Annotated in this window: 56 protein-coding genes and 1 pseudogene; 36 read left to right on the top strand and 21 right to left on the bottom strand. The window is 71.0% G+C overall.

Going from position 1 to position 55503, the window contains the following annotated elements; translation table 11 throughout:
• Positions 1 to 81: 81 nt before the first annotated feature.
• The 5 genes from AB0G04_RS18270 to AB0G04_RS18250 all read right to left on the bottom strand — a co-directional run bounded on the left by AB0G04_RS18270 (position 82) and on the right by AB0G04_RS18250 (position 5303).
• Positions 82 to 876: a hypothetical protein gene (locus AB0G04_RS18270; protein WP_360983469.1), complete on the bottom strand. Its 795-nt coding sequence runs from the start codon at positions 874 to 876 to the stop codon at positions 82 to 84.
• Positions 877 to 1039: 163 nt separating this feature from the next.
• Positions 1040 to 2545 carry a diguanylate cyclase gene (locus tag AB0G04_RS18265; protein ID WP_360983467.1) on the bottom strand — a complete coding sequence of 502 codons (1506 nt, stop codon included), beginning with the start codon at positions 2543 to 2545 and terminating at the stop codon, positions 1040 to 1042.
• A 59-nt stretch (positions 2546 to 2604) separates the two neighbouring features.
• Entirely contained in the window at positions 2605 to 3300 is a 696-nt protein-coding gene (locus tag AB0G04_RS18260; RefSeq protein ID WP_360983465.1) for a DUF3267 domain-containing protein, read from the bottom strand.
• A 108-nt stretch (positions 3301 to 3408) separates the two neighbouring features.
• Positions 3409 to 3696, bottom strand: coding sequence for an antibiotic biosynthesis monooxygenase (locus tag AB0G04_RS18255; RefSeq protein ID WP_360983463.1), 288 nt, complete (start codon positions 3694 to 3696; stop codon positions 3409 to 3411).
• Between the two features lie 86 nt (positions 3697 to 3782).
• Positions 3783 to 5303, bottom strand: a complete 1521-nt coding sequence (locus tag AB0G04_RS18250; RefSeq protein WP_360983461.1) for a GGDEF domain-containing protein — start codon at positions 5301 to 5303, stop codon at positions 3783 to 3785.
• A 311-nt stretch (positions 5304 to 5614) separates the two neighbouring features.
• Here AB0G04_RS18250 and AB0G04_RS18245 point away from each other — a divergent pair, with 311 nt between their 5' ends.
• Entirely contained in the window at positions 5615 to 5947 is a 333-nt protein-coding gene (locus tag AB0G04_RS18245) for an EAL domain-containing protein (protein ID WP_360983955.1), read from the top strand.
• Between the two features lie 83 nt (positions 5948 to 6030).
• Here AB0G04_RS18245 and AB0G04_RS18240 read toward each other — a convergent pair whose 3' ends face one another.
• Positions 6031 to 6351, bottom strand: a complete 321-nt coding sequence (locus tag AB0G04_RS18240) for a helix-turn-helix domain-containing protein (protein ID WP_360983459.1) — start codon at positions 6349 to 6351, stop codon at positions 6031 to 6033.
• A 290-nt stretch (positions 6352 to 6641) separates the two neighbouring features.
• Between AB0G04_RS18240 and AB0G04_RS18235 the strand changes: the two genes are divergently transcribed.
• The 3 genes from AB0G04_RS18235 (at position 6642) to AB0G04_RS18225 (ending at position 8650) form a co-directional block, all read left to right on the top strand.
• A complete protein-coding gene (locus AB0G04_RS18235) occupies positions 6642 to 7628 on the top strand; it encodes a TerC family protein (protein WP_360983457.1) in 987 nt (328 codons plus the stop codon).
• A gap of 249 nt (positions 7629 to 7877) precedes the next feature.
• Entirely contained in the window at positions 7878 to 8321 is a 444-nt protein-coding gene (locus tag AB0G04_RS18230; RefSeq protein WP_360983455.1) for a hypothetical protein, read from the top strand.
• Positions 8318 to 8650, top strand: coding sequence for a transcriptional regulator (locus tag AB0G04_RS18225; protein ID WP_360983453.1), 333 nt, complete (start codon positions 8318 to 8320; stop codon positions 8648 to 8650). Before AB0G04_RS18230 ends, AB0G04_RS18225 begins: the two co-directional genes overlap by 4 nt.
• A 129-nt stretch (positions 8651 to 8779) precedes the next feature.
• Here AB0G04_RS18225 and AB0G04_RS18220 read toward each other — a convergent pair whose 3' ends face one another.
• Positions 8780 to 9190 (bottom strand): hypothetical protein, encoded by a 411-nt coding sequence (locus tag AB0G04_RS18220; RefSeq protein ID WP_360983451.1) that lies wholly within the window; start codon positions 9188 to 9190, stop codon positions 8780 to 8782.
• Between the two features lie 231 nt (positions 9191 to 9421).
• Between AB0G04_RS18220 and AB0G04_RS18215 the strand changes: the two genes are divergently transcribed.
• Positions 9422 to 10867, top strand: coding sequence for a PQQ-dependent sugar dehydrogenase (locus AB0G04_RS18215; RefSeq protein WP_360983449.1), 1446 nt, complete (start codon positions 9422 to 9424; stop codon positions 10865 to 10867).
• A 66-nt stretch (positions 10868 to 10933) separates the two neighbouring features.
• Here the strand turns inward: AB0G04_RS18215 and AB0G04_RS18210 are convergent, their stop codons facing one another.
• Positions 10934 to 12841, bottom strand: coding sequence for an AfsR/SARP family transcriptional regulator (locus tag AB0G04_RS18210; RefSeq protein WP_360983447.1), 1908 nt, complete (start codon positions 12839 to 12841; stop codon positions 10934 to 10936).
• 178 nt (positions 12842 to 13019) lie between these two features.
• On the opposite strand from AB0G04_RS18210, the gene AB0G04_RS18205 reads away from it, so the two are divergent.
• Positions 13020 to 14360, top strand: coding sequence for a glycoside hydrolase family 16 protein (locus AB0G04_RS18205; protein ID WP_360983445.1), 1341 nt, complete (start codon positions 13020 to 13022; stop codon positions 14358 to 14360).
• On the opposite strand, the gene AB0G04_RS18200 is transcribed toward AB0G04_RS18205, so the two are convergent.
• The gene (locus AB0G04_RS18200; RefSeq protein WP_360983443.1) at positions 14350 to 15003 is read right to left on the bottom strand and encodes a helix-turn-helix transcriptional regulator; all 654 of its coding nucleotides are present in this window, start codon (positions 15001 to 15003) and stop codon (positions 14350 to 14352) included. The two genes, AB0G04_RS18205 and AB0G04_RS18200, sit on opposite strands and share 11 nt — an antisense overlap.
• Between AB0G04_RS18200 and AB0G04_RS18195 the strand changes: the two genes are divergently transcribed.
• From AB0G04_RS18195 to AB0G04_RS18150, 10 genes are all read left to right on the top strand, one after another.
• Positions 15002 to 15673 carry a helix-turn-helix transcriptional regulator gene (locus AB0G04_RS18195; protein WP_360983441.1) on the top strand — a complete coding sequence of 224 codons (672 nt, stop codon included), beginning with the start codon at positions 15002 to 15004 and terminating at the stop codon, positions 15671 to 15673. The genes AB0G04_RS18200 and AB0G04_RS18195 overlap by 2 nt on opposite strands.
• Positions 15674 to 15867: 194 nt before the next feature.
• Positions 15868 to 19017, top strand: a complete 3150-nt coding sequence (locus AB0G04_RS18190; RefSeq protein ID WP_360983439.1) for an amino acid adenylation domain-containing protein — start codon at positions 15868 to 15870, stop codon at positions 19015 to 19017.
• Entirely contained in the window at positions 19014 to 20291 is a 1278-nt protein-coding gene (locus AB0G04_RS18185) for an ATP-grasp domain-containing protein (RefSeq protein ID WP_360983437.1), read from the top strand. Before AB0G04_RS18190 ends, AB0G04_RS18185 begins: the two co-directional genes overlap by 4 nt.
• Before the next feature lie 58 nt (positions 20292 to 20349).
• A complete protein-coding gene (locus tag AB0G04_RS18180) occupies positions 20350 to 21765 on the top strand; it encodes an ATP-binding protein (protein ID WP_360983435.1) in 1416 nt (471 codons plus the stop codon).
• A complete protein-coding gene (locus AB0G04_RS18175) occupies positions 21762 to 22202 on the top strand; it encodes a response regulator (protein WP_360983433.1) in 441 nt (146 codons plus the stop codon). The genes AB0G04_RS18180 and AB0G04_RS18175 overlap by 4 nt, the downstream gene beginning before the upstream one ends.
• Positions 22195 to 24144: a response regulator gene (locus AB0G04_RS18170; protein WP_360983430.1), complete on the top strand. Its 1950-nt coding sequence runs from the start codon at positions 22195 to 22197 to the stop codon at positions 24142 to 24144. The genes AB0G04_RS18175 and AB0G04_RS18170 overlap by 8 nt, the downstream gene beginning before the upstream one ends.
• Positions 24145 to 24292: 148 nt before the next feature.
• Positions 24293 to 24712 carry a phage holin family protein gene (locus AB0G04_RS18165; protein WP_360983952.1) on the top strand — a complete coding sequence of 140 codons (420 nt, stop codon included), beginning with the start codon at positions 24293 to 24295 and terminating at the stop codon, positions 24710 to 24712.
• The gene (locus AB0G04_RS18160) at positions 24709 to 25089 is read left to right on the top strand and encodes a DUF3618 domain-containing protein (protein WP_360983428.1); all 381 of its coding nucleotides are present in this window, start codon (positions 24709 to 24711) and stop codon (positions 25087 to 25089) included. The genes AB0G04_RS18165 and AB0G04_RS18160 overlap by 4 nt, the downstream gene beginning before the upstream one ends.
• Positions 25090 to 25124: 35 nt before the next feature.
• Positions 25125 to 25451 (top strand): hypothetical protein, encoded by a 327-nt coding sequence (locus AB0G04_RS18155; protein ID WP_360983426.1) that lies wholly within the window; start codon positions 25125 to 25127, stop codon positions 25449 to 25451.
• Between the two features lie 264 nt (positions 25452 to 25715).
• Complete coding sequence (locus AB0G04_RS18150) at positions 25716 to 27173, top strand: PepSY domain-containing protein (RefSeq protein WP_360983424.1); 1458 nt, start codon at positions 25716 to 25718, stop codon at positions 27171 to 27173.
• Positions 27174 to 27301: 128 nt separating this feature from the next.
• On the opposite strand, the gene AB0G04_RS18145 is transcribed toward AB0G04_RS18150, so the two are convergent.
• On the bottom strand, positions 27302 to 27913 hold the full coding sequence (locus AB0G04_RS18145; RefSeq protein WP_360983422.1) for an MOSC domain-containing protein: 612 nt from the start codon (positions 27911 to 27913) through the stop codon (positions 27302 to 27304).
• A 219-nt stretch (positions 27914 to 28132) separates the two neighbouring features.
• Here AB0G04_RS18145 and AB0G04_RS18140 point away from each other — a divergent pair, with 219 nt between their 5' ends.
• Positions 28133 to 30664 (top strand): EAL domain-containing protein, encoded by a 2532-nt coding sequence (locus AB0G04_RS18140; RefSeq protein WP_360983420.1) that lies wholly within the window; start codon positions 28133 to 28135, stop codon positions 30662 to 30664.
• Between the two features lie 61 nt (positions 30665 to 30725).
• Here the strand turns inward: AB0G04_RS18140 and hflX are convergent, their stop codons facing one another.
• The 3 genes from hflX to AB0G04_RS18125 form a co-directional block, all read right to left on the bottom strand.
• Positions 30726 to 31901 carry a GTPase HflX gene (hflX, locus tag AB0G04_RS18135; RefSeq protein ID WP_360983418.1) on the bottom strand — a complete coding sequence of 392 codons (1176 nt, stop codon included), beginning with the start codon at positions 31899 to 31901 and terminating at the stop codon, positions 30726 to 30728.
• Positions 31902 to 31975: 74 nt separating this feature from the next.
• On the bottom strand, positions 31976 to 32410 hold the full coding sequence (locus AB0G04_RS18130) for an ATP-binding protein (protein WP_360983416.1): 435 nt from the start codon (positions 32408 to 32410) through the stop codon (positions 31976 to 31978).
• 148 nt (positions 32411 to 32558) lie between these two features.
• Positions 32559 to 33194, bottom strand: a complete 636-nt coding sequence (locus tag AB0G04_RS18125; protein ID WP_360983414.1) for a DUF6098 family protein — start codon at positions 33192 to 33194, stop codon at positions 32559 to 32561.
• Between the two features lie 39 nt (positions 33195 to 33233).
• Here AB0G04_RS18125 and AB0G04_RS18120 point away from each other — a divergent pair, with 39 nt between their 5' ends.
• Complete coding sequence (locus AB0G04_RS18120; RefSeq protein WP_360983949.1) at positions 33234 to 33863, top strand: GAF domain-containing protein; 630 nt, start codon at positions 33234 to 33236, stop codon at positions 33861 to 33863.
• A 22-nt stretch (positions 33864 to 33885) separates the two neighbouring features.
• Here AB0G04_RS18120 and AB0G04_RS18115 read toward each other — a convergent pair whose 3' ends face one another.
• On the bottom strand, positions 33886 to 34263 hold the full coding sequence (locus AB0G04_RS18115; RefSeq protein WP_360983412.1) for a DUF2795 domain-containing protein: 378 nt from the start codon (positions 34261 to 34263) through the stop codon (positions 33886 to 33888).
• A 144-nt stretch (positions 34264 to 34407) separates the two neighbouring features.
• Here AB0G04_RS18115 and AB0G04_RS18110 point away from each other — a divergent pair, with 144 nt between their 5' ends.
• The 3 genes from AB0G04_RS18110 to AB0G04_RS18100 all read left to right on the top strand — a co-directional run bounded on the left by AB0G04_RS18110 (position 34408) and on the right by AB0G04_RS18100 (position 37454).
• Entirely contained in the window at positions 34408 to 36612 is a 2205-nt protein-coding gene (locus tag AB0G04_RS18110; RefSeq protein ID WP_360983410.1) for a SpoIIE family protein phosphatase, read from the top strand.
• A 79-nt stretch (positions 36613 to 36691) separates the two neighbouring features.
• Positions 36692 to 37048, top strand: coding sequence for an STAS domain-containing protein (locus tag AB0G04_RS18105; RefSeq protein WP_360983408.1), 357 nt, complete (start codon positions 36692 to 36694; stop codon positions 37046 to 37048).
• The gene (locus AB0G04_RS18100; protein WP_360983406.1) at positions 37041 to 37454 is read left to right on the top strand and encodes an ATP-binding protein; all 414 of its coding nucleotides are present in this window, start codon (positions 37041 to 37043) and stop codon (positions 37452 to 37454) included. Before AB0G04_RS18105 ends, AB0G04_RS18100 begins: the two co-directional genes overlap by 8 nt.
• 374 nt (positions 37455 to 37828) lie before the next feature.
• On the opposite strand, the gene AB0G04_RS18095 is transcribed toward AB0G04_RS18100, so the two are convergent.
• Positions 37829 to 38986 carry a hypothetical protein gene (locus AB0G04_RS18095; RefSeq protein WP_360983404.1) on the bottom strand — a complete coding sequence of 386 codons (1158 nt, stop codon included), beginning with the start codon at positions 38984 to 38986 and terminating at the stop codon, positions 37829 to 37831.
• A gap of 247 nt (positions 38987 to 39233) precedes the next feature.
• Between AB0G04_RS18095 and AB0G04_RS18090 the strand changes: the two genes are divergently transcribed.
• On the top strand, positions 39234 to 40367 hold the full coding sequence (locus AB0G04_RS18090) for a glutamate--cysteine ligase (RefSeq protein WP_360983402.1): 1134 nt from the start codon (positions 39234 to 39236) through the stop codon (positions 40365 to 40367).
• 85 nt (positions 40368 to 40452) lie between these two features.
• Here the strand turns inward: AB0G04_RS18090 and AB0G04_RS18085 are convergent, their stop codons facing one another.
• Positions 40453 to 40662 (bottom strand): hypothetical protein, encoded by a 210-nt coding sequence (locus tag AB0G04_RS18085; RefSeq protein ID WP_360983400.1) that lies wholly within the window; start codon positions 40660 to 40662, stop codon positions 40453 to 40455.
• Between the two features lie 139 nt (positions 40663 to 40801).
• Between AB0G04_RS18085 and AB0G04_RS18080 the strand changes: the two genes are divergently transcribed.
• From AB0G04_RS18080 to AB0G04_RS18065, 4 genes are all read left to right on the top strand, one after another.
• On the top strand, positions 40802 to 41251 hold the full coding sequence (locus AB0G04_RS18080) for a DUF4383 domain-containing protein (protein ID WP_360983398.1): 450 nt from the start codon (positions 40802 to 40804) through the stop codon (positions 41249 to 41251).
• A 20-nt stretch (positions 41252 to 41271) separates the two neighbouring features.
• On the top strand, positions 41272 to 42666 hold the full coding sequence (locus AB0G04_RS18075) for a hypothetical protein (RefSeq protein ID WP_360983396.1): 1395 nt from the start codon (positions 41272 to 41274) through the stop codon (positions 42664 to 42666).
• 96 nt (positions 42667 to 42762) lie between these two features.
• Positions 42763 to 43926: a sigma-70 family RNA polymerase sigma factor gene (locus AB0G04_RS18070; protein WP_360983394.1), complete on the top strand. Its 1164-nt coding sequence runs from the start codon at positions 42763 to 42765 to the stop codon at positions 43924 to 43926.
• A 36-nt stretch (positions 43927 to 43962) separates the two neighbouring features.
• The gene (locus AB0G04_RS18065; protein ID WP_360983392.1) at positions 43963 to 44352 is read left to right on the top strand and encodes a hypothetical protein; all 390 of its coding nucleotides are present in this window, start codon (positions 43963 to 43965) and stop codon (positions 44350 to 44352) included.
• A 33-nt stretch (positions 44353 to 44385) separates the two neighbouring features.
• Here AB0G04_RS18065 and AB0G04_RS18060 read toward each other — a convergent pair whose 3' ends face one another.
• Complete coding sequence (locus AB0G04_RS18060) at positions 44386 to 44826, bottom strand: STAS domain-containing protein (RefSeq protein WP_360983390.1); 441 nt, start codon at positions 44824 to 44826, stop codon at positions 44386 to 44388.
• 85 nt (positions 44827 to 44911) lie between these two features.
• On the opposite strand from AB0G04_RS18060, the gene AB0G04_RS18055 reads away from it, so the two are divergent.
• The gene (locus tag AB0G04_RS18055) at positions 44912 to 45301 is read left to right on the top strand and encodes an ATP-binding protein (protein WP_360983388.1); all 390 of its coding nucleotides are present in this window, start codon (positions 44912 to 44914) and stop codon (positions 45299 to 45301) included.
• A gap of 41 nt (positions 45302 to 45342) precedes the next feature.
• Here AB0G04_RS18055 and AB0G04_RS18050 read toward each other — a convergent pair whose 3' ends face one another.
• Positions 45343 to 45495, bottom strand: a complete 153-nt coding sequence (locus AB0G04_RS18050; RefSeq protein ID WP_360983386.1) for a hypothetical protein — start codon at positions 45493 to 45495, stop codon at positions 45343 to 45345.
• 102 nt (positions 45496 to 45597) lie between these two features.
• Positions 45598 to 46554 carry a helix-turn-helix transcriptional regulator gene (locus tag AB0G04_RS18045; RefSeq protein ID WP_360983384.1) on the bottom strand — a complete coding sequence of 319 codons (957 nt, stop codon included), beginning with the start codon at positions 46552 to 46554 and terminating at the stop codon, positions 45598 to 45600.
• Positions 46555 to 46674: 120 nt separating this feature from the next.
• On the opposite strand from AB0G04_RS18045, the gene AB0G04_RS18040 reads away from it, so the two are divergent.
• The 8 genes and pseudogenes from AB0G04_RS18040 to AB0G04_RS18005 all read left to right on the top strand — a co-directional run bounded on the left by AB0G04_RS18040 (position 46675) and on the right by AB0G04_RS18005 (position 53859).
• Positions 46675 to 47535 carry a PHB depolymerase family esterase gene (locus AB0G04_RS18040; RefSeq protein ID WP_360983382.1) on the top strand — a complete coding sequence of 287 codons (861 nt, stop codon included), beginning with the start codon at positions 46675 to 46677 and terminating at the stop codon, positions 47533 to 47535.
• 92 nt (positions 47536 to 47627) lie between these two features.
• Positions 47628 to 48305, top strand: a complete 678-nt coding sequence (locus AB0G04_RS18035; RefSeq protein ID WP_360983380.1) for an HAD family hydrolase — start codon at positions 47628 to 47630, stop codon at positions 48303 to 48305.
• 49 nt (positions 48306 to 48354) lie between these two features.
• Positions 48355 to 50148 (top strand): thiamine pyrophosphate-requiring protein, encoded by a 1794-nt coding sequence (locus tag AB0G04_RS18030; protein ID WP_360983378.1) that lies wholly within the window; start codon positions 48355 to 48357, stop codon positions 50146 to 50148.
• Between the two features lie 232 nt (positions 50149 to 50380).
• Positions 50381 to 50725 carry a hypothetical protein gene (locus tag AB0G04_RS18025; RefSeq protein WP_360983376.1) on the top strand — a complete coding sequence of 115 codons (345 nt, stop codon included), beginning with the start codon at positions 50381 to 50383 and terminating at the stop codon, positions 50723 to 50725.
• An 88-nt stretch (positions 50726 to 50813) separates the two neighbouring features.
• Positions 50814 to 51737 carry a cation diffusion facilitator family transporter gene (locus AB0G04_RS18020; protein WP_360983374.1) on the top strand — a complete coding sequence of 308 codons (924 nt, stop codon included), beginning with the start codon at positions 50814 to 50816 and terminating at the stop codon, positions 51735 to 51737.
• A 194-nt stretch (positions 51738 to 51931) separates the two neighbouring features.
• A complete protein-coding gene (locus AB0G04_RS18015; protein ID WP_360983372.1) occupies positions 51932 to 52411 on the top strand; it encodes a hypothetical protein in 480 nt (159 codons plus the stop codon).
• A gap of 367 nt (positions 52412 to 52778) precedes the next feature.
• Positions 52779 to 53216 (top strand): annotated as a pseudogene (locus AB0G04_RS18010) (hypothetical protein); the annotation flags it as partial.
• 64 nt (positions 53217 to 53280) lie between these two features.
• Complete coding sequence (locus tag AB0G04_RS18005) at positions 53281 to 53859, top strand: hypothetical protein (protein ID WP_360983370.1); 579 nt, start codon at positions 53281 to 53283, stop codon at positions 53857 to 53859.
• Positions 53860 to 53863: 4 nt separating this feature from the next.
• Here AB0G04_RS18005 and AB0G04_RS18000 read toward each other — a convergent pair whose 3' ends face one another.
• A complete protein-coding gene (locus AB0G04_RS18000) occupies positions 53864 to 54001 on the bottom strand; it encodes a hypothetical protein (RefSeq protein ID WP_360983368.1) in 138 nt (45 codons plus the stop codon).
• A gap of 192 nt (positions 54002 to 54193) precedes the next feature.
• Between AB0G04_RS18000 and AB0G04_RS17995 the strand changes: the two genes are divergently transcribed.
• Positions 54194 to 54706, top strand: coding sequence for a GNAT family N-acetyltransferase (locus AB0G04_RS17995; RefSeq protein WP_360983365.1), 513 nt, complete (start codon positions 54194 to 54196; stop codon positions 54704 to 54706).
• A gap of 12 nt (positions 54707 to 54718) precedes the next feature.
• On the opposite strand, the gene AB0G04_RS17990 is transcribed toward AB0G04_RS17995, so the two are convergent.
• Positions 54719 to 55279, bottom strand: coding sequence for a GNAT family protein (locus AB0G04_RS17990; RefSeq protein ID WP_360983363.1), 561 nt, complete (start codon positions 55277 to 55279; stop codon positions 54719 to 54721).
• Positions 55280 to 55503 lie beyond the last annotated feature (224 nt).

Raw genomic sequence — 55503 nt, 5'->3', positions numbered from 1 at the left:
CGATGCGGCAGCCCGGGACCGGAGGTCGGGAGGCGCTAGGAAGTACCTGCTGAGCAGCCCCGCGAGGAAGGCCGGGAACTTTCAGTCTCCGAACTCGACGGCGAAGTCGCGGAAGACGGTTTCGAAAAGCTCCAGCCGCTCCCAGCCGAATCGACCCGGCTCCGCCTCGTAAACTGCTTGGCCGGCCAGGCTCCAGAGTGCCTCGGGCGACACCGCCTCCGCGCCGAATGCCACGAATTTCCGAGCCTCCGCGACCGCCGCGGCCGCGGTCAGGAGGTCGTAGTGAGCCCGCTGCCGCTCCTGCGCATCCATCCCGGCCGGATCTGCGGGTGTGCTGTCGGCGATGGTGTCGGCCACCCACAGCCACTCGCCGGCGTCCAGCAGCTCGGACGGGCGTTCAACGCCGAAGCACGGCTCCCCCTGGTCGGGGATCAGTGGCTCCTCCGGGAGCCGGAACGTGAACTCGCGCGGGCTGCCGCAGTCCGGGCACGTTCCGGTGTACCGGCTGCACGGCTCGCCGTCCACCACGACGACCCCGAAGTGCCGCTCGAACGCCTCTTCCCCGCAGACGTCACACGGGTGCAGATGCATGAAGAGATGGGCTTCAGCGACGGAACGGACGAGGCCGATCACCCGGATTCCCGGCCGGTGGGACGTTTGCGACTCGGCGGAGGGCTCAGTCATCCGGAACGTGAACTCGCGCAGCCGGGCACACTTCACGCAGCAGAAGTCGAAACGTACGGCCGGAACTCCTCCGACCACACATTTCTCGCCGGCCCGGTTCTCGATCTCGGTCCTTTTGGAGCCGCACACGCACCGGCGCTTCTGCACGTAAGCGAGAACCTCGTCGAAGGTGCGAGCGTACGGAAACGCCATCGGCCTACCTCTCAGTCGACGCAAGTGATCCACGACGATTGCCGCGCCGGCCACGGGCGCCGTCCACGGTAGACCACCGTCCCAGAGGGACATCGGCGATCGGGGATGCCTCGGCCTGAAGTGACTACGGCCGGCGGTGGTGTGCCGTTCGGTATTTCAGTGTTCAGCAGACGACGATCTCTTGCGCGGCCTCGACTCGGTTGCGTCCTGCGGCCTTCGCTGTGTACAGCGCCGCATCGGCCGTACGCAGCAGGTCCTCCGCCGTCATGCCGGGCCGGAGCCGCGCGACCCCGGCGCTGATGGTGGGACGCAGCGACCCGTGGTCGGTGTCGAGCACGAGCATCGCGCACCGTTGCCGCAATTGCTCTGCGTGCGACATCGCCGCTTGGAGGTCGGTGCCGGGCAGAACCACGACGAATTCCTCACCGCCGTAGCGGGCGACCGTCCCGCCGGGGCGGCCACAGCGGACGAGTTCACCCGCCAGGTCCACGAGCAGCCGGTCGCCGACTGCGTGGCCGAACCGGTCGTTCACCGACTTGAAGTGGTCCACGTCGACCATGACGACGGCCAGCGCGTCGTCGGCCGCGCGGACCGCGTGGCCGAGCACCGAGGTGAGGTGCCGCCGGTTGTACAGGCCGGTGAGGTGGTCCCGGACGGTCTGTTCCGTCAGCTCGGCACGCAACCGTTCCAGCTCCGTCACGTCGCGGGCGACCACGACCCAGCCGAGGCCGCGACCGTCGTCCGGAGCCCGCATCTCGACCATCCGCACGTCCAGGCAGATTCCGTCGCCGGTGGTGAGCGTCATGTGCCGGTCGGCGTCGAGCTCGACACCGACCAGGTCAAGCCACGCACGGTTCACGACCGGTTGCCCGAGCAGCCGCTGCGCCGCCGGATTCGCCTCGATGACCGTCCCGCCCGTATTGACCACCAGCACGCCGTCGCCGAGAGCGGCGAGCACCTGCTGGTAAGCCACCGGCACCGGTTGGCTGTTGATCCCGGTGCGCTCGGTCCACCACCACACCCCGGCGGTGACCAGGAACGCCACCGACGTCAGGTCCAACTTCAACGCGCCCTGGTTGCTGAACAACGTCACCAGGTTGGCCACCGTCGGTGCGAGACCGCCCAGCAGAAAACAGGTGAACGCGCGGCGCTGACCGGCGACCGTGCGTAGCATCGCCCGGATCACCAGCAGCGTGCCGGTGCTGATCAGCAGGTAGCTGTAAGCGCTATGGACCCAGTACAGAGGGCCGGGGTGCAGGTGCAGCGTGCCGGCCGCACCGGCCTCGACAGAGGTGAAGAACAGCCCGTGCCAGCCGTTGGTGGCGGCCGTCAGCGAGACGAGCACCGGCTCGATCCCGAGCAGCAACACTGTCCGCCGGGTCGGCCTGGACCGGTAACCGGCGTATACGCGACTCTGCCAGTAGAACCCCGCCACCACCAGGCTGACGCCGGGGAAGATCGCGTAACTGAAGGCGACCTGCATCGCCAGTTGCGGCACGGCGACCGACAGCGCCTGCGCCGCCGCCCACTCACCGATGCCGACCAGGATCAAGCTGAGCGGCGCGGCGAGCGGCGTGACCGTCCGGCGACGCCACGAGGCCCTGGCGGGCGCGAGCGCGGCGACTGCGGCGAACGCGTAGAGAAGCACCAGGGCGAGCTGCACGGACATGTGATCGGCGCCCCGGACTCCGGGCTGAGGACTTCAGGCATCCGCCGTTCGCTCGGCGCCTACAGCGATTTCCTTCGACTGGTGCGTTCGGGCTTCCGGTCGACGCGCCGCACGGGAATGCGGGATGCCACCGCGACGGGCACCAGCCACGTGATGCCGTCGTGGCGATCCTCGATGACGGCCGCAGCGGGCGTCGTGATGATCCGGGCGCACAGGTAGAGGTCACCTGTGGCACTGGCGGCGTTGAGAGCGGCACCGAACAGGACCACGATGGCCAGCGGCGCGGGAAGCGCGGGAACCAGCACGATGGCCGTCACGGAGATGCCCACCAACGGCGCCAGGCCCACCACGAGGTACTGGTTGCGGCCCAGGTACCAGCCGGGAGCCGCCGCGTACGCGTACCAGCCCCGGTACCCGAATTCCGGGCGCGTCCCGGTGTACAGCCAGAACGCGAGGCCATGCACGGCCTCATGCAGCACAAGAACCACGAAGGGCATGAGCAGCAGACCGAACAGCGCGACAATGAAGGTCATCGAAGCGGGCGCAGAGCTGGACCACGAGGTGGACAACCAGGAGATGAAGTCATCGAAGAGCTCGGGCCGGATCACTGAGGCGAGCGCAGCGAACCCGTAGCCCGCGATGATCAGTCCGGGCACGCTCGTCACATTCATCCACAGGAGCAGGCGCCGGTTGCCCCGCAACGTTACAGATCCTGCCTGGACATACCCATCGGGCGGGGTACGGGAAGCGCGCATGTCCCCATGATTGTCGATCTGTCAAACATCATGCCGCGGCTGCCGTTCCGCTCCAAGGAGGTGGGAGGAGCGCCTACCGCACACACGCCCCGGGCCGTCGCACCGCGCTCACCGCTTGGCCGGGCCCGGGCGCAGGAACTCCACGCGTGTGGCGGTCAGCAGCGGGTCCTTCGCCTCGTGGAAGCGCCGGACGTGTTCGGCGTCCTCGTGCGCCTGGAAAGCGTCACGGTCCCGGTAGACCTCGTAGAAGACCCGGGCCAGCGGCTCGCCCTCGACGGCCGAGGTGGCGTACACCAGGGTGCCGGGCTCACGCTCGGTGATCTGCTCGACGGCGGCCGCCGTCAACTCGTCGAAGCGCGCGGCGGCGGCCTCATCCCGGCAATCGAAGCGAACCACCAGCGCGAACACGCCAACCGCCGTCCCTCGTCAGCCGGATCGTCGCACGGCCGTGGAACAACGATCATATCGACGCCTGCCCGGTGTCAGGCGAGTTGGGCCAGCCGGAAGGATCCCTTGCCGGCGCTCTTGGCGGCGTACATGGCTTCGTCCGCCCTGTGCAGCAGGACAGTGGCGTCCCTGTTCTCCGTGCTCGTGATCGCGACGCCGATGCTGGCTCGGACGCGTACCAGTTCGCCGGCACTCAATTCACAGGGTTCGCCGAGCGCCTCGACGATCCGGTCGGCGACCTCCGCGACGTCGTCGGGCCGCGCCTGCTCGATCAGCACGGCGAATTCGTCGCCGCCGAGACGAGCGATCACATCGGCCGTACGGGCACCGGCTCGCAACCGTGCCGCGGCGCCGATCAGCACCGTGTCCCCGGCGGCGTGCCCGTACGTGTCATTGACCGGCTTGAAGTCGTCAAGGTCGATGAGGAGAACCCCGACCTCGCCGTCTCCACGGCACAACGCCTCGTCGAGGCGTTCCAGGAACTGGGCCCTGTTGGCCAGGCCGGTGAGGCTGTCGGTGAAGGCCATGGTGTGCAACCGGGCCGCCAGCGCGTCACGTTCGAGGAGCAGTTCGTTGTTGGCGATGAACGAGGTCAGCTGCCGGACCACCACCACGCCGGTGATGACTCCCAGGCCGGCGACAGCGACCCACAGGCGCAGACCTGAGGCCTTGACGGCCAGGGTGAACACGAGCAGCGCGAAGGTCGTCCAGAGCGCCACGTACGGCAGCAGGCTGAACGGAAGCCGCCGTCTGGCGCGGCGTTGTTCCCGCGCACTTCCCGCCGACCGGTTCTGCGCCCAGGCGGCGATCATGAGCAACGAGTGCGATCCGACGGTCATCGTGAAGATGACGCCCGGCCGGCCGGTGAGGACCAGCTGCGGCCCGAGCACTCGAGAAAGCGCCTCGACGACCGCGGCGATCGGGCCGAGAATGCCGATCGCCCAGGTGAAGGGTGCGACCCTGCTGAGGTACAGCCGCCCGACGGAGAACGCCGTCAGCATGGCGACGATCGGTATGGCGGTCACGGCGACCAGATCGTCAGCCAGCAGCGTCCGGTTGTTCCCGGTGGTGGTCACCACGGTCCAGTAAAGGCCGTAGGTTCCGGCGGCGACCACCACTGTCGCCAGATCGAGCAGATAGCAGACCCGATCGCGGGGTGACCGGTGCGGGATCGGATAGGTCAGCACCACCACGATGAGCACCATGCAGCCCGCGCCCAGCGCGATCGTTCGGGCGAGCCCGGTGCCGGTCAGCGCGCCCATCGACAGGGGCGCCGCGATGGCTGTGGCCAGTTGTGCCCACTCCCCGAGGGCGAAGGTCACGCCCGCCACGCCGAAGGCCGTCCAGAATCGGCGGCGCATATCGGTCGCGTGCATCCGGCGGCTCGCACGAAAGGCGAAGTACGACATCATCGAGGCGAAGACCGCGACGGCGAACCAGCAGCTCAGCGTCTGTAGCCGTGCGCCTGCGGAGGTCAGCGTGAACCAGCTCGACAGGACCAGGACGACCGCGGCCGCACCCGCGGGAACAGCGACGCCCAGACGTTGCCGGCTCATGATTCGCTGCTGCTGGCATACCCGGCGGTGCCGAGCCATATGTGCCCTGCACGCATCCGACCCTCGCTCCCGCTCCGCGACCGATCCGGCGCCGGCATCCGCCGCGGTCGCGGCACGCCGGTTCGTTCCGTCATATCGGCAGCAGACGGTGAGGCTTGAGGGACTTCTGCGCCGGTCCGCATACCTTCGCGACCCGCGTGGTGCGATCGGCGGGCGTCCACCGCCGCGCCCGCGAGAGCACGGGTGGGCGGTGACCGACACCGTCTTCTACGCCGCTCGGTTCAACGGCGACCAGGCGCCGCCGGACTGCCATCGACGACTTCGGCACCGGCTACTCCTCGCTGGCCTCCCTGCGGGAACTACCGGTCGACATCTTGAAGATGGACGGCTCGTTCACCTCCCAGCAGATCGAGGTCGGCAGCCCGCGGGAGATCGCCTTCGTACGCACGATCCTCGAACTCGGCCGGAGCCTGGATCTGTGCACGCTGGCCGAGGCGGTGGAGACCGAGGCACAGGCACAGCGGCTACGCGAGGTCGGGTGCCACCTCGCCCAGGGTTACCATTTCGCCCGCCCGGCACCGCTGGCGCGATTGCATGAGGTGCTCACCGTCCAGCGATCCCCCGTCCGGGGACCGGCAGCCTGAGAGTGAGTGAGCGGTCCCGGCCCACCACGATCGGCACCCATGATGGCCAACCGAGATCTGCGAGGCTGTTCAGCTTCAGCAGATCATGCTTGCAGCGGTTCGGTGAACAGGCGGATGAGGTCGCCGATGTGGTGGTCCGCTTCGACCGGATGACGGAAACGGCCGGCAGTGTTGATCGTGTACTGGTTGCGCCGTCCGACTCGTTCCCGGTGCAGGTAACCGGCGGCTTCGAGGTCGGCGACGATGGCCTGTGCGGCTCGTTCGGTGATGCCGACCGTGGTGGCTACGTCGCGCAGCCGAGTCGTCGGTTCGCGGGCGATGGCCAGCAGTACGTGGGCGTGGTTGGTGAGGAATGTCCACCCCTTCGCCGCGGATGCGGTGCTCGGTGGGGCTGTCGCAGACATCGGCGCATCCGTTCCTGGCTAGACCTCCCGCCAATATACGCCCCCCGAGACACGAAAACGACATCGTATTTTCCAACTGCTGTTCCTTGACGTACGAACGAAGCTTCGTGAATACTCGATCGCAGTTCGAGGGGAGTACCCGACGATCCACGCGCCGCCGTCAATACGTGCCCGGCCCATCCGGGTTCCGGCGACGCAGCCGCTGTTTCAGTGGCCCGGGGAGACCTTCGTCCAGCAGCGCCGGCCTATTCCCCCGTGGAGGCCGGCCGGGACGAAAGGTCTCCCTCACCATGTCCGCGTCCTGGTGGATCTGGGCTCTGCTCATGCTGGCAATCGCCGGCATGCTCGCGATCGACCTGTTCCTGCACCGCGACAACCACGTCATCGGCTTCCGTGAGGCCGTGGCCTGGTCCGGCATCTGGATCGCGGCCGGCCTGCTCTTCGGCGTCGTTCTGTGGGCCTGGCAGGGCGGCGACGTGGCCGGCACCTACTACGCCGGCTACCTGATCGAGAAGGCGCTGTCGATCGACAACGTCTTCGTCTTCGCGCTGATCTTCAGCTACTTCGCGGTGCCGGCCGCCCTCCAGCACAAGGTCCTGTTCTGGGGAGTGATCGGTGCCCTGGTGTTCCGGCTGGTGTTCATCTTCGTCGGCGCGGAACTGCTGGAGACGTTCTTCTGGACCGCGTACGTGTTCGGCGCGTTCCTGATCTACACCGGCTACCGGATGGCGTTCCGCCACGACGAGCAGACCCCGCCGGACCGCAACCCGGTCGTCCGCCTCGTCCGCAAGGTCATTCCGACCGACGCCGACTACCACCGCGACAGGTTCTTCACCCGGGTCGACGGCAGAAGGGTGGCCACCCTCCTGTTCGTCGTACTCATCGCGGTCGAGACCACCGACCTGATCTTCGCCATCGACTCGGTTGCCGCGATCCTGGCCATCACCACCAGCACGTTCATCGTCTGGACCGCCAACGCGTTCGCCATCCTCGGCCTCCGCAGTCTCTACTTCTGCCTCGCCGGGCTACTGCGCCGGTTCGTGCACCTGCACTACGGCCTGGCCGTACTGCTCGCCTTCGCCGGCGTCAAGCTGATCCTGTCCGAGACCCCGGTCGGCAAGCTGCCCATCCCGGTCACTCTGGGCGTCATCGTCGTCACCATCGCCGTGTCGATCGCCTGGAGCCTGCGCAGTACTCGCGGCACCACCACGACCGGCACCGGTGACACCCCCGAAGCCGGCAAGCCGGCGGATCCGACCACCATCACGGCGCGCTGATCCTGCGGCAGCGCCCACAGTGAAGGCCGGTCGGCGACGCCGCTGCGCTCCCGGAGCGCAGCGGCGTCGTGTCCGACGCGTGCAAGCCACCCAGGGCCTGCAGGAGAGCGCGGACGCCGGGCGCGACCCGGCCTTGCCCCGTGCGGCGAAGGGTTCGGGGAGTCCCGAGGCCCACTGTTGCCTTCCGGGAAAGAGTCTGCGATAGTTGCCTCATCGGCAACACTTTCCTCCAAGGAAGGAATTCTTCACATGGACGCTACCCAGGCCGCACAAGCTCTCACCGAGATCAACGAGCGCCAGCAGCAGACCTTGCGCCAAGGCAGCCCTCGCCGGGTCCCGGCCTGGTTCAAGTTCGGCACGGCGGCCGCGCTGGCATTGACCTCGGCCAGCCACGACGTAGCTGGATGGCGGGGCACCGCGATGACTCTGACCGCTCTCGTCGCACTGATCGGCCTCGCCTTCGCGCTGGAACGCTTCACCGGCGTGCGGCTACGCCTCCGCGCCCAGCGCTGGACGCCGATGGTCCTGTTCAGCTTGGCCGTGCTCACCACACTCATCGGCGTGGGCACACTGCTGCGCCTGTACGACGTCCCCGCCGACGGCACCCTCGCGGGCCTCGCTGCCGCCGTGGTGTGGGTCGCCGCCATGGGACCCACCCAGGCCGCCGCGAGCGCCCCCCGGAACCCGGCATGACCAGCGCCCGACCGGCCGGCTTCAACGAACTGCTGCACTTCCCGGTGCGGCTGTCCCTCGTGTCCCTGCTGGCCCCGGCGGCACACGCGGACTTCAGCTACCTCCGCGAGGCCACCGGGCTCAGCGACTCCGCCCTCAGTAAGCAACTGACCACCCTGCAGGACGCCGGCTACGTCGAGGTGCGCCGCACCGGCCGCCGCGCCACCGCAAGACTCACCGACACCGGCCGCAACGCCCTCAACGAACACGCCCACGCCCTGCGAGTCCTGCTCGGCGACGCCCTCGACGCCACACCCACCGGCGAGACGACCGCGGTCAACCCCGCCTGACGCGATGCCGGCTGCCGGCGGCAACATCCCCACCGACGATCACTTCCGGCGCCACCGGTGGACGGCAGGCCGACCGCCGGCGTTCGTAAGATGGCCGCCAGGCACCTCGACAGCTCGCCGGCAAGCCTGTCAGAGGCAGTTGGTCATGGTGTAGCGGTGGGTGTCGATGCCGGGAAACTGTTCCCGGGTGACCTCGCGAATGTGATAGTCACCGGCCGGGACCGACACACACCAGCCGACATAGGTGAACGTTCCGCTGCCGTTGACTGCCGACGAGCTGACCGTCACCCGGTGCGCCACATTGCCGCAGTTCCGGTAGGTGACGTAGATCGTGTTTCCCTTCCCTCCCGGCTGGGACACGCTGGTCCAGCAGGCCGGCGCCAGGTTCTGCGCGGCAGCCTGGGCCGGTGCGGCAGCGGCCGGGCGGCCGGTCGGCGGGCCGGCGCTCGCTGCGGCGCCGGTGAGCAGCGAACCGGCGAGCCCGAATACGGCAAGTGCGCCGAGCGTCGAGGTGGCGGTGCGCTTCGTGAAGATGGTCATGGGAGTCCTCCTGTGTGGAGCCGGCTCGCGCTTGTGGGAACTCCCGTTACCGCCGAAGGTTCCAGCGCGGGAGCTGTGGTGGCTTGGTGACGCGACGCTATCCGGACATCCGCCTCCCATGACTCTCGCTGGCCGGATGCGGCCACCGGGACCCGAGCGGACGGCCTTCGTTTGGACGCGCTCCCAGCACGCGCGTACATTGAAATCCGTCTATTCGATCTGGAGGTGCCCATGCGCCGTACGATCGCCGCGTGCAGCGCGTTCGCCGCGCTCACCCTGGGTGTCGCCGTGGTCGCGGCGGGCCCGCCGGCTGCGGCTCTCGAACCCGACCTGACCAATCCGCAGACGGTTGCGACCGGGCTGACCGTCCCGTGGGGCCTCGGCTTCCTGCCCGACGGCAGCGCGCTGGTCGCCGAACGCAACAGCGCCCGCGTGCTGCGTGTGCGCCCCGGCGCCGCGCCGGTCACCGTCACCACCATCGCCGGCGTTAGCGCCACCGGTGAGGCGGGCCTGCTCGGCCTGGCGGTGTCCCCCACCTTCGCGCAGGACAATCTGGTGTACGTCTACTTCACCTCGGCCACCGACAACCGGATCGTCCGGTTCCGGCTGAACACGCCGCAGACCCAGCAGGTGGTGCTCAGCGGGCTCGCCAGGGCGAGCATCCACGACGGCGGGCGCATCGCGTTCGGCCCGGACGGGATGCTGTACGCCGCCGTCGGTGACGCGGCCGTGACGTCGAACGCCCAGAACCAGCAGAGTCTCAACGGCAAGATCCTGCGGATGCGCCCCGACGGTGGTGTGCCCGCCACCGGTAACCCGTTCCCCGGATCGCTTGTCTACAGCCTCGGTCACCGCAACCCGCAGGGTCTGGCCTGGGACGCGCAGGGCAGGCTGTACGCCTCCGAGTTCGGCCAGAACACCTGGGACGAGGTCAACCAGATCGTCGCCGGCGCCAACTACGGCTGGCCGACGGTCGAGGGGCGCAGCAACGACACCCGTTTCCGTAACCCGATCGTGGTGTGGACCACCGCCGAGGCGTCACCGAGCGGCGCCACCATCGACGGCCGGACGTTGTACGTCGCGGCGCTGCGCGGCCAGCGCCTGTGGTCGGTGCCGCTCGACGGCGCCGGCGGCGCGGGCACACCGGTCGCGTTGCTGCAGGGCCGGTACGGCCGGCTGCGCACCGTGGAACGCGCGCCCGACGGGGCGCTGTGGGTCACCACCAGCAACCGCGACGGCCGCGGCACTCCGGCGGCCGACGACGACCGGATCCTGCGGTTCCCGCCGCTCGGCTCCCCCAGCACACCGCCGTCCGCCTCGCCGTCGCCGTCCGTCTCCACGTCGGTGTCCCCGCCGGCCACGGCGTGCTCGGTGCGGTGGACCGCCGACCAGTGGGGCAGCGGCTTCACCGCGAACGTCGCCGTCACCAACCTCGGCGCGGCCCGGACGTCCTGGACGCTCGCCTTCACGTTCCCCGGCAACCAGCGGGTCACCAACGCGTGGAACGCCACGGTCAGCCAGTCCGGCACCGCGGTGACGGCACGTAACGCCTCCTGGAACGGCTCCCTGTCGACCGGCGCCTCGGTCACGTTCGGTCTGCAGGCCACCTACACCGGCGCCAACAACCGGCCCACGGACTTCCGCCTCGACGGCACGGACTGCACGACCGCCGACTGACCATCGCCACGCCGCGCCGGGAACCAGATCGGTCCCCGGCGCGGCGGATCACGGGGGCGGGGCGTGTCAGCCGCGTGGCGGCAGATGGCCGTAGTCCCGGACCACCTGGGTGGCCATCGTCATCGTGGACGGGGAGGCCCGCAGCAGGTCGTCGTCGCGGAAGCTGAACGCGAACAGCCCGTCGGCCACCAGTCCGGACAGCGCCGCCGGGGTGAAGGTGGCCCGCAGGTCGGTCTCGTACACATCGACCGGGTCTTCGTGCGGCCCGAAGTAGGCGCACATGACCGGGCCGTACGCACCGAGCACTTCGACCATCTGCCGGATGTCCTCGGCGTTGCCCTTCTTCTCGAAGGCGTTGAAGCTCTGGAAGTCCGAGGCGCTCATCGCCTCCACGAAGTACTGGAACATCGACATGCCGGCGCCGATGCCGGGCTCGTCGTACGACGCGGTCCAGCCGTCCCAGTTGAGCGCCACCCGCGCGTTCGGGGCCTCCTCGTGGAACAGTTTCAGGACCTCGAAGTACCGGTCCTTCAGGGCCTGGTAGTACAGCGTGGTGGCCGGGTCCGCCAGGTAACCGGTGTTCGCGCAGGCCAGCTTCTGCAGCCCGTGGAACATCGAGATGTACAGCGGCGGCCCGTCGGGGCGTCCGGCGAAGGCCCGCGCCAGGCGGCGCATGTCGGGCAGGAATTCGGCCGACAGCGGGTACGGCTGCCCGCAGGCACGGCCACGCGAGGTCTCGATCGACGTGCCCTCCTCCCAGGTGGCGACCACCACGTGCATCGCCCGCCCGGACCGGTAGATCCGCGGGATGACGTCGTTGCGCCAGCCCTCCATCTGATTCAGCTGTTTCGGGCCGTGGTACCAGGTGGTCATCATGCCGATGCCGGACGGCACCAGCGGTGAGCGTTCGGCCTCGATCACGTTGGGGCCGAGGCCGAACAGCACGCGCGGCCGGCTCGCCGTGGTCAGGGCGGGCACGTCCCGGGCCGGCCGTGGCACCGACGATCCGCTCAGCGAGGCCAGCAGCGCCACCAGCAGGCCGGCGAACAGGGCACGCGACCACCGGCGGGCAGGCGACGCGACGGCCGCGGGCTCCGGGCGTACGACATCGGATCCGCCGGCCGGCGCGGAAGGTGCGACCACCGAGGCCGAATGCGCGACCGCCGAGGCCACAGGTACGACCACCGGCGCCGTGGGCGTGACCGCCGGCTTCGCGGGCGCCGCCGCGGTGTCGGAGAGCAGCGTCCGGTAGATCTCCTGCAGCCGGCGGCCCGGTTCGGCGCCGAACTTCTCCAGCAGCGTGGCCCGCGCCTGTTCATAGCTGGCCAGCGCGTCGACCTGCCAGCCGGCCGCCCGCTGGGCCAGCATCAGCCGTTCCCAGACCAGCTCGCGCAGCGGGTCGTCGCCGAGCGCCGCGCGCAGCACCACGATCGCCTCAGCGGCGTCGCCCTGCTCGATGAGGGCGTCCGCCTGGCAGTACCGGGCCGTCCACCGCATCTCCTCGAGGTGCCGGGCGGTGACCACGTCGACGATGTCCTCGTCCGGAAGCCCGCGCCACAGCCCCAGCGCCCGCCGCTGCCGGGCGACCGCGTCGGCGGGACGGCCGCCGGCGAGCGCCTCGACGCCCTCGTTCACCAGGCTCTCGAACAGATCGAGGTCGAGCTCCCCGGGGCGTACGGCGAGCCGGTACGCGCCCCGCCCGCCGGCCAGCCGCTCGCCGCCGGAGTCGTCCGGGAGGAGCTTGCGCAGCTGGTGCACATAGGTCTTGAGGCTGCCGCTGATCGAACTGGGATAGCCGGTGCGGTCCCAGAGCGCGCCGGCCAGTTCCTCGACCGGCACCCACGTGTTGCGGTGGCGCAGCAGGACGGCCAGCAGGCTCCGGCGTTTGCCGGGCGGCAGCGGGTCCGATGCTCCACCCGGATCGAGCACGGTCAGCGGCCCCAGAGCCGCGAAGACCGGTTCATCCTGTGCCACATCTCCCCCTCGCATCGGCCTTCATCGATAATTCTAGGCCGCCGGAACGACGGCTCGACCTGCCCCTTCACCCCGTGTTGACCCAAGTTCGCCGGTGGCGTCCCTGATCAGGGGTCGTGCGCCCGGTCGCCGCTGCTCCTAGAACCGAAAGGGAATCGAACCAACGACAGGAGACACGATGCGATCGTGGAATCGGCGGACGACCGCCATCTGCGCGGCAGTCGCCGCGTTCGCCCTGGGCGCCGGGACCGCGGCGGTGGCGGCCGGAGCACTGGCGGCGCGGACCGGCACGGTGATCGGTACGTGCGCCAACCCGGTACTGGAACGCGACCTCACCGGGTGGGGCCGGCACAACACCGGCGCCGCCGGTTCCCGGGTCGCGGTGGGGGCGCACGTGGTGGCCGACCACGCATACGTGCAGCCGGCCGCGAACGGCGCCAACCCGGAGATGTACCTGCCGCAGAAGGACGTGTCGGCCGGCGAGCAGTGGCGTTTCGCCATGGACACCTGGGTGTCCGGCAGCGCCGCCACGGTGCAGGCCCGCATGCAGGTCGACTGGTACAACGCCGCGGGCGGCTACCTCGGGCACGTCAACGGCACCGAGTCGGCGGTGCCGGTCACCACGGCCGAGCAGTGGACCCGCGTCGCCGGCGACTTCACCGCACCGGCCGGGGCGGCACGCGCCAACGTGACCGCCCGGATCGCCGGACCGGCCGGCCTGACCTGGGCGGCGACGGCCTGCGACTACCGGCCGGCCGGTGAGGGCGGGCAGAACCCGCAGCCGACGACACCGCCGCCGACCACACCGGCCGGTGACACGGCGGCGAGCCGGTTCGGCTGGGGAACGCCGCTGCCCGCCTCCGACGAGTTCGACTACGGCAGCGCGGCGGCGCCGGCCGTACCGGACCGCACCAAGTGGGAGCTGGCCGGCGACGGGGTGGGCCAGTGCATGAACGGCCACAACGGCAACGGGCGCCGCTGCGACGCGAACAGCCGGGTGCTCGGCGGGATCCTGCGGATGACCGGTGAGGCCGACGGTGACACCGGCTGGCTGGGCAGCACGCTGTCGCAGAAGTACGGCCGGTGGGAGGTCCGGGCCCGGTCCCAGGCGACCGGGGCGAACAACGGCCGGCAGTACCACCCGGTGCTGATCACCTGGCCGGAGTCGAACGAATGGCCGGAAGGCGCGGAGTACGACTACCTGGAGAACAGCGCGCCGGGCGAGCAGTGTGCGGGGGCGTTCCTGCACTACCCCAACCATCAGCCGCGCACCCAGGAGCACGCCGAGAAGTGCGGCGTCGACCTGACCCAGTGGCACAACTTCGGCTTCGAGTGGACCCGGCAGCACCTGAAGGGTTACATCGACGGTGTCGAGTGGTTCTCGTTCAGCCGGGACTGTGTGCAGTGCGCGCCGGGGCCGATGTTCCAGACCATCCAGCTCGACAACTTCTTCGGCGGCTCCATGCAGCCGGCCGTCTTCGAGATGGACTGGGCCCGGGTGTACGCCGTCACCGGCTGACCGGGCCGGGCCGGCGGATCTCGAGCAGATCCTCCGGCCCGACCAGTCCGTCCTCGACGGCGCGGGCCAGCAGGTCGGCCTTGGTCGGCAGCAGCCAGCCGGCGGCGGCGTACTTGGCCCGGACCCGTTTGATGTACATGTCGACAGTGTGCGGCGAGATGCCCATCCGGCGGGCGACCGAGGCCTTGGTCAGCGACCGCAGCCACCACACCAGCGCGGTCCGCTCCCGCCCGGACAGTCGTGGCGCGGCGTGGGCGGCCGCACCGTCGGCACCGGTGACCGTCAGGATCGCCGCGATCAGGGCCAGCCGGCCCTGATCCTGGCCGACGCAGGCGTCAGCGCCGGTGGGGCACGGACCGGTCGCCCCGACACCGGCCCGGCAGGAGTTCCCGGCCGGGGCGAAGGCGACCACCCGGTTGCCGGAACGGCACACGTCACCTACCAGGCCCGGCGGGCCGCCGTGCGGGTCCAGAACCACCACGTCGGTTCCGTCCCCCGGCCCGACCGGCAGCAGGCGCGGGTCGCAGCGCAGCCAGCCGCGCACACCGTCGGTCACCACGGGGGTCAGCTGCCGCACCCCGACCCGGATCGGAAGCACGCCACCGGCCGGTTCCGGCGCGGCGTAGCGAAGGAGGAATGCCATGCCGACCATGCTGGTGACGCCGGTGACGGCCCGGTCAGCGCCGGGTCAACGCGCAGCTCGGCGCGATGCCGCAACCGTGCTCACCGCTCCCGCGTCGGTCGACGCCGCACTGGCGGCCGCCACCCGGGAGGTGCTGATCGCCGGCTGGTACGGCGCGGACGGCACGCTGGGCCGCGCCGACCGCGACAACCTGCGCCGGGGTGTGCGGTACCGGGTGCTGCTGCCCGACAGCGCCCGCGACCGTCCGGCGGTGTGCCGCCGGTTCGGCTGCCTGGCCGGGGACGTGGAGGTCCGTACCGTGCCGGTGGTGCCGGCCGCAACGGCCGTGATCGACGCGGCGGTCGCCCTGTTCCCGGCGGCCCGGCCCGCCGACGGCGTCGCGCTGGTGACGCTCACCGGTGTGGTCGCCGGCGCGGTGGCACTGTTCGAACGGCTGTGGGACGGCGCTCTCCCGCTGTCCGGTGACGACGGCGCCGGTGGCCGGGAGCGGGAGCTGCTCGCGCTGATGTCGGCCGGCCACACCGACGAGTCGGCGGCGGCCCGGCTCGGCGTCTCGGTTCGCACGGTGCGCCGGATGATGTCGGCGCTGATGGTGCGGCTGGGCGCGCGCAGCCGGTTCCAGGCCGGTCTGCGGGCGGCGGGCCGCGGGCTGCTGACGCCGCCGTGCTGAGTCGTGGCCGTCTACTGATCGGGGGCCGGGTGCGCGGCGGCACGGCCCGCCGCGCACCCGGCGTGGACGGCCGCGGCGCCAGAATGTGCCGATCGAAGTACTTGACTACTTAATCCCGGTATGAGCCTTCACGATGGAGACAGGGCCGATACGGAGGCCGTCGACCCGTCTGCAGGCGAGATCGGGGTGTGACCATGGTGGATGACGGATCCGGCGCGGAGTTGCCACCGGCCGGGTGGTCGGGCCGGGCGACCGGCTATCCCGGTGACTCCTCGATCGTGGACCTGTTCGCCAGGCAGGTGGCGGAGCACGCTGACGCGACAGCTCTGGCCGAGGGCGGCCGCCGGGTCACGTACGCGGAGCTGGATCGCTGGTCCGGCGCGCTCGCGACCCGGCTGGCCGAGACCGGCGTGCGGGCCGGTGACCGGGTGGGCCTGCTGGGCGAGCGGTGTCTCGAGGCACCGGCCGGGATGCTCGCCATCCTGCGGGCGGGCGGCGTCTACGTCCCGCTGGACTCCACGGATCCGGCCGGCCGGCTGCGGACCCTGATCGAGCAGATCGGCATCCGGCAGGTGCTCCGGTTACCGGGAGCCGACGGTCTGCTGCCGGAGGTGGCCTCGATCCCGGTCGCGGCCCATCGCGAGGGTCCACCACCGCCGAGGCCCGCGACCGGTGGCGGTGATCCGGCGTACGTCATGTTCACCTCCGGGTCGACCGGGGTTCCGAAGGCCGTCGCGGTCCCCCACCGTGCCGTGGCCCGGCTCGTCCTCGGCGACGACGACCTGCGGATCAGCGCCGGTGACCGGGTGTCGCACACCGGCCATCCGGCGTTCGACGCCTCCGTGTTCGAGATCTGGGGCGCGCTGCTCAACGGCGCCCGGCTGGTGATCGTCGACCACCCCACACTGCTGGATCCGGCCCGGCTGGCGGAGTTGTTCACCCGGGAGCGGATCACGGTGGCCTGGCTGACGGCCGGGGTGTTCCACCAGTGCGCACGCGCCCGGCCGGGGATGTTCGGCGGGTTGCGCTGCCTGATCGCCGGTGGTGACGTGCTCGATCCGGCGCTGGTGGGTTCGGTGCTGGCGAGCGGGCCGCCGAGCCGGATGCTCAACGGGTACGGGCCGACGGAGAACACCACGTTCTCGGCCGTCCATCACATCACCGAGGTTCCCGCCGGGACCGTACGCATCCCGATCGGGCGTCCGATCGCCAACTCGACCTGCCACATCGTCGGCGACGACGGCGAGCCGGTGCCGGTCGGCGCCGAGGGGGAACTGTGGGTCGGCGGCGACGGGGTGGCGCTGGGATACCTCAACGATCCCGCGGCGACGGCGGCGAGATTCGTACCGGACCGGTTCTCCGGGCGGCCGGGTGCCCGCCTGTTCCGTACCGGCGACCGGGCCCGGTGGCTGCCCGACGGCACCATCGACTTCCTCGGCCGCCGGGACCGGATGCTCAAGATCCGCGGTTTCCGGGTGGAGCTGGACGAGATCGAGGCGGTGCTCGCCGCCGCGGACGACGTCGCCGCCGCGGCGGTCGTGGTCACCGGTGACGATCCGGACACCCGGGCGATCGTCGCCTACTTCCAGCCGGTCCGCCCGGCCCGGCCGGACGACGACCCGCTGCCCGCGATCCGGGCGTTCCTCGCCGCGCGGCTCCCCCGCTTCATGCTGCCCGCACGGCTGGTCCCGGTGCACCACCTGCCGCTGGCCGGTACCGGGAAGGTCGACCGGGCCGCCCTCGCCGCGCTGGGGACCGGCTCGGACGGCCCCGGCCGCGCGTCCCCGGCGGGCCCCCGGCCGCGGACACCGACCGAGGTGGGGGTGGCCCGGCTGTGGGCGGAGGTTCTCGACCTCGATCCGGCCGAGGTCGGCCTCGACGACGGCTTCTTCGATCTGGGCGGCAACTCGCTGCTGGCGGCACGTCTGTTCGTACGGCTGCAGACGATGTTCGGTGTCGATCGCTCGCAGAGCCGGTTCCTGACGTCGCGGCTGCTGGCCGATCCACGCCTGTCCGCCTGTGCCGCCGCCGTGCAGGAGGCCCGCACCGGCCTGATCGACCGGGACGCCGCCGTGCTGGACGCCGACTTCCGCCGCGAGAGCGCCGGGACCGCGGCGGTGGTGGCGCGCCCCCGGACACCGGCCGACGACGACGAACCCACCGCCCCGCTACGGCTGGCGGGTGGTTCGATCCTGCTGACCGGCGCCACCGGATTCCTCGGCGGCTACCTGCTGCGCCGCCTGCTGGACACCACCGAGGCGACAATCCACTGCCTGGTCCGGGCCGCCGGCGAGGACGCGGCCCGGCAGCGGCTGGCCGAGGGACAGCACCGCTACGGGCTCGGCGATCTTCCTGCCGACCGCGTCCGGCCCGTGCCCGGCGACCTCGGACGCCCGGGCCTCGGGCTGCCGGCCGCGGTCTTCGACGAGCTGGCCGCACGGGTGGACCTGATCCTGCACGCCGGCGCCTACGTCAACTTCGTCTACCCGTACTCCCAGCTCGCCCCGGTCACGGTCGGCGGCACCCGGGAGATCGTGCGGCTGGCGACGCCGCGGGGCGTTCCGGTGCACTTCGTGTCGACGCTCGCGGTGCTGGCCGGGTTCGGGGCCGCCGGGGTGCGCGAGGTCACCGAGGACACCCCCCTGGCCCACCCCGAGCTGCTGTTCATGGGCTACACCGAGACGAAATGGGTGGCCGAGGCGGTGCTCGGCCATGCGGCACGCGACGGTCTGCCGGTCGGCATCCATCGGCCGTACGAGGTGTCGGGCGACCTCACGCACGGGGCGTGGAACCTGGAGAACGCCACCTGCGCGATGCTGCGGCTGATGGTCGACATGGGTCTCGCCCCGGCCATCGACATGTCACTGGATCTGGTGCCGGTCGACGTACTCGCGGCGCAGATCGTGCACATCGCGCTGACCCGTACCCGGCAGACGCGGACCTATCACCTGACCAACCCGGGCCCGGCGACGCTGGCCGACATGACCGAGGTGCTGCGCTCGCACGGCTACCGGATCCGGACACTGCCGTTCGACGCGTGGGTGTCGCGGGCGGTGGAGTTCGTGGCCGAGAACCCGCACCACCCGTTCACCCCGTTCGTGCCGCTCTGGGTGGACCGCTGCCCCCGCAGTGGTCTGGTCGTCAAACAGATGTACTTCACCAGCGTCTTCCCGCGCTTCGGTCGCGGCAACGCCGAACGGGCGCTGGCCGGGTCGGGTCTGTCGATGCCACCGGTCGACGCCGCACTGCTGGACCACTACGTACGCTTCTTCCGCCGTTCCGGATACTTTCCCGCGCCGGACGCGGACCGCGAGGTCACCGACTCACGATCGGGCCGGGCATGACGGGCCCGGACCCGCTGCCCCGGGTCGCGGTGGTGTTCGACTTCGGCTCCGCCACCCCGATGAGCATCCTCGCGTCCGCCCGCGGCCTGGCCGAGATCGTCTTCCTCTGCGACCGGAACCTGCCCCACGTCCGTGCACTGTTCGACGACATCCGCACGCTGGCCCGGGTCTGCGACATCACCGGGCTGACCGACGACCGGATCCTGGCGGCGCCGGACTGCGCGGGCCTGGCCGGCATCACCACGTTCAGCGAGAGCCGGATCGCCCGTACCGCCGCGCTCGCGGAACGTCTCGGCCTGTGCTTCCTCGACCGGCGCGCCGCGGCGGCGGTGACCGACAAGTACACGCAGCGCCGCCTCCTCGCCGAGGCGGGTGTGCAGCACACCGAGTGCCGCGTGGTCCGGGACCCGGCCGGCCTCGACACGGCCCTGGACACGGTGGGCCTCCCGGCTGTCCTCAAACCGCGTCGCGGCGCGGCGAGCGCACGCACCTGCACGGTGCACACCCGGCAGGAGGCCGCCGCACAATTGCGGGCCTTCACCGTCCCCGGCGGCGGCGAGTTCGTCGTCGAACGGCTCCTGCCGGGTGATCCGTCGGTCGCCGGCCGGGAGTGGGCCGACTACGTCTCGGTGGAGTCGGTGATCTCGCACGGCGTGATCCGGCACGTCGAAGTGACCGGCAAGTTCCCGCTCGCACCACCGCTGCGGGAGACCGGGTACGTGGTCCCCAGCACCCTCGGCGAGGACATGCGCGCCCGGGTGCTGCACCTCGCCGGTGCGGCCCTCGTGGCTCTCGGGATCCGGCACGGTATCGCCCACACCGAGGTCAAGCTGACTCCGGACGGGCCGCGGATCATCGAGGTCAACGGCCGGCTCGGCGGATATGTCGCCGACCTGGTACGGCGGGCGCGCGGCTTCGATCTGGTCCGGGCGGCGCTGACGGTGGCGCTCGGGCGGACCGGCGACACGGCGGCCACGACGTACCGGCGGCACGCCTTCCAGTACTTTCTCACCCCGCCCATGGACGCGGTCGCGGTACGGCGCCTCGACGGGCTCGACGACCTCGGCAGGGTTCCGGGTATCCGTTTCGTGGAGACCTTCGCGGAGCCCGGCACAGTCCTGGACTGGCGGCGCGGCACGCTCACCTACCTGGGCATCGTGCACGGGTCGGCGCCGGATCATCCCGGGGTGCTGCGGCTGGTCGATCTGGTGCACCGGACCCTGCGCATCGAGTACGACCACCCGCCCCGCGGCGCCGAATCCGGACCGGCCTGATTACGCACAGTGGTAGCGTCGTGATGCACCGTAGTTGTGGCGCATTCGGGGGGCCGCGATGTCAACGACGCCTACGGTCAGCGCCCCGCCACGGACGCCGCAGCGGAGCAGCGTACTCCGGCGAGAGACCGACCCGACGACCACGCCGGCGGCCCTGAGCAGCGGGCTGGCCGCCGTGGTCGCGGCGAGTTCCGCTCTGGGCTGGCTGCTCGCCACCCGCCGGACGGGCCGGGCAACCGGCGCGGTGGCCGGGATCCACGTCGTTCTGGTCGCCGGTGCCGGGCTGTACGCGCTGCACCTGCTCCGCCAAGCCGGCCAGGCTCGCCAGGAAGCGCTCGACGAGGCGGCCGCCAGCCACAACCAGCTGCAGAAACTGATCGACAACACGAAGTCGAACATCTACATGAAGCGGGTCGACAACGGGCAGTACCTGCTCGTCAACCGGGAATGGGAGCGGCTGTTCGGGGTCACCCGCGATCGGGTGATCAACCTGACCGATCACGGCGTGTTTCCCGTAGAACTCGCCGATCAGCTGCGGGCCAACGATCTGCGGGTCGCCGCCGAGGGCAAGTCGGTGCAGTACGAGGAGACCGCGGACGGTATCGACGGCGAGCGGACGTACATCTCCGTCAAGTTCCCGGTCCTCGACACCGCCGGCCGGCCCTACGCCGTGTGCGGGATCTCCACCGACATCACCGAACGCAAACGAGCCGAGGACGAGATCCGCAACCTCAACGCCAACCTCGAACAGAGAGTCCGGCAGCGTACGGCCGAACTCGAGGCCTCGAACAAGGAACTGGACGCGTTCGCGTACTCCGTCTCGCACGATCTGCGCGCCCCGCTGCGCTCCCTGCACGGGTTCAGCGACGCGCTGCTGGAGGACTACGCCGACGTTCTCGACGACGTCGGCAAGGACTACCTGCACCGTCTGCAGCGCAACGTGGGACGCATGGGCCGGATGATCGACTCCCTGCTCAACCTGTCCCGCGCCACCCGCGCCGACCTGGACCGCCGCGAGGTGGACCTCACCGCGATGAGCCAGGAGATCATCGCCGACATGCGCGCGGCAGACCCGGATCACGAGGTCACCCTCGTCGTACCGGAGGGTCTCACCGCCGATGCCGATCCCCACCTGCTGCGGCTGGCCCTGCACAACCTCCTGGCGAACGCCTGGAAGTTCACCGCTGGACGCCCCGACCCGGTCATCGAGATCGGCCAGGTCGTCCGCACCGGCGACACCTACTTCTACGTACGCGACAACGGGGTGGGATTCGACATGAAGTACGCCGGCAAACTGTTCGACGCCTTCCAGCGGCTGCACACCACCTCCGAGTTCGAGGGCACCGGCATCGGGCTGGCGATCGTGGCCCGCGTCGTACGGCGTCACGGTGGCCGCATCCACGCCGAGGCCGAGACGGACCGCGGTGCGACGTTCTACTTCAACCTGACGAGTACCCCGAGGGGAACGCCATGACCGTCGGCGACCGGATCCTGATCATCGACGACAGTCCCGACGACGTCGCACTCACCCTGCGAGCCCTGAAGAAGAACAACATCACCAATGCCGTGGACATCGCGACCGACGGCGAGGAGGCGCTGCGCTACCTGTTCCCGCCCGATGGACAACCGCCCGTGCCGCTGCCCGCCCTGGTGCTGCTGGACCTGAACATGCCCAAGGTCACCGGGCTGGAGGTGCTACGCAGTATCCGCGCCGACGCCCGCACCCGATATCTGCCGGTGGTCATCCTCACCACGTCGACCGAGGAGCGCGACATCGTCAACACGTACGACATCGGCGCGAACAGCTTCGTCCGCAAACCGGTCGCCTTCGACGAGTTCCTCGACGCGGTACGCCTGCTCGGCATGTACTGGCTCCTGGTGAACCGCCCAGCGGGACGGCTCCATGACTGAGGAGCCCGACGTCATCCGGCTTCTGCTGATCGAGGACAGCGAGGACGACGCCGTTCTCGTGGTGAACCGCCTGCGGCGCTCCGGGCTGGACATCGAGTACGAGCGGGTCGAGACCGCCGACGCGATGGCGGAGGCCCTGCGCCACCGTCCCCCGGACGTGGTGATCTCCGACAACGGCCTGCCCCGCTTCGACGCGGGCGCGGCGCTGCGCCTGCTGCGCGAGACCGGCCTGGACGTTCCGTTCATCGTCGTCTCCGGTCAGATCGGCGAGGAGTCGGCCACCGCGCTGATGCGGGCCGGCGCCCAGGACTTCGTGCTCAAGGACAAGCTCACCCGTCTCGGGCCCGCCGTGCAGCGCGAACTGCGCGAGGCCCACGACCGTCAGGAACGACGGCGGGCGCAGGCGGCGCTGCACGACAGTGAGGAACGGTTCAGGCTGGTCGCGGAGAACCTGCACGACGTGCTGTTCCGATTCGTGCCCGGCCCCTCACCGGCTCTCGAGTACATCAGCCCGGCCATCGCCACGCTCACCGGCCTGAGCCCGGAGCAGCTGTACGAACGGCCGGAACTGCTTTTCGACATCATGGATCCGGCCGAGGGCGAACTGATGAGGCGCTCCTGGCAGGTGCCGCTGGACAGTCCGCTCACGCTGTCCTGGTCCCGCCCCGACGGCACGCGCGTGGTCGCCGAGCAACGACTCGCCGAGGTGCGCGACGCCGGCACCCTGATCGCCGTCGAGGGCATCCTGCGCGACATCACCGAACAGATCGAGGCCGCCGAACAGCGCCGTGAACTGGAACGCAAGCTGCACCAGGTGGAACGGCTGGACTCCCTCGGACAGCTCGCCGGCGGCGTGGCGCACGACTTCAACAACATCCTCGGGGTGATCGGCGGCTACACCAACTTCGTCCTCGAAGAGCTCGGCCCCGACCATCCGTGCCGCACCGACCTGGAGAACATCGACCACGCCGCCCGGCGTGCCGCCGCCCTGACCCGCCAGCTGCTCATCTTCAGCCGCCTGCAGCCGTCCAACCCGGAACTGGTGGACCTGAACGCCGTCGTCGGCGAGATCGAACGGCTGCTGCGCCGGACCATCGGCGAGGACATCGATTTCGGGACCGACCTCCGCCCGGAGCTGCCACTGGTCACCATCGACCCGAGCCGCCTGGAACAGATCATCATGAATCTGGTGGTGAACGCGCGCGCCGCGATGCCGGAAGGAGGACATCTGATCCTGCGTACCGCGGCGACCGATCAGGTCCCCGCCGCCGCCCTCGGCGCCCAGCCCTCCCCCGGCCGGCACGTCACCCTCACCGTGGCCGACACCGGATGCGGCATGGACGAGGAGGTCCAGCGACGTGCGTTCGAACCGTTCTTCACCACCCGCAGTACCGGCCAGGGCACCGGACTCGGCCTGGCGACCGTCTACGGCGCGGTCCAGGAGGCCTCCGGCGCCATCACCGTCGACTCGGCGCCCGGCGCGGGAACCAGGATCACGGTGTACCTGCCGGCCGCGGACGCACCGGCGCCGGCGGCCGCACCGGGCGAGGCGCGCCGCACCGCGAGCCCCGGCCACGGCGAACGCATCCTCGTGGTCGAGGACGACGACGACATCCGCGCCATCACCCGGCGGTTGCTGACCCGCGGCGGATACCAGGTGTCCGACGCCCCGACCCGCGAGCAGGCGCTGGAGATGCTCCACGAGAAGTCTCCGCCGTTCGACCTGCTGCTGTCCGATGTCATCATGCCCGGCATGCCGGTTCTGAAGTTCATCCAGACGGCTGTCGCCATCCGGCCCTCGATCAGCATCGTCTTCATGTCCGGGTACACGGCCGACAGCGACCGTCAGCTGCCCGAAGGCGTTCCCATCATCGACAAGCCGTTCAACGCCGACACGCTGCTGCGTCAGATCAAGGCCACGCTGCAGGGCCGTACCGGCTGAACACCCGCCGGCTCCGGCAGCCACTTTCCGGTGACCGCGGCCGGCCCGGCGCCGGCGTGTCGCGTGCCACCCGGGCTGACATCGGTTTCGCCTGCTCATGGGAAGGGCAAAGCGACCCCATGGCAGCGAGGAGGTGCGAACCGTGACGATGAGCGAAACCCCCCGGCCCGCGACAGCGGGTTCCACAGCCGACCTGGTGAGCCAGGCAGCGGCCCAGATCTCCACGCTCGTACGCGACGAGCTGGCACTGGCCAAGGCGGAGCTTGCCGAGAAGGGCAAACGCGCCGGGGTCGGCGGCGGCCTGTTCGGCGGAGCCGCCGTACTGGCGTGGTTCGGCATCGGCCTGCTGCTGACTCTCGCGGTCGTCGCCCTCGACCTGGTCTGGCCACTGTGGCTGTCCATCCTCGTGGTGATGATCGTGGTGTTCGCCGCCGCGGGCATCGCCGCGATGCTTGGTAAGAAGCAGTTGAGCAAGTCCAGCCCGCTGCTGCCGCAGGACGCGATGGCGAGCGTGGAAGCCGACATGGAAACCGTGAAGAACGCTGCACACCGAGGACGGCACGCATGACCACATCAAGTAATCCGGCAGGTCAGGAACAGCTGACCGACGAGATCGAGCGGACCCGCGCCGACCTGGGTGCCACCGTCGAGGCCCTGGCGGCCAAGACCGATGTCACCACGCGGGCGAAGCAGGCGGTCAGTGACACCGCCGTCCAGGCCCGGCAGCGCGTCTCCGCGGCCACGACGACGACGGCACGGCTGGCCGGTTCCACCACCCAGCGACTGGCCGAGGCGAGTCGCCGTCCCACGGTGCGCAAGACCGTGCCGCCGGCGTTGATCGCCGTGGCGGCGGCCGTGGGTACCACGATCCTCGTCGTACGGCGCCGGCGTGCGGCAGCCCGCCTGGTTCCCTCCGGGCCTGCCTGGCTGCGTCGTTTCCGCTGATCCATTTTTTCGAACACGAACAGGAGAACACGTTCATGGCGATGTTGAAGCTGGTGGCCGGACTCGCGGTCGGCTATGTCCTGGGCTCGCGGGCCGGGCGCGACAAGTACGAGCAGATCGCGGCGACCGCCCGCAAGGTCAATGCCCACCCCACCGTGGTGCAGGCCCAGGAGAAGGCGAAGGCCCTGATCAGCACGGGCACCGACAAGGCCACCGCGAAGATCCACTCGATCGCGCCCGCGGAGGAGGAGCCGGTCACCGTGGTGTCCGGCAAGCCGGCCCGATCGGCCACGCCCAAGCCGGCCACGCCGAAGCCGGCCACGCCCAAGCCGGCACCGGTCGCCGGCCAGCCGCCGCTGTAACACCGCCCACGAAGGGACCGGCACATCGTGCCGGTCCCTTCGTATGTCCTCATCGGCCCGGTGGTCACGGCCCACCACCGCGGCGTCCCACTCGGCCACGCTGAACGATTGCTGGGAACTTCCGGGCACCGGCCGGCGACTATCGCGATGACCTCCTCGACGGAGAGGAGGTCACTCGACGACTCAGCCGGGGAACCGGCGCGTCGACTGCCACCCCGGATGCGGCGTGCCCGTGCGCGCCGCCGACCCTCACGAGGACAGCCGATGGCCATCATCCCCGACGTCAGCGACCCCGTTGCGGCTGCCGGACCCACCGGACGCCGCACCCGGTCCGCCCGCAGCCTCGGCCCGCTGCTGCTGCGCCTGCACTTCTACGCCGGTGTCCTGGTCGCACCGTTCATCCTGGTCGCGGCGGCGACCGGCTTCCTGTTCACCCTGGTCCCGACCCTCGACAAGATCGTCTACAGCACCGAACTGGTCGTCGGCAGTCCCGGCACCACCACACTTCCGGTCGTACAGCAGGTCGCCGCGGCCCGTGCCGCCCATCCCGGCGGGGCACTGACCGGGATACGGGTCGGCGAGGGCGACGCCACCACCCAGGTCGACTTCACCTCGCCGGAGCTGACCCCGGAGTCGGAACTAGCCCACACCGTGTACGTCGACCCGTACACCGGGAAGGTGACCGGCCAGCTGACCACCTGGTGGACCGCGACACCGTTGCACACCTGGCTCGACACGTTCCACCGCGACCTGCACCTCGGCAGGACCGGTGAGTTGTACTCCGAGCTCGCCGCCAGCTGGCTGTGGGTCCTCGCACTGGGCGGCGTGATCCTGTGGTGGCGCCGCCAGCGCGGCAACCGCACCGCCCGCCGCCTGCTCACCCCCGAACTGTCGGCCAAGGGCGTACGGCGTTCCCGCAGCTGGCACGCCGCCACCGGGATCTGGCTCACCGCCGGTCTGCTCGTCCTCTCCGCGACCGGCCTCACCTGGTCCGGCTACGCCGGCGCCAACTTCGACGCCGCCCTGGACGCCGTCAAGGGCAGCCGCCCCTACGTCACCACCGATCTCGGCGCGGCCGCGCCCGCGGAGTCCGGCGGGCACCACAGCGAAGGCGGTTCAGCGGCGCCCGCCGCTGTCGACCCGGCCGCCGTCGACACCGTCCTGACCGGCGCCCGCAACGCCGGGATCGACGGCCCGGCACAGATCACGCCGCCCGCCGACGACGTCAGCGCCTGGACGGTCACCGAGACCGACAACGTGTGGCCGGTCCGCCTCGACAGTGTGGCCGTCGACGCGAGCGGCAAGGTCACCGATCAGGTCGCCTTCACCGACTGGCCGTTCCTGGCCAAACTGAGCTCCTGGGGTATCCAGGCGCACATGGGTCTGCTCTTCGGCCCGTTCAACCAGATCCTGCTCGCGGCGCTGGCCATCGGCCTGATCACGGTGATCTTCTGGGGTTACCGCATGTGGTGGCAGCGCCGGCCCACCCGTACCGACCGGCGTGCCCTCGCCGGCGCCGCGCCGGCCCGCGGTGCCTGGCAGCAGCTGCCTGCCTGGGCCATCGTCGCCGGTGTGCCGGTCGTGTTCGCGATCGCCTGGGCGCTGCCGCTGCTCGGCATCCCGCTGCTGGCCTTCCTGGTCCTCGACCTGATCACCGGCGCGGTCCGCAAGGGCCGCAACCGGCCGGAGGTGCCGGTCTCGCCCGCCCCCGCCGGCAGCTGACCCGCGTGGTGCCGGGCGCTCCCGGCACCACGCGGCACCCGGCGCGCTCAGGCCGCCAGGCTGAGGCCGAGGAGGTCAGCGCGCCGGGCGGCCGGCGGCCCCGTCAGCGCACCGGCCTCCGGCACGTGTCACTCGTGCCCGGCGGAAGAGCTTGATCGCGGCGACGCGGGGATCTGTCGCACGGTGTCGCCGGGTGCGATCGTCCCGCCGGCGATCACCCGCGCGTTGAGACCACGCAGCCGCAGCTCCTTGGCCTCGGCGGTCCAGACGAACTTGTGGGCGTCACGCCCGTACCGGGCGGCGAACTTGGCGCAGCCGGTGTGCGGCTGCTCGGTCACCTCGATGACGGCCTGCTCGCCGATCGCCAGCCGGGAACCGGCCGGCAGCGCGTCGAAGCTCAGATCGAGGTCGACGTAGAGCTGGTCACCGGCGAGCGCCCAGGCCTCGGGGTCCGGGCCGGCGATCAGTTCCGCGAACCGCGAGTTGATGACGTTGAGCTGCATGTCGGGATGTGGTGTGTTGTCGGGGGTGCGTGAGCTCGGCCGCCTGCTCCAGCTGTCACCGACCAGTCCGTACTCCCGGTCCAGTTCGGCCCGGGCCAGCACCTCCCGTGCACCGGCGGAGGGCCGGCGCACGGCCAGTTCCAGGGTGCCCGCGCCCCGGGGGGACTGCCGTACCAGGTCGAGTCCTTGCCGGATTTCCGTCAGTGATCTGTGCCGTACCGCGATGGTGTCGTTCACAGCCAGACTGTGCCTGGAACCCGCAAGCGACGTCCATGTGGTTTCCCGCACCTCGGAACCTCGTCGTCGCCCGGGGCGGGCTGTCCGGATCGGCTGACGGGACGCGCCGTCCCGCCTTGTTCCGGTGTGCCGTTCCAGCCTGATCGGGCCGGATTCTCAGTTGCGCGCGATGCCGACCGATAAGCGAGGCACTGGCCTGCACAGGGATTCGAGGAGACGATGACGCGTCGGTGGTCCCGGCCGGATTGGCAGGTCGCGGCACTCACCGTGGCGCTGGGCGTCGCGGCGCTGGCCTTCAACGGCGTGCTCGTGGCCGTCGGCGACAAGCCGTTGCTCGACGGATTCGGGCAGCTCGGCTGGTTCCTGGCGCTGCTGGTGATGTTCGCCCTCTCCGAGGGTTTCGCCATCCATGTGCGCGTCCGCCGCGGCGGTCACGCCATGAGCATCACCGAGATCCCCATGGTCATCGGTCTGACGATGCTGAACCCGTTGCTCGTGGTCGTGGCCCGTACCGCCGGTGCCACCGCCGGGCTCGCAATCCTGCGGCGCCAGCGCGGCCGGAAGCTCGCCTTCAACATCGCGCAGATCAGTCTGCAGGCCACCGTCGGCATCGCCGTCTTCGGCGCCCTGGCCGACTCCGTCGACGGGATGACCGGCCCCCGCGACTGGCTGGCCGCGTACGCCGCCATGCTCGCCGCCGACATGCTCGCCATCATCCTGCTCACCACGGTGATCAGCCTGCACGACGACCCGTCGGAATGGCGGCGCCTGCCGTCGGCCATGCGCGGCCTCGGCCTGGTGCTGGTCGCCACGAGCATCGCCCTGATCAGCGCGATCGTCATCCAGAGCAGCCCGTACGCGGTGGCGATCCTTGCCGTGCTCTACGGGGTGGTGCATGTCGGCTACCGCGGCTACGTGCGGCAGAGCCAGGGCAACGAGCAGGTTGAGAACCTCTACGCCTTCACCAGCGCCCTGGACGGTTCCCTGGACACCGGCCAGCTGACCCGCATGATCCTCGAGCAGGTCCGCGACGACCTGCGCGCCGGCGACGTCGAACTGATCCTGCCGCCCTGCGCCCCGCAGCCGGGAGTGCGGGTGCGGCTGTCCGGCCAGGGCCAGATCGACGAGACACTGATGTACGAGCCCGCGCCGGACGCCTGGTGGGCGCCGGCGGCCACCGGTGAACTGATCCTCCTGCCGGCCGACCCGTCGCGCGTGAACGGGCCGGTCGACGCCATGGCCGTTCCGGTGCCGGTGGGCGGGGACCTGACCGGCGTACTGCTGGTGACCGAGAGCCTGCCCGACATCACCACGTTCACCGCGGAGCATCTGCGGCTGCTGCAGGCGATGGCGAACCATGCCAGCGTCGCGCTGGCCAACGCCCGGCTGGTGGACCGGCTGCGTGAGGAGGCCGTGGAGAAGGAACACTCGGCGCTGCACGACTCGCTCACCGGCCTGCCGAATCGGCGGCACCTGTACCGCCTGCTCGACACCGCGCTCGGAACACAGCCGGGGACCGCCGCCCACACCGCCGTGCTGATGATGGACCTCGACCGTTTCAAGGAGATCAACGACGGGCTCGGCCACGACGTCGGCGACGCGCTGCTGCGTGTCGTGGGCGAACGGCTGCGGGACCGCCTGGACGGTCGCGGCGCTGTCGCACGCCTGGGCGGCGACGAGTTCGCCGTTCTGATCCAGGTCGCCTCCGCCGAGGACGCCACCGCCGCCGGACATGAGCTCGCCCGCGACCTCGAACATGCCGTGCACGTCGGTCACCTCACCCTGTACCCGCGCGCCAGCATCGGCATCGCGCTGGCCCCCGACCACGGCCAGGACAGCGGAACCCTGCTGCGCCGGGCGGACGTCGCGATGTACGCGGCCAAGCAGGCACGCTCCGGGGTGCGCGTCTACCGGGCGTCCGACGACCAGAACACCCCGCATCGGCTGGCGCTGATCGGGGAACTGCGCAAGGCCGTCGAGTGCGGGGAGACCATGGTGGTGTTCCAGCCGAAGGTCGATCCGGCCACGGGTACGGTCCTCGGCGCCGAAGCGCTGTCACGGTGGCATCACCCGGAACACGGGTTCATCGCCCCCGACCTGTTCGTTCCGCTGGCCGAGCACTCCGGCCTGATCCGCCCCCTGACGCTGCACGTGCTGGAGATCGGGGTGCGCAACTGCGCCGCGTGGCGCCGGGCCGGTCACGATCTGCACGTCGCCGTCAACCTGTCGCCCAACACGCTGCTCGACGACACGCTGCCGGAGGTGATCATGCGTCTGCTGGCGGAGAACGACGTCCCCGCGGCGGCGCTCACCCTGGAGATCACCGAAGGCACCCTGATGGCCGACCCCGACGGTGGTCTCGTCACCCTCCAGCGGTTGCGCCGCCTGGGCATCAAGATCTCGATCGACGATTTCGGTACGGGATATTCGTCCCTCGGCCGGCTGCGCGACCTTCCGATCGACGAAGTGAAGATCGACAAGTCCTTCGTGCAGAAGGCGGCACACGACCTCCGCGACCAGGCACTCACCAGATCCATCGTGCAGCTCGGTCAGGCTCTCGGCCTGCACGTCGTCGCGGAAGGCGTGGAGGACGAGACCACGTACGCCTACCTCGCCGGGATCGGCTGCGACGCCGTGCAGGGATACCACGTCTCCCGGCCGCTGCCGGAGGACAAGTTCGCTGCCTGGCTGCGCGACAGCCCCGGACACACGGCCACCGGCACGGTCGTCCACCTCACGGCCGCCCGGTAGGGTACCGGCACAGGTGCGCGGGCGATCGGCGGCGATCCGCCCGCGGAACGTACCGGGGTCCTCAGCCGGTCGCCGCCACGACGGCCTGTGCCATCGCGTGCAGGCGGGTGCCCAGCGCCTCCCGCAGATCGGCGATGCCCTCGCCGGTGAGCGCGGAGACCACGATCGCGTCGGGATGCGCCCGTCGCAGCGCGGTCACCCACTCCGGGGGCGCCACGTCGGCCTTGTTGAGCACGAGCAGCTCGGGCAGTTGCCCGGCGCCGATCTCGTGCAGCACGCCGTGCACCGTGGTGATCTGCCCGGCCGCGTCCGGCGCCGACGCGTCGACCACGTGCAACACCAGGTCGCTGCCGCTGACCTCCTCCAGCGTGGACCGGAACGCGTCGACCAGCTGGTGCGGCAGGTTGCGCACGAAGCCCACGGTGTCGGTCAGGGTGAACTCCTGCCCGGCCGCGGCGGTGCGCCGGACCGTCGGGTCCAGGGTGGCGAACAGCACGTCCTCGGTCAGCGCCGTCGCGCCGGTGAGTTTGTTGAGCAGGGCTGACTTGCCGGCATTGGTGTAGCCGGTGATCGCCACCGAGGGCACCCGGTTGCGGGCCCGGCGCCGCCTCACCCGTTGCCGGCGGCGGGCCAGCTCCGCGGCGTCGGCCCGCAACCGCGACGCCCGCTGCCGCAGACGGCGCCGCTGTACCTCCAGGCGCATCTCACCGGGTCCGCGGACGCCGATGCCCGCCCCGCCGGCCATCCGCCCGCCACCGACCCTCGACAGGGACCGGCCCTCGCCACGCAGCCTCGGCAGCTGGTAGGCGATCTGGGCCAGTTCCACCTGCAGGCGGCCCTCACGGGAGCTGGCGTGCTCGGCGAAGATGTCCAGGATCAGCGCGGTCCGGTCCACCACCGGCACCCCCACCGCGTCCTGCAGATTACGGGCCTGACCGGGGCTGAGCTCGCCATCGGCGATCACCAGGCCCGCTCCGCGTTCGGCGACCAGCCCGGCCAGCTCCTCCGCACGGCCCGAGCCGAGGAACGTCGCCGGATCCGGCCGGTCCCGGTTCTGCACCAGCTCGCCCACCACCGCCAGTCCGTCGGTGTCGGCAAGCCGGCGCAGCTCCGCCAGCGACGTCTCGGTTCCCGCGCCCTCGCCGGTCTCGTCCCCGCGCCGCACCGCGACCAGCACCGCCCGCGGCGGTTCCGCCGCGTCGCCCGGTCCCGATCCCAGCAGCCATGTCCCGGCCATCAGCACTCCCTCCATCGTCTCGGTCCGGTCGGCTACCCCGCCCGGCGCCGCTCATGCGACCCGGCCCGCAGCGGTCACGGCACCGGGCGGCGGGGCAGGGCCAAGGTCGCCCACACGGTCTTGCCGCCCGCGGCGGTTGAGTATCCCCAGGTGGTGCTGACCGCTTCGACGAGGCGCAGCCCCCGGCCCGTCATCGAGGTGACCGGGACGGGGGCCGCCACCGGTGGTGACGCGTTGCCGTCCCGCACGCCGAGATAGAGCCCCTCCGGCCGCAACGCCAGGTGCAGCGTCATGATCGTGTGGGCGTGGTCGAGGACGTTGCTCACCAGTTCGCTGATGATCAGCACCGCGGGGGCGGTCAGATCTTCCACCTCCCAGCGGACGCAGGCCTCGGTGACGAGATCGCGGGCGTGGCGGGCGGCGCCGGGAAGCGGCAGCAGGTCCTCGGCGAACGTACGCGCCGCATGGTCGGCGTGCTCCGAGGTCGAATCCCGTCCGTTGCGCGACACGACGGCCTCCCGGCTGGTTCGGCGAGCGGACCTGGTCGTTCGCTCCTGCAATCTATCTCGACCGACGCAGAAAACGACGCAACCTGGTCCAAAATGGCGCCGCCGGCTGCGGCCCGCTCAAGCTGTGGCTCCTCAGGATCTGGTCTCCTCAGGCTCTGGTGCGCCGGTCCAGCGGGCCCCACTCGGGCGAGCCCTGGGACTCCACCAGCTCCCGCGACTCCCGCAACGCCGCGTCCGAGATCCACGCCACCGGCCCGCGGCAGCGCACCAGCGGCTCGTTGTCCGGACCGCGCCCGCAGACGTCGCCTGCCAGAACCCACGGCCGCGTACCGGCTCCGCGCAGATCCTGCAGGTGCCGGTAGTCGTAGAGCCGGCGCGCCACCCAGAGACGTGCCGGCCGGTCCTTCCACCACTCCTCCACCGCGAGCGAGTTCGCGGACAGTCCCGGCAACGGCACCCCGGTCAGCGAGTCCCGGCTCGACGCCGCATCCGCCAGGTCCAGATCGGGGCCCCTCGACCATCGCACGTACAGGTCCCGCCGGTCCGGATGGCCTTCGGCCAGCGCGACCAGTTCGTCCAGAGTCCTCATGGTCGGTAGGTCTTCGTAACGTGCCACGGTGATCGGGTTCCCGCCGGAATGCGGTTCATGCGGACGGTTGGCCCGTGCCGCTACGGGTAGCCGTGACCGGCCGTCACACGCCCGCCGAGAAGGAGACCCGATGACGACGCCCCAGCGTCCCGCCGACCTACGGCGTCCGGACCAGCAGCCGCTGGCCGACGCCATCGTCACCCTGGCCGAGACCCGGAACACACCTCGGGACTTCTGGCCCGCCTCACGACGGTCGCCCGGCTCGCCGTGGACCGGGTGGCCGCGGCGGACTACGCCTCCGTCACGACGCTGCAGGGCAGCCAATACACCACGGTCGCGGCCAGTGACGACATCGCGGTGGCGGTCGACGAGGCGCAGTACGCGGACGGCCCCTGCCTGCGGGCGATGCGTACCGGCGAACCGGTCACGGTCCCGGACACCACGGCCACGATGCAGTGGCCCGGTTTCCACGAGGTGGCACCCGGCCTGGGACTGGAGTCCTCGGTGTCGATCCCGCTGTACACCGGCCGCGGCACACCGATCGCCGTGCTCAACGTCGACAGCCGCGACCGCTCCGCCATGGAACCGCTGATCGTCGAGGTGGCGGCGCTGTACGCCACCCGCCGCGAACTGAGCCCGGGAGCGGACGGCCCACCGGTGAGCGACCCGGGCGCGGCGGAACTGCTCACCGGTTACGCGCAGGCCCTTGCCGTCCGCGCCACCATCCAGCTGGCCATCCACGTCGTGGCCGGGCGGACGGGCTCCACGCCCGATGACGCCTATGCCCGTCTCTGCGCTCGGGCCGCGGAGACGGGCACGTCCCTGACCGTCGTGGCCGACGCCGTACTGAGGGAGAGTCTCTGACGGTCAGGCGGGCCGGCGCCGGTCAGTGCGGCCGGCGTTCAGCGGACCCGCGGCCGAGCGCCGCCCAGATCTCCGTGACGGTGTGGTAAACCACGCCCTCAGGCAGCCGGTCCAGGTCGTCGAGCACGTCGTCCGGGGCCCCGAGCGTCTCAGCACCGCGCCGCAGAGCCTCGCGGTCGCCGGGCATGCTCGACAACCCGATGAAGGTCCCGAAACGGCTGAGGTCCGCGCTGGCGTCGGCATTGGGCACCCGGCTCACCTCGGGCTGGTCCTCCCCCGCCGGCTCCGGTGTCTTCCATTCCTCGGCCCGGCTGCCGGCGATGCCCTGGATGTTGCCGCGGACCTCCTGCTTCATGCCCTCGTCGAGGCGGGGGCCGTGCTTGCTGCTCACTCGTTCCATACCGGCCGCATACCCGTGACCGGCCGAAACAATCTACTCATACCGCACCTGCCGGGATGGCGCGGCCGGGCCGGCAGCGGCGCGTACTGTTTGGCCGGTCCTCTCGACCAGTGACATCATCGCGCCCGTGGAGTGTCCGATCCCGTGACCGGGTCAGCTGATTCAGCCGGTGCACCGCAACCCGCCCCTCCGGCGGCGGGTCGCGCGCCGCTGTGGCTGGTGCTGGTCATGGTGGTGGTGGCGTACACCGCGGGTGCCTCTCTCGCGTTCGAGGGATTCGGCGCGCCGTCGGTCGTGGTGCTGTTCCTGCCCGCGGGTGTCACCCTGTCGGCGCTGGTGCTCAATCCCCGCCGCAGATGGCCCTGGATTCTGGCCGCGGTGGCCGTCACGGAGATCGTGGTGGACGTGTCACACGGCATGTCCCCGCGGTGGGCGGCGGGTTTCGCCCTGGCGAACACGGCCGAGCCACTGCTCGGTGCACTGTTGCTGCGCAGATACGTGCCGGCCGCGGTGGACCTGCGACGCCGCCGTGACCTTCTGGCGTTCCTCGGCTGCTGTGTCGCCGCCGGGCCGGTCGCCGGAGCGAGTATCGGCGCCACGACGCTGGCCGCGAGCGTCTCCGCGTCATGGCCGCAGGCGTTCGTGTCGTTCTGGGCCGGCGACGCGACCGGCGTACTCACCGTGGCCGGCGGCATCCTCGCCTGGCGGTACAGCACGGACGGCAGATCGGGGGCCGTCCGATGGGCCGTGAGCGTCGGGTCGGCGGTGGCGGCGACGGTCATCGGCTTCTGGCCGGACGGCGTGCCGTTGTTCTACCTGCCCATTCCGGTCCTGTTCGCCGTGGCGTTCAGCCAGCCACTGGTGGTGACACTCGCGGCCGGCATGGCGACGACGGTGGCGGCGAATCTGATGACGAGCACCGGCCATGGCCCGTGGGCGGCGCTGGAGACCTCGGACCAGCTGATCACCGTGACGCTGCAACTGTTCCTCGCGACCACGATCCTCGGCGCCTGGGCCCTCGTCGTCGGGGTGGCCGAACGGGATCGCGCCCGCCGGGACACCTCGGTGGAACGGGCCGCCCGGCAGCGCCTGCACGCTCTGCAGGTCCTCACCACGGATCTCGCCAAGGCCGTCACCTCCGGGGAGATCGCCCAGGCGGTGGTGCGTGAGAGTATCGGACTGATCGCCGACCACGGCAGCGTCGCACTCGTCGTACCCGGCAGTTCGGAGATCGTCCGGTGGACCTCCGCGGACCGGCCCGCGGACATGCCGGACGGATATCAGCAGGTCCCGGCCGACGCCGCGACCCCGCACCATGACGTGATCCGGGCCGGGCGGCGCCTGGTGCATCAGACCCGGGCCGACGCGGTGGCCGCGTATCCGCACCTCGAGGGCCTCTACCATGCCCTCGACGTCCACAGCGGTCTGTGCGTGCCGATCACCGGCGATGACGCCGTCGTTCTGGGTTCGCTGGCTTTCAGCTTCCACCGCGAGCACGCCGCCGACGCCGACGTGCTGTCCTTCGCCGAGACTCTGGCGAACCTCACCGGCCAGGCCCTGCGCCGCGCGCAGGTCTACGAACGCGAACACGACGCCACGCAGCAGCTGCAGCAGGCTCTGCTGCCGGCGCTCAGCACCGGACTCGCCGGCATCGAGGTCTGTGCCGACTACCGGCCCGCCGACGTGGCCCATCAGGTCGGCGGCGACTGGTACGACGTGTTTCCCGTGCCGGAGGGACGGATCGGTTTCGCGGTCGGCGACGTGGTCGGGCATCAGCTGGCCGCCGCGGCGGCGATGGCACGCCTGCAGTCCTCGTTGCGCGTCCTGGCGCAGACCGCACCGGACCCGGCCCACGCCCTCGGTGACCTCGACCGGGCCAGCGCCCTCATCCCCCATTCGAGAACGGCCACCGTCGGATACGCCGACTACGACCCGGCCACCCGGGTTCTCCGGTACGCCTGTGCGGGGCACCTGCCGCCGTTGCTGGTCACCGGGGACCGGGCCGCCTATCTGTGGGACGGCCGATCGCTGCCGCTCGGAGTCGGACCGTCCACGCGGAGCCACGGCCGGCTCGTCGTGCCGGACGACGCCGTACTCGTCTGGTTCACCGACGGCCTCGTCGAACGCCCGGACGAGCAACTGGCCGCGACCATGCAGCGGCTCGCCGACGTCGCCGGCGGCCTCCCCGGCCCGGACGCGACGACGCTGTGCCGTCACCTTCTCGCCCGTATGGTCGGCGACCGGGAGCTCGCCGACGACACCGTCATCCTGTGCGTCCAGTTCACCGGCGCAGCGCCGGCCGCGCCCGTGACGGCCGGCTCCGCGCCGATCGCTCCGGGAGCCGGTTGACACCCGCAGTTCACGCCGATCATGCTGACCCTGGCGTCACGGCGCCCAGGCCGACTCGGAAAGGTTCCGCACACCACTCATGTCCGAGTTCCAGGCGCGCACGAAGCGAGACGCCGACACACTGGTGGTCGCCTTGGCCGGGGAATGCGATCTTCGCAGCCTCGACGAGATGACGGCGATCCTGATGGATGCTGTCCGGTCCAGCGACAAGGTCGCCGTCGATCTCGCCGAAGTATGGTTCCTCGACTCCAGTGGCCTGCATGCGCTGGTCACCGCCCACCACGCGGCGGCCGCACGCTCGGGCCGCCTGTACGTCGTCAATCCCTCCGGAAGCGTCGCGACCGTCCTGGAGATCACCGGCATCCTCGAGTTGCTGCGACAGCCGGCACCGGCGGAGGGCGCCGGCGAGGCACGGCAGGCCGAACAGCATGACTGAGCCGAACACACCCGCCGCCCCCGCCGACATCACCTACCACCAGGCCGACGACCTCCCGCTGGTTCGCGCCTTCGCGCAACGGCATGCCGAGAACCTCGGCCTGGGCCCGGACCAGGTCATGTCGCTGGTCATCGCCGTCAGCGAACTGGTCACCAACACCCTGCAGCACACCTCCGGCGGCGGCCGGGTCCGGATCTGGACGGACAACGGCCGGGTCATCTGCGATGTCATCGACCACGGCCCGATGCGAGCTTTCGGCCGCCCGATGCCCGCGCCGGATGCGGACCGCGGGCGGGGCCTGGCCATCGTCGAACGGCTGTGCGGGCCGGTCGACGCCATCGCCGGCGAGGAGGGAACCATCGTCCGGCTGCGTTTCGAGGCCGGACCACGGAGCGCGCCGGGATAGTGCCGGCACCGGGGTGACGCCGGCCGGTACGGGATCAGGCCCGCCAGCCGGCGCCCGGCACCTCAGGACTTGTCTGCCGCCGTGTGCCCGGACGGTCCGTACGGAGAGACCTGTCCCTCCGGCGTGGGCCGGTCACCGCTCCGGTCGTGGCTTCCGCCCGGCGCGCTCGTCGGGTTGGCATCCTCCGTACGCTGCTTGGTGGTCGGGGATTCTCCGCTGCGGCGGATCTCCGGTTGCTGCGGATTCGTCATCGGGTTCTCCTCCTGTTCATGCCACGGGTCCGGGCGGGACCGGCCCGCCCGTTTCCCCGCGGCGGGATACCCCCGATCAACGGGAACAATCGAGTCATCCAGGACACCCCGGCCCGTGTGCGGTCATGCCACGGCCCGCTGCGCCATCCGTCCGGGCGATGACGGCGCATCCGGGTGCGGCACCTCCCCCACCCGGCGGCTGATCGTCGGGCCGTGGACCGCCTGCCACGGCGTGCCGGCCGGATCCGCTGCGAACCGCTCCAGCACGGCAACACCGATGTAGCGGTCCGAGACGCCGTAGAACAGGTAGTCGGCCGTGCCGATGCGCGCCAGGCCGCTCGGGAAGACGATGTGCCGGTCGATGCCGGCCTGCTCCTCGGTGGTCTCCGGCGCCAGCAACGGCTCGGTCGTGCGGTAGCGGACCCGGGTGACGTCGTCGGCGTCGAGCAGCATCGCCCCGGCCGCGTAGTCGAGCCGCGGAACGGGGCCGCCGTTGTCGTGCTCGCTGACCCCGTGATGGATCAGCAGCCAGCCCTCCGGCACCCGGATCGGCGGCGGGCCGGCCCCGATCTTCATCGATTCGAACGGGAACTCCGGCTGCGCGACCGGCCGGTGCTGATCGAGCATCACCAGGGCCCGCAGATCTGCCGCGACCGCGTCGACCGGGGTGAACGACACCCAGATGCTGTGCCGGGGATCGGTGACACCCGTGGGCAGGTCGAGCACGGAACCCCACATCGGGCGGTGCAGGAAGGCGTACGACAGCCGGCCGTCCGGCGCCGTCACGGGCTCCGGGAAGAGGGCCACGTCCTTGTTCGGGAAGACGTTCAGATCGTGCGCGAGTCCGGGGTCGTACGCGAAATGCAACGGCCCCAGACGCCGCCACGTGCGGAAGTCCTCCGACACGACCAGTGCGGGCCGCGCCCCGTAGGCCCCGCCGTGCGCGGTGTACGACATCACGTACATGCCGAGCGATTCCATCCAGGTGGCCCGCGGATCCTCGATACCGCCGCGTCCGCCGCCACGTTCCCACGGCTCGTCCGGGCCCATCACCACCTCACCGCGGCGCACCCCGACCGGTACCCCGCCGTTGAGCACCAGTTCCACTCTGCGCAGCCGGGACACATTGCCCTCCGCGGTCACCCGCGCCAGCAGGCACCAGCGGCCGTCCGCGGTGCGGCCCACGGTGGGATTGAAGGCTCCCCAGAACTCCACCGGGTCGTTCGGATCCGGCGACATGATCAATCCCAGTCGGCGCAGCTTGTAGGAAGGCAACGTCATGACCGTCTCACCCCCGTGATCGGGGAGTCTCGGACTCCCCCACCGTCGTCTGATTCCGCCACGTGGAGCAGTAGATCAAGAACTCCTAGTGACGAGGGCGCCGTCTACCCGGCCGATCGACCGACAAACAGACCATTCCGGGAACGGTTTTCCCCACCCGGGTCGTTTGCCGGTGATCGACCCGGGTAGCCAGCGGCCCCGCGCCGGCATCCCGGCGCCCAGGACCGGGCGAGGAACCATGACATCCATGATCACGGCTGGCAGACCTGCCACCGGGCCCGCCATGGCGCGGGCATTGACCGTCGGCGTCGAGGAGGAGTTCCTCCTTCTCGACCCGGCCACCGGCGCCAACCTTCCGGTCAGCGACCGGGTGACCGCGGCGCTGCCCGAGTCGGTCCGGCTGCGCAGCCGGACCGAGATGCGGCGCAGCATGATGGAGCTGGTCACCGGCGTCTGCACCGAGATGGGCGACGTACGGGCACAGCTGTCGGCACAGCGCCGGGCAGCCGCCGACGTCGCCGAGGCCGCCGGCGCGAGACTGGTCGCCGTCGGCGCCACCCCGGTCGCCGAACCGGACGTCGGCGTACCGTCCGGGCAGCGCTATCACGACCTGGCTGATCGGTACGGTCCGGTCGCCCACGACCCGGCGGTGTGCGGACTGCACGTGCACGTCGGCGTCGCCGACCGCGAACTGGCCGTACAGGTGTGCAACCACCTGCAGGTCTGGCTGCCGGTGATCCGCGCTCTGACCTCCAACTCGCCACTGTTCCTCGGTGCCGACACGGGCCACGCCAGCTGGCGGTCGGTGCAGTTGCTGCGCTGGCCCAGCATCGGCCCGACCCCGTACTTCTCCACTTTGAGGGACTACGGCCGTACCGTGGCCGAACTCGTGTCCTCCCGGATGGTCCTCGACGAGGCATCGATCTACTGGTACGCGCGCCTCTCCCCCACCTATCCCACGGTCGAGATCCGGGTCGGTGACGTCTGCACCGACGTTGACGACACCGTCCTGGTGACCGCGCTCGTCCGGGCCGCCGTCGCGACCGCCATCAACGACATCCGCGCCGGACTGCCCGCGGCCCGGCCCCGCGACTGCCTGCTGGACGCGGCGAACTGGCGCTCGGCCCACGACGGGCTCGGCGGCGACCTGATCGATCTGCGGCTGGGCCGCCCCCGCCCGGCCTGGGACCTGATCGACGAGTTCTTCGCCACGGTGAGTCCCGCCCTGCTAGAGAGCGGCGATCTCGAACTCGTCCTGGAGGGGCTGAACCGGCTGCGCGACAGCGGCGACGGCGCCACCCGGCAGCGGTCGATCCTCCGCGGAACCGGCGACATCCGAGCCGTGCTGGCGGCCCTGGCCGCCTGGACCCGCGCCGGGTGAGGCGTGCACGATGATGGGTGCCCCACAGGACCGGGCACCCATCACACCTGCTCATGTCCTCCATATTTGATTGGTCGGGGCGGTTTCAGTCGGGGCGGTAGACGCCGGTGTCACCGGACACCGCGTCCGCGTCGTAGCCGCTGCGGCCCGCCGATCCGGTCTCCTCGGTGATCTCCGGTTCCGCCTCACCGGTCGTCACCGACTCGCCCGGCCGCCGCAGGGACGCCTCGTACGCCGGAGTGCCGTCCGGCTCGTCGGTCGGGTGCCGGTCGGCACGTTCGTACTCATCGCTCATGGGGCGCGACTTCCCCGCAGTTCCGCAGCTAAACGACCGGTCCCGACCGTGGACGTCCCGGGAGGGAAGGCGATCGGACCTCACCCGTTTACGACCGGTCACGGTGGGAAGCCGTGCGCTCTCCAGAAAGGACCTCACCATGAGCACGCACGGCAACGCCGTCGATACGGCACGCAGCCCCGTTCGTACCGCCGCCCTGGTCGTCTCCGCCACCTTCCTGCTCGTCGGGGTGGCGGGGTTCATCCCCGGCCTCACCACCGACTACGGCGACATGACGTTCGCCGGCCACCAATCCGAGGCTCACCTGCTCGGCATCTTCCAGGTGTCGATCCTGCACAACATCGTCCACCTGCTGTTCGGTGCCGCCGGCCTGGCCATGGCCCGTACCGCCTCCGGTGCCCGCGCCTTCCTGATCGGTGGTGGCGCGATCTATCTGGTGCTGTGGGTGTACGGCCTGATCGTCGGCGAGGACAGCGCCGCCAACTTCGTGCCCCTGAACGGGGCCGACGACTGGCTGCACCTCGGTCTCGGCCTCGGGATGCTCGCACTGGGTCTGCTGCTCACGCGCCGGACCGCGACCCGGCACTGAACACGGCGGGGGCCGCGGTGATGAATCCGAACGTGGACCCGGCCCGGACGGCCGCGCCCGGCGCCGGGCGGGTGATGTGCCCCGACAGCGTCGGCCATGCTCTGCTGGCCATGTCGGTACCTCCCGACCGTCGCCGGCGCGGCTTCCTCACCCGGGTACCGATACCGGGCCGGCACGGCGAGCTTCCCGAACCGCTGCGCCGCGCGGCACTGGCCGCGGACACCGTCGACGACGCTCTGCCGGTCGCCCAGATCGAGCACGTCGACGCCGAGGCGGTCGCCCGGTGGATCGTCGGCCACCATGCGTCCGATTCCTACCCCGGGGTGGTCCTCGGATCGCCGCACGGCGCGGCCGTACACCTGGCCGTGGCGTGCGGCGCCGCCTGGCTGCCGGCCTCGTTCACCATCACCACCCCGTGGCCCGGCGGGTCGCCCGGCAACTGGGTGTCGGCCATGGCCTGGGGCACCCGGCTGGCACAGCAGATCATCACCGGCAACCCCGGGGTCACCGTACGACAGGTGCACGATCCCGTGCTGCGCGGCAGTCTGTGCGGCACCACGGTGTCACTGCAGGTGCGCTGGCGCACGCTGCCCGAGGCGTACCGCAATTTTCTGGGCTCCCGCCTCACCACGGGCGGCGCCTGTGTCCTGGTCCGTGACCTGCGGACCTGGCCCGTGCTGGATGGACCGCCGGGCTACAGCTTCCAGATCGGGTCCACGACCAGCGGCTGGAGCCCCGCCGGCCATCGCAACGACGATTTCGCGTTCCTTCGTCTGCTGCACCGGATCGGCGCCGGCGACTGGACCGACCCGGCAGCCGACCTGCCCCTCCAATACGCCGAGACCAGCGTCGAACCCGCACTCGAACCGCAGCTACGGAAGATCGCCGCCGAGAACGGGTCGGCCGGGCACCGGCTGCTCTACAACGACCCGCAGGTGTTCAGCGCCGCGGTCGCCGACCTGTACCGGACCCGGCTGGTGCGGCGCGACGGCGGATCGCACGCCGTGGTGAGCAGCGGCCGCATGATCGACCCGTGGCAGGCACTCGACGCCGGCGTGGTGCCGTACTGGTGTGAGGCGCCGACGCGTACCGCCGCCGACGCCACCGAACTGTGGCTGGCCGGCAGCCGCCCGTACGACCGGATCAGTGTGCTGCCGGAACCGCCCGGAACATCACACGACCGGCTCGCCTCCCTCGCGCACTGGCGGTCGATCGCCGCCTTCGCCCGTCATACCGGCGGCGTGGACAACCTTCTGGCCGGCCGCTATCCGATGTTCCCGGCGCCGCTCGGGCACGCTTCCGACTTCATGCGGCAGGCCGCGGTGACGCGCCGGCGGCCGGAGCCCGTCTCCGTCGACGAGGCGGTGCGGCACCTCGCCCGGCACCGCACCTCACCCGGGCTGATGGTCGCCTGACCGGCCGCTGACCTCGCGGGGCCTGATCGGTCGATGTCGTTTTGCCCGGTCCGCCGAGGGCATTGGTCTGCCAGGGGTCGGGACTAAGGAGACGGCATGCCGTTGAAGCAGCGGGCCGCGACGCCCGGCGGCACTCAGGCGCCGGACGATGCGCTGGAGAACCTCGACGAGGTCGCCGAGCGCTACGCGTACGCCTTGAAAGACGCGGACGGCGTACGGGCGCACCGGTTACGTGACGAGATGATCCGTACGGCACTCCCCATGGCGGACCGGCTGGCCCGCCGCTACCGCAACGGCTCCGAGCCGCTCGCCGATCTGGAACAGGTGGCCCGCCTGGGCCTGGTGAAGGTCGTCAACCGCTACGCGCCGGAGCGGGGGTCCTTCACCGCGTACGCCGTCCACACCATCGTCGGCGAACTGAAGCGGCACCTGCGCGACCGGAGCTGGGCGGTGCACGTTCCCCGCCCCATGCAGGAACTGTCGATGGCCGTGAGCCGGCACGAGGGGGACCTGACCGGGGAACTCGGCCGCCGGCCGACCGACGCCGAGACAGCGCACCGCGCAGACATCACCCTCGGCGACCTCGACAAGGCACGGCTCACCGCGGCCGGCTACCGCTCCCTGTCGCTCGACATGCCGATCGGTGAAGGTGACGCGCAGCTCGGCGACCTGTTCGGTGAGCCGGATGCGGCGCTGGAGCAGGTCGCCGACCGCCTGACGGTCAACGACCTGATCGCCGCCCTTCCCGAACGGGACCGGTACGTCGTGATCTCGACCTTCTACGGGGGCCGTACCCAGGCGGACATCGCGGCGGAGCTCAGCACCTCGCAGATGCAGGTCTCCCGCATCCTGTCGCGGGTGCTGGCCTGGCTGCGGGAAGGACTGCTCACCGATCGTGTACCGCGCCGGCCGGGCTCGGGCAGCCAGGAACCGGACGCGTTCGACATCACCACCACGGTCTCGTCCGCCGGGCGGATCGACGTGGCTGTCCGCGGCGAGGTGGACCGCGACAACGCCGGGCGGCTACGGACCGCCCTGCTGGACCTGATCTGCCGTCAGCCCGCCGGCCGGCAGGTCACCCTGCAGCTCGCCGAGGTACCGCTGATGGACGCGGCAGGCGTGCGGGTGCTGCTCGCCGTGTACGAGGCCGCGCAGGCCCGGGGCGTCGCCGTGACCGCCGCCGGCTTGAATCCCCTCGTCCGCAGAATCGCCGCCGTCACGGGACTGACCCCGATGCTGGCGCCGCAGGACCGGAGCTGATCCGGCCGCCTGCCTTCACCGGAGGAAGCCGCCGGCGTGGAGCCTGACAACCGGACATGGGACGAGCTGGTGGAGCAATCTCACCACCGCGGTGAGCGGGCGGCACGCCGCGCCGCCGAAGCACGCGAGCGAGGGGAAGAGATCGACAGCGCACGCCGCGCCTTCACCAGCTCGGGCGAGGCCGCGGCGCTGTCGACCCCGCAGACCGTCGCGCGGGCCCCCGACCTCGCGGATGAGAGCCGGGAACGGTCCGCGGGCACGCACCTCGACGCCGCCCGGGCCCACGATCTCGCCGAACGTGCGAGCCGTCGAGCGGCTGTCACCGATCCGGCTCACGCGGCCGAGCATCAGGAACACGCGCGGCGGCATCACGACGAGGCGGCGCAGGCCAGACGCGACGCCGACGCGGACAGGCAGGCCCGGTGACCCGCAGCGCCGACGCCCGGCCACCGTTTCACCTCAGACAGTGGGGACGTCCGGTCCGGAGGTGACGGCCAGGGCTTTGTGGACCCCACTGATTCTGAGCACCTGATAGACGATGCCGGTCGCGTTGACGACCCGGAACTCCCGGCCCATCCGCAGGCTGGCGTCGCGACCGCGCAGCAGGGCGCGAACACCGGCGGCGGCAACGAAAGTCACTCGCCGCAGGTCCACCACGACCTCGGACACGTCGTGCCGTCCGGCGGCGTTCGCGATCAGCTCGGCGCAACCGTCGCCGGTGTCCTCGTCGAGTTCGCCCGCGATGATCAGCCGCTGCACGCCCGCGCCGTCGTCGCGCTTCGTCACGGAGAACGGGTCACCATGGGGCCCTCCTGACGGATTTCGTTGCTGCAGTGCAACGACATCAGGAAATCCGTTCTTGACATGATCAAACGTCGATACCTCGATCAGCCAGATCATGGTCGCGTGTCGTTCCGGTTCGCCGGGTTGGCACCTCTGTGTCAGGGTATGAGGTCACCGTCATGGGAAACGGGAAAGTCGAGTAGTGAGCGAACTGAGCGCTGAGGTCGAACTGCCGGACGGAAACGGCGCCGCGTCGGCCGCGCGCGGTGCGGTCCGGTCGGTGCTGATCGACTGGGATTTCCGCGACGAGGAATGGCTGTACGGGGTGACGCTGATCGTCAGTGAACTCGTCACGAACGCCGTCCGCCACGGCGGCGGCTGCCTGTCCCTGCGGCTGCATGCCGGGGACGGCGGCGTCAGTGTCGCCGTCGCTGACCGTTCCACGACGGTCCCCCACCGGCGGCACGCCGACGAGAGGTCGATCGGTGGACGGGGGCTCACCTTCGTCGAGGAGTTCGCCCAGGACTGGGGCGTCCGGTTGCACCGCGACGGTAAGCACGTCTGGGTGCGGCTGGCACCCCATCCCCGCTGACGGCCGGCCGGCGTGTGCGGGCCCGGGCCGTCCGCTCCCGCTCAGCGACGGGTCACGGGGGCGTTGCCGGGATCGAGGTCGAACGGGTGGCGCAGCCGGCGCATCGCCTCGGCGCTGCGGTCGCTGCCCGACACCGGCGCCTCGTGCTTCGTCGGCAGTTGCTCGCCACGAAACTCCACGATACTTACCGACATTTCAGATCCCCCGTCATCAGGTACAAACATTGCGTGGGCAGTATTACCCGTACACCCCGATTTGGGAACCTGGTTCCCTGCTTCGCAGCCGGCGACATGGAATCAGGACGATGTCAGGCTTTGGCCGAGAGCCGTGGCCCGGTGCAGGATCGCGCCGCCGTCGCGGCGGCTGGACACCAGCCCGGCGGCCCGCAACGCGGACAGGTGCTCGGACGACGACGAGACACTGATCCCGGCGTGCCGGGCGATCGACGAGGTGGTGTGCCGCCCGGGCCGGGCGACCTGCGTCAGCACCGCGCTCCTGGTCCGGCCGAACAGGCCGGCCAGCGGATCAGCCGCCGGCCCGCCGTCCAGTCCCGCCGGTGCCTCGACCGGATAGACCACCAGGGCGGGCTGATCCGCCCGGATCAGCACCCGGGGCCGCGGCCCGGCGAACGGTGACGGCAGCAGGAAAAGGCCGTTCCCGCCGAGCCGCACGTCACCGTCCCGCCAGGAATCCACCTCCAGCACCGGGCTGCGCCACCGGATCCCCGGATGCAGACCGGAGAGCAGACCCTCCGCGCCGGCGCGGGCGAAGCGGGCCGCGGCCTCGCCGACAGCCTGCCGATGGTTACGGGTCAACGCCGCCCAGTCCGGCTCCAGCACCTGATGGAAGTACGCCCGCATGGCGGTGACCAGCGCGTCCAGCACCCCGGAGTCGGCGTCGGCGAACCGGCGCCGCGCCGTGCTCGCCGGGGCACCGGTGTAGGCCGCCGACACCTGTGCCCGCACCTTGCGGACCGGCGTCGAGCGGATCACCGCCAGCCCGTCCTCGATCGACGCCACGCCGTCCCACGGGGTCACGAAGTCCGGCGCGGGACCCTGCGCCGCGATCAGATGGTGCAACGGCCGCAACGCCGCACCGGACTCCGCCACCCGGCGTGCCAGCACCGGCAGGGCAGCGGCCAGCGGCGGCCGGCGCAGAGCCTGGCTGGCCAGCAGCACGGTGCTGGCCGGGTGCAGCCGGTCGGTGAACCGGACCCGCGTCAGGTCCGCGTATTCCAGCCACAGGCGCAACATCCGCCCAGCTTGCCATGGGTTTCGGCGCTCGCCGAAACCGTTGACCGGCGGCGGCAGCGGGCCGAGGCTGCACACGTCGCGGTCGGTGGAGACAGGAGAAGACCTTTGCGGCGTACGCTCATGATCCTGGTATCGGTTTGCGGTCTGATGCTGGCCGCCTGCACAAGTGAACCGCCGGCGGCACCGGCCCCGTCGGCGGCACAGCGGCCCGCCGCGGGCGACCACCGGCTGACCGTCGACGTCGGCGGCAAGCAACGCGCCTTCCTGTTGCACGCCCCGCCCGGCTACACCGGTGACAGGCCGGTCCCGCTGGTGGTCGCCCTGCACTTCTATCCCGGTTCCGGGGAACGCCTGCGCGCCATGATCGAGATGGACGCCAAGGCCGACGAGCACGGCTTCCTGGTCGCCTACCCGGACGGGATCGCCGGCGGTTTCAACGCGCTGATCTGCTGCGGCGCCGAGGACGACGTCGCCTTCCTCAAGGCGCTGACCGGCCGGCTGATCGCCGGCTGGCGGGTCGACGCCGATCGGGTCTACGCCACCGGCATCTCCAACGGCGGCGACATGAGTTTCCGCGCCGCGATCGAGGCGACCGGTGTGTTCGCCGCCGTCGGGGTGGTGAGCGGCGGGTACGGCGGGCCGAAGACCGAGGCGGCCGGCTTCGTCCCGGCGAAGCCGGTGTCGGTGCTGAGCATCGTCGGCGGGGCGGACAAGTACTACGACATCTTCGACGCCGGCCTGAAGAAGTGGCGCGAACGGCTCCGCTGCCGACCGCTGCCGGTGCCACCGCCCGTCACGGACGGGGTCGAGCGGTCCCGCACACGCTGCGCCGACGGCTCGGACGTCGAGGTGTACGTGGTCACCGGCATGGGCCACGCGTGGCCGGGGGCGAAGTCCGGGGAGCTGGCCCTGCCGGACGCGCCGATCGTTGCCACCGACCTGCTGTGGGACTTCTTCGCCGCCCATCCCCGGCTGCGGTGACCACCCCGTCGCCGCCGCCCCCTGCCGCATCGGGCGGCGGCGACGGGAGGACGTAAAGGTATGACAGGCGCCGCGGCGGGCAGTGAGAGATCATGGCAGACACCGCGATCTTCGATGTCGACGGCACACTCGTCGACACCAACTACCACCACGCCCTGGCCTGGTCCCGTGCCTTCCGCCGCTTCGGCATCACCCGGCCGATGTGGCGCATCCACCGCGGTATCGGCATGGGCGGGGACAATTTCGTGCCCGAGGTCGGCGGCCGCGACGTCGAGGAGCAACACGGCGACGAACTCCGCGAGGCATGGGCGCGGGAGTTCGACCAGCTCATCGGGGAGGTGCAGCCCTTCGAAGGCGCGTACGAGCTGCTGGCCGAGGTCAAGGACCGGGGATTCCGCCTGGTCCTGGCCAGCTCCGGCAAACGCGAGCACGTCGAGACGTTCCTCGACCTGATCGGCGCCCGGTCCCTCGCCGACGCCTGGACCACCTCGGACGACGTGGCCAACACCAAACCGGAGCCGGACCTCGTGGCGGCGGCCCTCGGCAAGGTCGGCGGTACGGGCGGAGTCATGGTCGGCGACTCGGTCTACGACGCCCAGGCGGCGGCGAAGCTCGACGTGCCGGTCATCGGGGTCCGTACCGGCGGGTTCTCGGTCGGTGAGCTGCACGAGGCCGGTGTCCTGCAGGTCTTCGACTCGCTGGTCGCCTTCCGCCACGCCCTCGACGGGACTCCGCTGGCGCGCGCCGGCCGGTCCGCCGACGGTGGTTGAGCGCCAGGGCGCCGGGTAGTGACGGCTCGACCGACGAGGGAGGGACACGATGGCCGAGCGAACGGTATCGGACCTGGTGGTGGAACGGATGCTCGCCTGGGGTACCGAGCGGGTCTTCGGGTATTCCGGTGACGGCATCGACGGCGTGATGGGTGCGCTGCGCCGGTCCGGGAAGCCGGCGTTCGTGCAGGCCCGCCACGAGGAGGCGGCGGCGTTCATGGCGGTGGGGCACGCCAAGTACACCGGCGGGCCCGGTGTCTGCCTGGCGACCCAGGGCCCGGGCGCCGTCCATCTGCTCAACGGTCTGTACGACGCGAAGCTGGACTCCCAGCCGGTGGTCGCGATCGTCGGCCAGCAGAAGTCCACCGTGCTGGGCAGCGCCTACCAGCAGGAGATCGATCTGGTACGGCTGTTCGCCGACGTGTGCGCCCAGTTCGTGCAGGTGGCGCACTCCCCCGAGCAGGTGCCGATGCTGCTGGACCGCGCTTTCCGGACCGCCCTGGCGACGCGCAGTCCCACCTGCGTGATCCTGCCGCACGACGTGCAGTCGGCGCCGGCCCCCGATCCGGAGGCCCAGGAGCACGGGGTGCTGGTGACCAGTCCCGGGCTGCGTCCGGCGCGGCTGGTGCCACGGCCGGAGGACCTGCGCGAAGCAGCCGGGGTTCTCGCCTCCGGCGAACGGGTCGCGATCATGGTCGGGCAGGGCTCCTACGGAGCCCGGCAGGAGATTCTCGACCTCGCCGAACGCCTCGGGGCGGGCATCACCGCGTCGCTGCTCGGCAAGCCGGTCCTCGACGAGAGACTGCCGCGGCACACCGGTGTCATGGGACATCTCGGCACCACGGCGAGTGAGGAGCTGATGCGCGGCTGCGACACGCTGCTGCTGGTCGGCACGAACGACCCGTGGACGGAGTTCTACCCGAAACCCGGCCAGGCACGGGCCGTGCAGATCGACATCGACGGCCGGCGCCTGGGCGTACGGTATCCGGTCGAGGTGCCGCTGCTCGGTGACGCCGCCGAAACGCTGCGGGAGCTGCTGGAACACGTACCGGCCCGGCCCCGCACCGCCTGGACCGCACAGGTGAAGGAGTCGGTGCGACGCTGGCACGGCATCGCGGAGGCCCGCGCCGCCGCAGCGGCCGAACCGCTCAACCCGCAGCACGTCGTGCGGTCCCTGTCCGACCGGTTGCCCGCCGACGCGCAGGTCGCCGTGGACGTCGGTTCGGTCGTCTACTGGTACGCCCGGCACCTGCGCCTGCCGGCCGGCGTTCCGGCACACCTGTCCAGCACGCTCGCCTCCATGGGGTGCGGGCTGCCGTACGGTCTGGCCGCGAAACTCGCCTCCCCGCAGCGTCCGGTCGTCGTGCTCACCGGCGACGGGGCGATGCAGATGACCGGGCTGGCGGAGCTCGTCACGGTGGCCGCGCGCTGGCGTGACTGGGCCGACCCGCGTTTCGTGATCTGCGTGCTCGACAACCGTGATCTCGCCGAGGTGAGCTGGGAGCAACGCGAGGCGGAGGGCGAGCCACGGTTCGTGACCTCGCAGGAGCTGCCCGGCGTGCCGTACGCCCGGTACGCCGAACTGCTCGGTCTGCGCGGACTGCGGGTCACGGAACCCGGCGACATGGCGCGGGCGTGGGACACCGCACTCGCCGCTGACCGGCCGGTGCTGATCGAGACGACTGTCGATCCGGCGATCCCGTTGCTCCCGCCCGGCCGCCCGTACGAGCAGGTGCAGGCCATGTATCAGGGTCTGGCCGCCGAGCCGGGCGACCAGGCCCGCCGCGCCGAGGCCCACCTGCGCCGCGAACGCGCCGACGAGGGATACGACGACCCGCACTGATCGGGCGGGCGGCTCCGGCCGGTCGGCGGGCGACCCGCGGCTCAGCGTCGGCGAGGATGCCACCCTGACCGCGTGGCACACCAGCACCCTGCCGCTCACCGGCCGGCTCCGCGATCTGACCGGCCTGCGCCTGGACGGGTCGCGGGAGTCGCTCGACGAGCTCTGGGCGTGGCGGCGCGATTCGCGGGACCTACTGCGGGCCGAGTTCGCCGGGGTGGCGCCGTCGCTCGCAATGTCGTACTACGGCGTGCTCGGCGGCGGGACCGACGCGGCCGCCGCGCCCCGTGATCCGTGGTACCGGGTGACGGTCGAGCTCGTCACGGCGTACATCGGTGAGGTGGTTGCCGCCCAGGCTCCGGGCACCGTGTGGGCGATCGGTGAGGCGGGCGAGCTCGGGTTGGTCCGCCGCTCCGGGACCGGGCTGCCGTGGCGGGTGCTCGCGATCGTCCACCGCGCGTTCGGCGCCGCGGACGACGAGTTCGACCCGCACCGGCTGCGCCGTCTCGCCGACGACATGCTCCGATGGGTCGGCGGGGACCCCGCGAATCAGGCCTGGATCACTCGCGAGGACGCTTAGAGCGGGGTGGGGTGGGGCCCGACCATCCGCAACACATGCTAGCATGCGCATATATGCATGGGACCGGCCGTCGAAGAGAGAACACCTGATGGGGCACGGACACAGTCACGACCACGGCCCGGCGACCGCGACCGGCCGGCACCGCGGCGCCCTCGTCGGCGCACTGTCGATCTCGGTCGTCATCTTCGTGATCGAGGTGATCGGCGCGCTGGTCACCGGCAGTCTCGCCCTGCTGGCCGACGCCGGGCACGTACTCGCCGACGCCGGCGGCGTGGCACTCGCCCTGGGCGCCACCCTGCTGGCCGCGCGCCCCGCCTCCGGCCGCCGCACCTTCGGCTGGGCCCGCGCGGAGATCCTGGCCGCCGCGGTCAACGGTCTCCTCCTCGCCGGCATGGGTGTCTACGTCTTCGTCGAAGGTATCCGGCGGCTGTTCGAACCCGCCCAGGTCGACGCCGGCGGGATGGCGCTGTTCGGTGCCATCGGCCTGGCCGGCAACCTGATCGGGGTGGCGCTGCTCTACCGGGCGAGGACCGCGAGCCTCAACATGCGCGGCGCGTTCCTGGAGGTCGCCACCGACGCCGTCACCTCGGTGGGCGTCCTGGCCGCCGCCGCGGTGATCGCCCTGACCGGCTTCACCCGCGCCGACGCCATCGTGTCGATCCTGATCGGCCTGATCATCGCCCCGCGCGCGATCCGGCTGCTGCGTGAGGCAGTCAACATCCTGCTCGAGGCCGCCCCGGAGGACGTCGACCTGGAGAACGTGCGGCGGCACATCACCGGGCTCGACCACGTGTCCGGCGTGCACGATCTGCACGTCTACACCGTCACTTCCGGCCTGCCGGTACTCACCGCGCACGTCGTGGTCGACGACTCCTGCTTCCACGACGGCCACGCGCCGCAACTGCTCGACGCCCTGCAGGCATGCCTGGCCGGGCACTTCGACGTCGAACACTCCACCTTCCAGCTGGAACCGGCCGGCCACGCCGGGCACGAACACGCCACCCACGGCTAGCCTGTTCTTCAACCTCAGCCGGTCGAGTGGTGCCGGTTGTTCCCAGGGGCGGGCGTAAGATCGATGGCGAGGGGTCGGCCCCGCATGCGAGCGAGCGGTGGTCCCCCCGGCTCAGTGGGCGAGGCCAGACCCTCGTACGCGTGAGCTGCTATTTTGGCGATCCTATGACGCGACGATTCGGTGACCGAGCCAGATTGGCTGTAGAGGTAGGCGAGGTCTGGCCACCGCCACCCGCCCTGGCCACCGGCGATTTGCGCACCGTCGACCTATGGGCCGGCGGCACCTGGCTGACCACCTCCGACAACACGGCCTACGTCCCCTCCTTCACCCTTTACATGCGGCGCGAGGCGGAGCAAGTGCGCCGCCGTGACATCAAGCTCTCTCCTTTCCCCGGGCACTCGCCGGAGGAAGTCTGCCGCCTGCTCTACGCCGAGATGGGCGAGTCGGACTTCCCGTGGCAATTCCGGCTGATGGACTGGGGCCCGACCACTGACGACGTGACCTGCTTCGCCTACCTGAACGGCGACGAACTAGTCCTCACCCTCGTGCGGCAGGAAGACAAACCCTCACCCGAGGACCAGGCGAAGGTCGTCGTCGCCAAAATTCTGGCGGATGAGTTCGTAGCTGTCCTCACGGAATCATCCGATCTTCTGGATGCCGAACGCGTTCGATAGTGGGTTCCGCCAGCAGCTCCACTCGTCAGGCTGCAGCCCTCGCCTCATCGCAGCAGTGAACAACTCCCCCAACAAGGGAGAACCGAGAACCGAAGTCACACCAATACACCTTCCCGAAGCCACTCAAGGTTGAAGCACAGGGCCAGCGCCTCTTTCATAAGGGAGGCAGGAGCGAGGCGAAGTCCAGCCGCAGCCCAGCCATCCTTATGAAACCGGCGCCAGGTCTCCCGAGCCTCCGCCCGTACTACCGCGACCCCCACAGCGGGCGGCTTTGGGCAACTTTCTCCTGGTGTACCACCTTCCGCCTGATAATCACCTGAACGGGTGGGACTTCGACGGAGAACGATCAAGTGTCTGCGGGGCTGCGATGGCGGGTTGTGTGCTGAGAAGGATCGTGTCGATCGCCGGAGCGGCGGTGATGCTGGCGGCGGTGACCTCCGGGCCTGCCGCGGCTCACTCGGCGGGCATCCAGATCGTGCAGCTCACTGCCGGGTCCGGCCACACGTGTGGGCTGGGCAGCGACGCCAAGACCTACTGCTGGGGCCGGGGCGCCGAGGGCCAGTTGGGTAACGGCAGCACCGTGTACCGCTCGAGCCCGGTGGCGGTGACCGCCCCGGCCGGCGTGAGCTTCACCCAGCTCACCGCCGGGCAAGGCCACACGTGCGGGCTGGGCATCGACAGCCGGGCCTACTGCTGGGGCATGGGCGACTACGGTCAGCTGGGCAACGGTGACACCGCGAACCGGTCGGCCCCGGCAGCGGTGACCACCCCGGCGGGGGTGAGCCTCACCCAGCTCATCGCCGGCGACCGCCACACGCGACGCGAACACGAACCGGTCGGCCCCCGTAGCCGTGAGCACCCCGGCCGGGGTGAGCCTGACCCAGGTCGCCGCCGGCGGCTTCCACACGTGCGGGCTGGGCAGCGACACCAACACCTACTGCTGGGGCCTCAACGAGACCAGTCAGCTGGGCAACGGCGCAACCGCGAACCGGTCGGGCCTGGTGGCGGTGACCACCCCGGCGGGGGTGAGCTTCACCCAGCTCGCCGCCGGGAGCAACCACACATGCGGGCTGGGCAGCGACGACAAGACCTACTGCTGGGGCTACGGCCACTACGGGCAGCTGGGCAACGGCGACACCGCGAACCGGTCGACCCCGGCGGCGATGACCACCCCGGCCGGGGCGAGTTTCACCCGGCTCATTGCCGGCTGGCACCACACGTGCGCGCTGGGCAGCGACACCAACACCTACTGCTGGGGCCTCAACGAGACCAGTCAGCTGGGCGACGGCGGAACCGCGGACCGGTCGACCCCGGTGGCGGTCCCGATAACCCCGGCCAGCTCACCGCCGGCCGCCCCGCAGCCCCCGACCGGTGTCACCATCACCGCCGGGGACCAGCAGATCACCGTGTCCTGGACCGCCCCCTCGGACCTGGCGACGGCACCCTGACCGGCTACACCGCCACCACCTCGCCCGGCGGACAGAGCTGCACCAGCAGCGGACCCACGACGTGCACGATCGCCGGCCTGACGAGCGGCCTTACCGACACGGTCACCGTGGTAGCCACCACCACCGCGGGAAGCTCGACCACCGGCAATCGCTATCTCGGACCGCCCTCGCGGAGCTGAGCGACGGCACGCTGACCGGCTGCACCGGCGGTCCGGCACCACGTCACCCTCGGCGCCGGGAGGCCTGGCCGCGGTGAAGCCGGGTGGCCGGTGCGGGAAGTGGGACCGCCCGGCCGATGCGCCGGTCGCTGTCAGGATCAGCGAGCATGAGCGTCATGACCGATGCTGACGACGGATACGTGGTACGCCGGGCGACGCCGGCCGACCTTGACGCGGTCTCGGAGGTGCTTGCCGAGGGCCGGGTCACCGCACCGCCGGCAACCGGTGGCGAACCGGCGGTGCGGACCGAGCGTCAGACCACCGCATGGGCGCAGATGATGGCGACGCCGGCCATGACCGTCTACCTGGCCGAGCAGAACGGGCAGCCCGTCGGCACGGCCACCCTGCTCGTCATGCCACATCTGACCTATGACTGCCGGCCGTCAGCGTTTCTTGAGGCGGTGGTGGTCAGGTACGCCCACCGGCGCCGTGGGGTGGCAGCCATGCTCCTGCGGCACGCGCTCGCCGATGCCCGAGCCGCGTCATGTTTGAAAGTCCAGCTCCTGTCGCACAAGCGCCATGCCGAGGACGGCGCGCATCGGCTCTACCTCTCCGCCGGTTTCCGGCCGGAGGCGGAGGGATTCCGGCTCTACCTGGACGCGTGGGACATCCCCGGCACGGACTCGTGAACGCCCTCGGTGTCAGCGAGCGGTTCCGGCTGCCTCGAGATCTGTCACGATCATCGAGAGCACGGCCAGGTCGTGTGCCGCTTCGTCTTCCCATTCGGCCATCCGCAGCGTGCCCTCGTGCTGGAATCCGGCCTTCTCGGCGGCTCGCAAGGACGCGACGTTGCCGGTGCGGGCATGCAGCTGGACCCGTCGCATCCCGCCTTCGGTGAGCGCCCAGCAGCCGACCGCACGGGCCGCCTCGGTCGCATAGCCGCGACCGCGCCGATCGGCCCGGACCATGTAGCCGATCTCGCAACTGCCGGCTTCCCAGTCGGTGTCCCGCAGCCCGATGCTGCCGACGATCTCGCCGGTGGAGCTCTCCAGCATCACCAGGTGCACGCCTCCGCCGTCAAGGCGATGCCGGTGCACCGTCTCAGCCAGCCACCCGGGCAGCTCGGCGGCGGTTGCGGGGCAGACCGGCGGCAGGGCCGTGCGGTCGCCGGCCGCCAGGAATGCCGCGATCGGGGTCTCGTCCTGTGGTCCGAACTCGCGAAGCTCCAGTGAGCCAGTGACGATCTTCGCTGGTGGGAACATGGCGAGCAGCCTAGCGCCCGTCTCACAAGGGAGGGCTGGCTGCGGCGTGGCCGGCCGCCGCAAGGCCGGCTCCGCGGCGGGCGATCAGCGACCCGTTCAGTGCATCTCGCATTCCGTGACAGTGGGTGCCATGTGCAGGAACGGGCGCAGTTCCAGCCACTCGTGGATCGGCCGGCCGTTCGCGCCCGGCGCGGCGGACAGCTCACCGGCCAGCTCGACGGCAC

The sequence above is a fragment of the Actinoplanes sp. NPDC023801 genome (assembly GCF_040639655.1).
Taxonomy (GTDB): Bacteria; Actinomycetota; Actinomycetes; order Mycobacteriales; family Micromonosporaceae; genus Actinoplanes.
Note: the sequence above shows the minus strand (reverse complement) of the source record. Positions and strands in the feature narration are given on the sequence as shown.

What these genes read in the sequence shown, in the direction of transcription:
- AB0G04_RS18195 (WP_360983441.1), top strand. Translation starts at nt 15,002, where the DNA reads ATGCCGACCATGCTGGTGACGCCGGTGACGGCCCGGTCAGCGCCGGGT.
- AB0G04_RS18190 (WP_360983439.1), top strand. Translation starts at nt 15,868, where the DNA reads ATGGTGGATGACGGATCCGGCGCGGAGTTGCCACCGGCCGGGTGGTCG.
- AB0G04_RS18235 (WP_360983457.1), top strand. Translation starts at nt 6,642, where the DNA reads ATGTCCGCGTCCTGGTGGATCTGGGCTCTGCTCATGCTGGCAATCGCC.
- AB0G04_RS18050 (WP_360983386.1), bottom strand. Translation starts at nt 45,495, where the DNA reads ATGTCGGTAAGTATCGTGGAGTTTCGTGGCGAGCAACTGCCGACGAAG.
- AB0G04_RS18045 (WP_360983384.1), bottom strand. Translation starts at nt 46,554, where the DNA reads ATGTTGCGCCTGTGGCTGGAATACGCGGACCTGACGCGGGTCCGGTTC.
- AB0G04_RS18230 (WP_360983455.1), top strand. Translation starts at nt 7,878, where the DNA reads ATGGACGCTACCCAGGCCGCACAAGCTCTCACCGAGATCAACGAGCGC.
- AB0G04_RS18060 (WP_360983390.1), bottom strand. Translation starts at nt 44,826, where the DNA reads ATGATCTGGCTGATCGAGGTATCGACGTTTGATCATGTCAAGAACGGA.
- AB0G04_RS18035 (WP_360983380.1), top strand. Translation starts at nt 47,628, where the DNA reads ATGGCAGACACCGCGATCTTCGATGTCGACGGCACACTCGTCGACACC.
- AB0G04_RS18215 (WP_360983449.1), top strand. Translation starts at nt 9,422, where the DNA reads ATGCGCCGTACGATCGCCGCGTGCAGCGCGTTCGCCGCGCTCACCCTG.
- AB0G04_RS18185 (WP_360983437.1), top strand. Translation starts at nt 19,014, where the DNA reads ATGACGGGCCCGGACCCGCTGCCCCGGGTCGCGGTGGTGTTCGACTTC.
- AB0G04_RS18170 (WP_360983430.1), top strand. Translation starts at nt 22,195, where the DNA reads ATGACTGAGGAGCCCGACGTCATCCGGCTTCTGCTGATCGAGGACAGC.
- AB0G04_RS18125 (WP_360983414.1), bottom strand. Translation starts at nt 33,194, where the DNA reads ATGGCGTCGGCCAGCGGCTGCTGGTCCGGACGCCGTAGGTCGGCGGGA.
- AB0G04_RS18080 (WP_360983398.1), top strand. Translation starts at nt 40,802, where the DNA reads ATGAGCACGCACGGCAACGCCGTCGATACGGCACGCAGCCCCGTTCGT.
- AB0G04_RS18115 (WP_360983412.1), bottom strand. Translation starts at nt 34,263, where the DNA reads ATGGAACGAGTGAGCAGCAAGCACGGCCCCCGCCTCGACGAGGGCATG.
- AB0G04_RS18260 (WP_360983465.1), bottom strand. Translation starts at nt 3,300, where the DNA reads ATGCGCGCTTCCCGTACCCCGCCCGATGGGTATGTCCAGGCAGGATCT.
- AB0G04_RS18200 (WP_360983443.1), bottom strand. Translation starts at nt 15,003, where the DNA reads ATGGCATTCCTCCTTCGCTACGCCGCGCCGGAACCGGCCGGTGGCGTG.
- AB0G04_RS18095 (WP_360983404.1), bottom strand. Translation starts at nt 38,986, where the DNA reads ATGACGTTGCCTTCCTACAAGCTGCGCCGACTGGGATTGATCATGTCG.
- AB0G04_RS18175 (WP_360983433.1), top strand. Translation starts at nt 21,762, where the DNA reads ATGACCGTCGGCGACCGGATCCTGATCATCGACGACAGTCCCGACGAC.
- AB0G04_RS18265 (WP_360983467.1), bottom strand. Translation starts at nt 2,545, where the DNA reads ATGTCCGTGCAGCTCGCCCTGGTGCTTCTCTACGCGTTCGCCGCAGTC.
- AB0G04_RS18100 (WP_360983406.1), top strand. Translation starts at nt 37,041, where the DNA reads ATGACTGAGCCGAACACACCCGCCGCCCCCGCCGACATCACCTACCAC.
- AB0G04_RS18220 (WP_360983451.1), bottom strand. Translation starts at nt 9,190, where the DNA reads ATGACCATCTTCACGAAGCGCACCGCCACCTCGACGCTCGGCGCACTT.
- AB0G04_RS18025 (WP_360983376.1), top strand. Translation starts at nt 50,381, where the DNA reads ATGTCGTACTACGGCGTGCTCGGCGGCGGGACCGACGCGGCCGCCGCG.
- AB0G04_RS18225 (WP_360983453.1), top strand. Translation starts at nt 8,318, where the DNA reads ATGACCAGCGCCCGACCGGCCGGCTTCAACGAACTGCTGCACTTCCCG.
- AB0G04_RS18150 (WP_360983424.1), top strand. Translation starts at nt 25,716, where the DNA reads ATGGCCATCATCCCCGACGTCAGCGACCCCGTTGCGGCTGCCGGACCC.
- hflX (WP_360983418.1), bottom strand. Translation starts at nt 31,901, where the DNA reads ATGGCCGGGACATGGCTGCTGGGATCGGGACCGGGCGACGCGGCGGAA.
- AB0G04_RS18030 (WP_360983378.1), top strand. Translation starts at nt 48,355, where the DNA reads ATGGCCGAGCGAACGGTATCGGACCTGGTGGTGGAACGGATGCTCGCC.
- AB0G04_RS18155 (WP_360983426.1), top strand. Translation starts at nt 25,125, where the DNA reads ATGGCGATGTTGAAGCTGGTGGCCGGACTCGCGGTCGGCTATGTCCTG.
- AB0G04_RS17990 (WP_360983363.1), bottom strand. Translation starts at nt 55,279, where the DNA reads ATGTTCCCACCAGCGAAGATCGTCACTGGCTCACTGGAGCTTCGCGAG.
- AB0G04_RS18040 (WP_360983382.1), top strand. Translation starts at nt 46,675, where the DNA reads ATGATCCTGGTATCGGTTTGCGGTCTGATGCTGGCCGCCTGCACAAGT.
- AB0G04_RS18140 (WP_360983420.1), top strand. Translation starts at nt 28,133, where the DNA reads ATGACGCGTCGGTGGTCCCGGCCGGATTGGCAGGTCGCGGCACTCACC.
- AB0G04_RS18270 (WP_360983469.1), bottom strand. Translation starts at nt 876, where the DNA reads ATGGCGTTTCCGTACGCTCGCACCTTCGACGAGGTTCTCGCTTACGTG.
- AB0G04_RS18165 (WP_360983952.1), top strand. Translation starts at nt 24,293, where the DNA reads ATGAGCGAAACCCCCCGGCCCGCGACAGCGGGTTCCACAGCCGACCTG.
- AB0G04_RS18250 (WP_360983461.1), bottom strand. Translation starts at nt 5,303, where the DNA reads ATGAGCCGGCAACGTCTGGGCGTCGCTGTTCCCGCGGGTGCGGCCGCG.
- AB0G04_RS18085 (WP_360983400.1), bottom strand. Translation starts at nt 40,662, where the DNA reads ATGAGCGATGAGTACGAACGTGCCGACCGGCACCCGACCGACGAGCCG.
- AB0G04_RS18090 (WP_360983402.1), top strand. Translation starts at nt 39,234, where the DNA reads ATGATCACGGCTGGCAGACCTGCCACCGGGCCCGCCATGGCGCGGGCA.
- AB0G04_RS18205 (WP_360983445.1), top strand. Translation starts at nt 13,020, where the DNA reads ATGCGATCGTGGAATCGGCGGACGACCGCCATCTGCGCGGCAGTCGCC.
- AB0G04_RS18160 (WP_360983428.1), top strand. Translation starts at nt 24,709, where the DNA reads ATGACCACATCAAGTAATCCGGCAGGTCAGGAACAGCTGACCGACGAG.
- AB0G04_RS18240 (WP_360983459.1), bottom strand. Translation starts at nt 6,351, where the DNA reads ATGTCTGCGACAGCCCCACCGAGCACCGCATCCGCGGCGAAGGGGTGG.
- AB0G04_RS18180 (WP_360983435.1), top strand. Translation starts at nt 20,350, where the DNA reads ATGTCAACGACGCCTACGGTCAGCGCCCCGCCACGGACGCCGCAGCGG.
- AB0G04_RS18020 (WP_360983374.1), top strand. Translation starts at nt 50,814, where the DNA reads ATGGGGCACGGACACAGTCACGACCACGGCCCGGCGACCGCGACCGGC.
- AB0G04_RS18105 (WP_360983408.1), top strand. Translation starts at nt 36,692, where the DNA reads ATGTCCGAGTTCCAGGCGCGCACGAAGCGAGACGCCGACACACTGGTG.
- AB0G04_RS17995 (WP_360983365.1), top strand. Translation starts at nt 54,194, where the DNA reads ATGACCGATGCTGACGACGGATACGTGGTACGCCGGGCGACGCCGGCC.
- AB0G04_RS18075 (WP_360983396.1), top strand. Translation starts at nt 41,272, where the DNA reads ATGAATCCGAACGTGGACCCGGCCCGGACGGCCGCGCCCGGCGCCGGG.
- AB0G04_RS18070 (WP_360983394.1), top strand. Translation starts at nt 42,763, where the DNA reads ATGCCGTTGAAGCAGCGGGCCGCGACGCCCGGCGGCACTCAGGCGCCG.